A 46,253-nucleotide genomic window follows, 5' to 3' on the forward strand; every position below is an offset into this window, starting at 1 on the left:
TTTACGTTGTAATCCACAACCCGCTTTACTGCCACCAGTACTTTCATACATCACCTTCGGTTGATTTGGCTGCCGCCCTGATGCGGAGAATGCACTCCGCATGGAAAACAATAAATGAATTATTTTTCATGCTTGAATTATAATAGATGAACTATTTTGCCTATTTGTTTGTGGAAATCAATACAAATACGCGCCCGCTACGTAAGCGTGCGTCGCATTAACGAAACAAATTCGGCTTAAGCCGGATAAAATCGGCGCCATAATAACTTTTTATAGCTATACAAAGGAGTCTACGTATTCGACAGGTTAGATAGTAAACTACGCCGCGAATCAGAGAGCGCGGGGATAAGCCACTATACGCTGGTCGATACGTCAAATTAGTGATTGATTGAAATTGACCCGTCTGTCTGACTTAGTATAATGACGTTTACGTAAACGTCAACATAGCTACCTTATACCATCCGGGAACAACAACCGGGACTAACACCATGAGGGGGTGTCGTTGTGGAACGCGAAGCGATGGAATTCGATGTTGTAATAGTGGGTGCGGGCCCTTCTGGACTCACTGCCGCCATTCGCCTGGCCCAGCTGGCCAGTGAACATGAGCAAGAGTTGACGATCTGTGTGGTTGAAAAAGGTTCCGAAATCGGCGCCCACATCCTATCGGGAGCCGTGCTCGAACCACGGGCACTCGATGAGCTGATTCCAGACTGGAAGGAACGAGGTGCACCGCTGGACACCCCCGCCAGCGAAGACCGGTTCCTCTACCTGACGGAAAAAAAATCCATCGCCATGCCCAATCCGCCGCAGATGCACAATGCGGGCAATTACGTGATCAGCCTCGGCAACTTCTGCCGCTGGCTGGCGGAACAGGCAGAACAACTGGGAGTGGAAGTATTTCCGGGATTTGCCGCTGCGGAAGTCCTTTATGATGAACAGGGTGCGGTGCGTGGCATCGCCACCGGCGACATGGGTATCAGCCGCTCGGGTGAACAGACCGAGAACTATGAGCCGGGCATCGAACTGCACGCCAAGCAGACGCTGTTTGCCGAGGGTTGCCGTGGCTCGTTGACCAAAGGATTGATGGAGCGCTTTGATCTGCGTAACGGCGTTGATCCTCAGACCTACGGTATCGGCATCAAGGAGTTGTGGGAAATAGACCCGGCGAAGGTCAAGCCTGGCACCATCCTGCACACCATCGGCTGGCCCCTGGACAGTCAAACCTACGGCGGTTCATTCCTTTACCATCTCTCTGAAAACCAAGTGGTGGTCGGCTTCGTTGTCGGATTGGATTATAAAAATCCCCACCTCAGCCCATTTGAAGAATTCCAGCGTTTCAAGACGCACCCGGATATTCGCCCCCTGTTTGAAGGCGGCCGCCGGATCAGCTACGGCGCCCGTGCCCTTTCTGAAGGGGGATTCCAGTCTATTCCCAAACTGACCTTCCCTGGCGGTATGCTGATAGGCGATACGGCCGGCTTCCTCAACGTGCCAAAAATAAAGGGTACCCACACCGCCATGAAGAGTGCCATGGTGGCGGCCGAGTCAGTCTTTGAACAGCTCGCGAGCGAAGGCCGCAAAGAGATAGATACCTATCCGCAGCACCTACAGCAAAGTTGGCTCTGGGATGAATTGAACAAGGTACGAAATATCCGCCCCGGCTTCAGTAAAGGGCTCTGGTTCGGCCTGTTCAATGCGGCGCTGGAGACCTATCTGTTCCGCGGTAAAGCGCCGTGGACGATGCATCATCATGCCGACCATGAGCAGCTCGGCAAAGCCGCCGATTATCCATCTATCGACTATCCCAAGCCGGACGGAAAAATCACCTTTGATCGCCTCTCATCGGTCTTTATATCCAATACCAATCACGAAGAGGATCAGCCGATTCATCTTCAGTTGAAGGACCAGGAAGTTCCGATCACAGTCAATCTGGCCCTCTATGACGCCCCCGAACAGCGCTACTGCCCTGCCGGTGTCTATGAGATTTTACAGGAGGAGGGACAACCGCCTCAGCTGCAGATCAACGCCCAGAACTGTGTGCACTGTAAAACCTGTGACATCAAGGATCCGACACAGAATATCAACTGGACCGTGCCACAGGGTGGCGGTGGCCCCAACTACCCCAATATGTAGGCGGCGGTGAGCGGCGGCGATACCACACCGGGTATCGCCCGCTTTTCACAGCCGCCCAATGAACCCGACCCTATCAAGAGGAATCGATCCATGCCGAGTTACAAAGCCCCTATCCGCGACTTGCAGTTTGTATTCCACGAACTGCATGAAGCCGACAAAACCTTGAGCGAGCTTCCCGGTTTTGATGAGGTGACCCCCGACTTGGTGGATGCGATCCTGGAAGAAGGCGGCAAGATTTGTGAAGAGTTGCTGCACCCTATTAACCAGAGCGGTGATCAGGAAGGATGCCGCTTCGAGCAAGGCAAGGTAACTACGCCCAAGGGTTTCAAGGAGGCTTACCAAACCTTTATAGAGGGCGGCTGGCCATCCCTGGCGGCCGATCCGGAATTGGGTGGACAGGGATTGCCCGAGACCATCAGTTTTATGTTGGAGGAGATGCTCTGTTCAGCCAATGTCTCCTTCAGTCTCTATCCCGGCCTGACCCGGGGCGCTATCAACGCCATCAGCCATCACGCCACGGATGAATTGAAACAACAATATTTGCCGAAGATGGTAGAAGGCGTCTGGAGCGGCACCATGTGCCTGACCGAGCCGCACTGCGGCACCGACCTGGGCTTGGTACGCACCAAGGCCGTACCAAAAGGAGATGGCGGTTATGCGATCTCCGGCACCAAGATCTTCATCACCGGCGGTGACCATGATCTGACCGAGAACATTATCCACTTGGTACTGGCACGACTGCCGGACGCACCGGAAGGGGTACGCGGTATCAGTCTGTTCCTGGTACCGAAATTGATGCCGGACGCACAAAACGAACCCGGCGAAAGCAACGGGGTCAGTTGCGGATCCATCGAACACAAAATGGGCATCAAGGCTTCCGCCACCTGTGTCATGAACTTCGACGGTGCCACCGGTTATCTGGTAGGACCGGAAAACAAGGGACTTGCCTGCATGTTCACGATGATGAACTCGGAGCGACTAGCCATCGGTATGCAGGGTCTTGGGTTGGGTGAGGTGGCATACCAGAATGCCGTTACCTATGCCCGCGAACGTTTGCAAAGCCGTGCGGCAACCGGCATCAAGGCACCGGATAAAGCGGCCGACCCGCTGCTGGTACATCCCGACATTCGGCGCATGCTGTTGACGACACGCGCCTACAACGAAGGTGCTCGCGCACTGGCTACCTGGACCGCTATCAACATCGACTTGGCCCACCGCCACCCCGACCTGTCGAAACGGGAAGAGGCGGATGATTATGTCGCCCTGATCACCCCCATTATCAAGGCATTCTTCTCCGACTACGGCTATGAGACCACCACCCTCTGCCAACAGGTTTACGGTGGACACGGCTATATTCAGGAGTGGGGTATGGAGCAGTTTGTAAGGGATGCCCGGATCGCCCAGATCTACGAAGGCACCAACGGTATTCAGGCACTGGACCTGGTCCGTCGCAAGCTGTTTCTCCACGACGGAAGACTACCGAAACGCTTCTTTAACATGCTGGATAGCTATGTTGCCGAACATAAAGGCGAGGCAGCGCTTGCCGAGTTTATCGAGCCGTTAAGCGAAGCCAACGCATTACTGCAGGCACTTACTACCTGGCTACAGGAGACAAGCCCGCAGAATCCGGACGAGTTGGGTGCGGCGGCAACGGATTACTTGCGTATTTTTGCCTTGACCACCTTTGCCTGGCTCTGGGCACGCATGGCGCAGGTTGCGACACAGAAACAGGCAGCAGATAGCAGTGGCTTCTATCAAACAAAGCTCCACACAGCGCGTTTTTTCATGGGACGACTGTTGCCACAGATTCAGGGACTGGATAGTGCTATCCGTTCAGGCGCAAATTTAATGATGGCACTCGACGAAGCCGAATTCTGACCCAAGGCATCGTAGTGTAAGCCCCGGCAAAGCCAGCAGCTTGCCGGGACGTAGCCAATCGCATCAGGAGTTGTTATGCCAAAAATAACCTGCCAGGATTTTAACCACATCCTTGAAAATGAGATGTCCTGGGCCAACGACCTGGGGATGCGGCTTGAGCGCATCGAACCCGGATTGGGGGTCATGCGCCTGCCCTATCACCACGGTAGCACTCGCCCGGGCGGCACCATCTCCGGTCCCCATATGATGATGCTGGCCGATGCTTGCATGTATGCCGTGGTATTGGGGTTGATTGGGCAAGTCAAGCTGGCGGTCACCACCAATTTCAACATCAATTTCTTACGTAAACCGGAGCAAACAGACCTGATGGCCGAAGGAAAAATCATCAAACTCGGCAAACGTCTGGCCATTATGGAGGTCTCCATTACCGCCGAATCCACGGGTAAACTGGTCGCCCATGCCACCGGTACCTACTCCATACCACCGCTGGAAGAAAACGGATCAGACGGGTAAAGACCCAACAATTAATAAGTATATTATTATTTTATTGATTGATAATTATCAATGTGCCATAATCCCTTCGTGTGCTTCAATAGGCACAGGTCGGCGGGGCTTGGCCAAAGGCAGTATCGTAGTAGCGTCAAGTCCTGCTGTTCCTTCTAAATCCCCATCCTCCTTTGGTGGTTTAACAATGGTTACTTAGGCCTGACCTCCCCTGTCAGGCTTTTTTTTGCCTATTTCCCATCCATGCGACTGGCTCCTACCGCACCCGTTGTGCCGATTATTCCGGTATCCAAGGTGCCACCGGATAGATATTCACAATCATGCTTTTTGTTACCAAAATTTTTCGCTGTGGCGTATACTTACCTGAATGAAAGCGGAATTCGTCAATCCTTTTCTCAATGCGATCCTTGATGTTCTATCCACCATGGCACGCATTGAAGCCAAGCCGGGAAAGCCTTATCTCAAGAAAGAGCGCACCTCCATGGGTGACGTCAGCGGCCTGATCGGTCTTACGGGACAACTGATGAAAGGATCGCTCGCCATCTCCTTTACGGAACCGGTCATCTTTCAGGTGACGGAAAATATGCTGGGAGAGAAAGTCAACTCGGTCAACGATCTGGTTACCGACTTGGTGGGTGAAATCACCAACATGGTTACTGGCGGTGCAAAACGCGCATTGAGTGAGATGGGTTACGATTTTGATTTGGCAATTCCGGGCGTCGTGGCCGGCAAAAACCATATCATCACCCACAAATCCAGCGGCCAGACCATTATTCTTCCCTTTCATACCGATAAGGGCGATTTTTTTGTCGAGATTTGCTTTGAGGGGTGAACTGTTCCCGACTTGGACTCGCGATCCCCTGCCACATCTCAACCACGTCAGATAATCCCCATCCACCCGTTGTATACTCACATAACAAGTGTTGCCGTCCCACATCCGTTACATATCAAGAATAACGGTGTAACCAGGAAACAATCGCGTGCCAGACAATTTACCGCAGAATCTTAAGTTGGGTATTGACGCGCTCAGACACAAAGGCCTGAATCTTTTTGCCGTAATGAGTGTCCGACGACTACCCGATCAAGCGATCGAGTCACTCACTCGTCTCAATCCACTACTGTCCGACGACAGCCGCATCATCCTGATTGGACATGGCGGCAAAACACTTTGGGAAAGACTCTCAGCCGAAGCGCAGCCAGGCCCGGATCCCATCGACCACTACAGTGGTGAAGCCGCACTGCGCTTTTCCCAGGAAGTGCTGCCCCCCGGGACATACCAACTGCTTTATCCCGGTGATTCACCAATCTCACTACAACGACTCGGCACAATAGCCGGCTGGCATAACCCCTCCCCCTTGGGGATAGGCATTCATCCTCAATGGGGATTGTGGTACGCCTATCGTGCCGTCATACTGACTAACGAGCCATTGCCGGAGATCCTGCAACCAACACCACCATCACCTTGTGCAGCCTGTCACGAAAAACCCTGCCTCTCTGTCTGCCCTGCCGGTGCGCTAGCCGAGGACAAGATGATTGATAGGGAACGCTGCGCCCACTACCGGCTTGGCAGTGACTCACGCTGCGGCGACCGCTGCGTTGCACGCTGGAGTTGCCCTGTATCAACAGATCAGCGTTATACTCTGGAACAAGTCCAGTATCACTATCGACTCTCCCTTGAAACATTGCGACACTATTACAGTTAAGAGAACGTTTAACAGCCGTTAGCTGTTTTCACTCCATGGGAATAAAGATGTCTGAAGCCGCAAAAAAGATGGAAAAAGAATCGCCAAAAAAGAGTGAAGTCGTGACACAAGCCGAAACGGCGAGCGTCGAGGAGGGCACTCTGAATCTGGATACCAGCGAATATTATCTAAACCGCGAGTTGACATGGTTGGAGTTCAACAAACGTGTGCTGCATGAAGCCGCCGACGAGCGTACTCCACTGCTGGAGCGCCTGAAGTTTATCGCCATCGTCAGCGCCAATATGGATGAGTTCTTCATGAAGCGGCTCGGTGGTCTGAAGCAACAGGTCGGTGCCGGTGTTACCACCCTTACGGTAGATGGCAGAACTCCCCAGCAGCAGATCGACGAATCCAGCCAGGTGGTCCGGGACATAGAAGCACAGATGCGTGAATGCTATCAGACTGTCACGACAGAGTTACGCGAACACGATATTGCCATTCTCAGCTATGACGAACTGAACAAATCAGATAAAAGCGATCTGCGTAATTATTATTACGAAAACATTTATCCCCTGGTTACGCCCCAATCTATCGATCCGGCCCACCCGTTCCCGTTTATTTCCAATCTTTCACTGAATCTCCTGGTGTTGGTACGCTATCCGGGTGATTCCGACAAGACCTCGCTAACCCGAATTAAAGTGCCAGTAGGGGCCGGTATCCCCCGTTTCCTTAAATTGAAAGACCGGCGGCACTATGTCCCACTGGAGTATGTCATCGCCAACAACCTGGACATGCTGCTGCCGGAAATGGAAGTGCTCTCCTGTGAAGTGTTCCGGGTCACGCGCAACGCCAACACGGAGCGGAGCGAAGAACATGCCGATGACCTGCTATCGTTGATCGAATCGGAGCTGAGGGACCGACGTTTCGCCCCGATCGTGAGACTGCAAACACAAAAAGATATGCAACCGGTACACCGTGGCATGCTGGCAGCCGAACTCTTCCTGGATGAGGAGAGTGACGTATTTGAGATCATCAGCATGCCGGCCATGCGGGATCTGTTCGAACTCGCTTCACTGGATGTACCGGAGTTACGCGATCCTCCCCATAAGCCTATCGATCATCCCGAATTGGTGGATACCCGCAACATATTCCACATTATCAGGGAACGGGGTCCATTGTTACTGCAGCACCCTTACGAATCGTTTGGTACATCGGTTGAACGCTTCCTGAAAGAGGCCAGCATCGATCCCAAGGTACGGGCCATCAAGATGACGCTCTACCGAACCTCCAGCGATACCAAGGTGGTGGATTACCTGATCAGCGCCGCCAGAAACGGCAAACAGGTGGCGGTAGTGGTGGAACTGAAAGCGCGCTTTGACGAAGCAGCCAATATCCGCTGGGCAAACCGCATGGAAGAGGCCGGTATCCACGTCACCTATGGAGTGGTTGGTCTAAAGACCCACTCCAAGATCATTTTGGTGGTACGCAACGACTACAGCGGTATAAAACGCTATCTGCACATCGGCACCGGAAACTATCATGCCGGAACGGCGCGTCTCTATTCTGACCTGGGCATACTCACCAACGATGAAGAATTGGGAAGAGATGCAACAGAACTGTTTAACTATCTGACCACCGGCTACACCCAAGAGCGCAGCTACCGTAAACTGCTCCCGTCACCCAAGATGCTCAAGTATGCATTGTTGGCTAAGATCAAACGCGAACGAAAACTCCACAGCAAAGAGACCCCGGGGCTGATCCAGTTCAAGATGAATGCACTGGAAGATGTAGATATTACCCGCGCCCTCTATGAAGCGGCCCGCGATGGTGTGCGCATCGACCTGATTGTGCGTGATACCTGCCGTTTCCGGCCCGGCATCCCCGGAGTGAGCGAAAGCACCCGCGTCATCGGTATTGTCGGTCGTTTCCTGGAACATACGCGAATCTACTATTTCCAAAATGGCGGCGATGAAGAGTATTTCATCGGTTCGGCAGATGCCATGAAGCGCAACCTTGAATCACGTGTGGAAGTGGTTACACCGGTAACCGACAAGAAACTGTGTGAGGAACTCCGCTTCATCCTGGATACACAAATCAACGACCAGCGCAGCGCGTGGGAGATGCAGACCGACGGCAGTTTTATTCAACGGCAACCATCCAGCGATGCCGAATCCATTGGCTGTCAGCAACTACTTATCCAATCTGCCGAGAAGCGCTCAAAGCAAGCAAGCAAACTGATTAAAGGAAAGAAAAAACGCCGCCTGAGAAGAAATCTGCGTTAATGACTTGTCCATCGGGCGGGATTTCCCCGCCCTTTTTTTACTTGTCACGTCATACCAAGACTCTATAATCTCCCTCTTTCTGGCCGTTGTAAAACGGCTCTGGCGGGGAGGCCTTTAGTGTTCAGTCTGTTCCATGCAACCGAGAATCGCCATATAGGAACCCTTGTACTGGGCTGCCTAATGATGAGTTCAATGGGTATCTTCGCCAATCAGATCGAACAGACGCACCCGGCCAATATTGTTTTCCTGCGCTTCTTTTTTTGCACGCTCAGCTTTCCTTTGATCGCGCTGCTTGCCTACCCCGCATTTGCGCAAGCAACTCGTGACAAACTGACCGAAACAATCGGTTTCGCCAGAAACCATACCAGTTTGTGGATCGTCGTGGGGATCTCCATGGCGCTAGTGGTGGCTCTCTACACTCTGGGGGCTGTTCTGCTATCGGTAGGCCTAAGCGTCATTCTCCTATACACCGCGGCCATCTGGTTTCCATTGGTGGAGAAACTCGCTTGCCGCTTTCTGTTCCACGACCTACGCCCCACCCAGTTCAGCCGCGCATATTATCTTTCGGTAAGTTGCAATCTTATGGGACTGGTCACCATTATCTTGGGCACTACACAGCTTCCCAACTTCGGAGCCCCCTCTTCGATTCTGGGTCTGATCGCAGCGGTCACTGCCAGTATGGCATTCTCTTTTAGTATGGTACTGGTCAGGGTGATCAAGGCAAAAGGCATTAAGACCGAACAGATGATTATCTCCAGCTCCTTCATCGGCTCACTCATCATGTTTCCAGCCCTTTTTGTGCTACCGATAGAGATCAGCATCGGAAATCTGTATAACGCCTTTGGCATGGGATTTATCGCTACGGCCCTGGGCGGGTTGGTCTACTTCAAAGGTTTTGGCAGTGTGCGCACCACCCTGGCACCGGTGCTTGCCTATCTGGAGCCGATCTTCGGATTCAGTCTGGCTATCCTGATCCTATCTGAACGTTTCACCCCAACGCTCCTCCTCGGCATGGCGATTATTCTCGCCACCAATGTAGGCTATACCCTGCTTGATCTCTGGAGGAGTCGGCACCTGCTTGCCGAGTTGGACTAGAACCTCTGGTTAATTTGGAGGTTACGGGGCGGCACAAGGATGTGCTGTCATGCTTGATGGCTGCAAGCCATTGAACATGAAGAAAACACAAAATCACATTTTTTTCGTGATTTGATAAAGCAGGTATAGCTTTAGTCAGAGCTTCCATAAGCCAATTAAGAGGTCGTACTAAAAACTCACGCTGAATGGTTCAACCTGCGTAGTCGGGCGTCAATTCATCATAAAAGCAGAAACTGTTTTTCCCCCGGCTTTTAACAAAATACATCGCCTTATCGGCATAACGAGTCAATTCACTGGCTTTCTCGGCATCCTCGGGAAAGAGCGCCACTCCGATACTGGCACCGACGCTGAATGCCTTGTTTTCATAATGAATCGGTTGTGAAACCACTTCAATAATCTTTTTTGCAACCAGTCCAACGTCCGTTTTCGACTCGATAGCAGAGAGTACGATAAAGAACTCATCTCCCCCGACCCGCGCCACGGTATCCATTTCCCGCAACGTCTGCGATATCCGCTTGGCCACTATTTTAAGAACCGCATCCCCCGCCTCATGTCCAGATGAATCATTGATAACCTTAAAACCGTCCAGATCAACGAACAGTAACGCAAATCGACTACTGTTCCGTTTCGCGGATAATACAGCCTGACTAAGACGATCACGACCAACACGAAGATTAGGCAAGCCGGTCAACGTGTCATAATCGGCCAGATGCCGCAACTGCTCGGCACTCTGTTCACGCTCCACCACACGTCCCAGTTCGATTCCTATATGGTTCAGCGTGGCCAGGAAATCACTGTCATTACGGCTTTTATCCGGGGTAAAGAATTCCAGCACGGCCACGACTTTCTGGCCAATCTTTACCGGCAAACCAAAGCCGGTTTTGATCTCCAGATCACCGGAAACCCTTGCGCGGGGAAAATTGGGATCTTTACTCACATCTTCGATCCATATCGGTTCACCGGTTGAATAGACTCTACCCGGAATCCCTTCACCCGAGGCGAATACCGTACGCATGGTGATTTCACGAAATCGCAGATAGCGTTGCTCATCCCGGATATACCAGCACTCGGAGGGTTCCAGTTGGAGACACGCATTCTCCTCATTGACAGTATAAACGTGACCCACCGGCCAATCGGTATATTCACACACTTCCCTTAAAAAACCGTTCATTGCAGCCACGGTACTGGTCGCTTCGTTGGCCAATGAAGTCAGACGGTGGAGCAACTGTACCAGCGCCGTCTCCTGTCGCAGCCGTCTTTCGATCTCGATCCGCTCGGAGATATCGCGGATAAAGGCGGTGAAAAACCGTATCCCCCGTGCACAGAACTCAGTAACGGTTAATTCTACCGGGAACTCGTCACCGTTGGCCCGCATGGCGGTCACCTCTACACGGCGATCCATAATCCGGGCTTCTCCAGTGCTCATATAGTGGGAAAAACCTTCATAATGTGGGGTTCTGAGCGAGGGAGGAATGATGACACTGGCGATTTCACGACCCATCACTTCATCCCGCGTATAATCGAACATGGCTTCGGCGGAACGATTGAAGCTCACGATGGCACCCGTTTCGTCGATGATGACGATGGCATCCAGTGCCAGATCCATAATGACACCTTGGGAGCGCTTATCCTCCAAGAGGATTTTGGCAAGCGATAGATCCACATCGGGAATATCACAAAGACCGCATTCCGCGATGTGGGCGTGCAGACATTCAAGCTCCTTTTGCAGCTCATAAATCGTTTTTCCAACCAGGTTTTTACGGTCTTCTGACATCGGCATATAGCCAGCCTCTCACAAAATCAGGTGCATGTGCGATTTGGTTCAGCTAAAAAGTTGATTTGAATAAAAGACACAATTATCACTATTTATAGTGTAGTCAATATACCTTTTCACCCAATGGTTTTATTACTTGAGCAAAAAAATGATGTGTCGGACTGTACTTCCCTTTTTTGACTGCCTCTCTGGCCATCCCGATTAAGATCCTCTATAACCAGCCTCCGCGATCCGCATCTGCTCCTCCCTGGTTTCGAACTGGATACCCGGTTTCGGTTGCCCCTGTCCGTAGGGTCACTTCCTTCTCGGCATACATCGGTTCCCACTAACGACTTTCAAGCGACAGGTCTATCGCTGTAGAGGCAGCCCCTGTGCCCCCCTTTCCTATCGGGAAACCACCCTTCCGGGCAACCACGGGGGTTTGCCCCTACATCCGTCACTGGAGTCGTCCGCGGCATAAGTCCATCCCTGGACAAAAAAAAGCCCGGCAAATTAGCCGGGCATTGAATGGTCGTGCGTAGTGCTTACATATAATCGTAAGTACCGTTCTTCCACTCATAGAGGACATAGCCGGGAGCGGTAACGTCACCTTTGGCATCAAAACCGAAATTGCCTAGAACAGTTTCGAACTTACCGCCTTTCAACGCCTTGATCACCTTTGCGGTGTCAGTGGAGCCAGCCGCAGTAACTGCCTGCGCCCAAGCCTGCATGGCACCATAGGTATAGAGGACATAACCTTCCGGTTCGATGCCCATACCACGGAATTTCTCTACCAACGGAGCTGCAACCGGGTTTTTACGTGGATCGGGGCTAAAGGTCATCAGGGTACCTTCACCGGCAGAACCGGTAATAGACCAGTACTCATTCGTCACCAGCGCATCACCAGAGACCAATACGGTATCCATGCCCTGTTCACGCATCTGCCGCACAATCAAACCACCTTCTGTATGGTAGCCGCCCAGATACATAACACCGATATTGGCCTGTTTCATCTTGGAAACCAGGGCGGTGTAATCTTTTTCACCCGCGGTGATCGCCTCGTACATCGCCTCTTTGCCGCCGAGTTTCTTGTATTCAGCTAAAGTGGCGTCGGCCAGACCCTTACCGTAAGCGGTTTTGTCATGCACAAAGGCGACTTTTTTGCCAGGGAAGTGCTCAATCAGGAATTTGCCAGCGACCTCACCCTGTTGATCGTCACGACCACAGACGCGGAAGACGTTATCGCCTCCCTCTTCGGTCAGTTTCGGGTTGGTAGAGGCTGGAGAGATCATCACAATACCCTCCTCCTCATACACCTTGGAAGCGGGGATCGAAGAGCCGGAGCAGAAATGACCCGCCATAAATACCACGCCTTTGTTAACCATCTGGTTGGCAACCGCAACAGCCTGCTTCGGATCGCAGGCATCATCGCCCACTTCCAGTTCCAGTTTCTGCCCTAGCACGCCACCGGCGGCATTGATATCGGCAACCGCCTGCTCGGCACCCGCCTTCATCTGGGCACCAAAACTGGCGTACTGACCTGTCATGGGGCCAGCAGTAGCAACCACGATGTCGGCCATGGACACGGAGCCAAAGCTCATCGTTGCGGCAGTTACCATCGCCATCATGGATAGCTTGAATGTCTTTTTCATTTCAGCAAATCTCCTCTGGTACTTTCCCAGTCATTAAATAAGTAATTACTCTTCTTATACCAACCCTATCATGCATGTGGATGATGGGCAGCCTCCCGGATTATGTGGAAATGACACCTCCTGAATCATCCGGCGACTCACAATCAACAAACGCATTCAGTCTAAATGCATTCGTCAGATTATTCATTAATCTCCTCCCACCCTAGTAGGTTGGAGCGTCGATAAAGCCAAGGATATTGGCTGATCATACGGTTCACCCGGGTAATACGAAATGCCAATAAGGCAATCAGGATGATCACGCAGGTATCGATCAAGTAGCCACTCAACGATGCCAGCTCACCATCGAACAGGGCGAAGATAAGAAAACGGTCACCGACCCCGAGCAACAGCCCGTAGGCAAAGACATGAAACAGCGGCCGCCAGGTAATGGCAATGGCTTGCCCCATCATGTAGGCGGCACCACCAAACAGCACCAGAGTGAGTCCAATAAATACAGGTATGTTCAATGTCCACCCTCCAGATAAGCGGCCCGTACTTCCGGGCGTTCCAGCAACTCCTTGCTCTCGCCTGACATGGTGATTTCTCCGTTCACCATGACATAACCCCGATGTGCCAGCTTTAGCGCATGGTAGGCATTCTGTTCAACCAGCAGCACCGTGACCTTATCTTCCCGATTGATCTCCTCAATCACTTCAAAAATCTGTTTTACCACCAGTGGCGCCAGACCCAATGATGGTTCATCCAACAGCAGCAGCTTGGGACGGCTCATCATCGCCCTGGCAATAGCCAGCATCTGTTGTTCTCCACCAGAAAGCGTTCCCCCACGCTGGTTAGCGCGTTTTTTCAAGATGGGGAACAGGGTCGTTACCCGCTCCAGGTCTTGGTCAAAGTATTTTTCGTCCGAGACAATCGCCCCCATCTGCAGGTTTTCCATCACAGTCATGCGGGGGAAGATACGGCGTCCTTCCGGCGACTGAGCCAAACCCATGTGCATAATGGCATGCGTACTCAAATGGGTAATATCCTGCCCCAGGTAATGAATGCTCCCCTTGGCCGCACGTGGCGTACCGCAAGTGGTCATCAGCAACGTACTTTTACCCGCGCCGTTGGCGCCGATAAGGGTGACGATTTCACCCGCGTTGACGGTAAGATCGACACCTTTCAACGCTTCAATACTGCCGTAGAAGGTGTGCAAACCGGATATTTCCAACATATCAGACACCCTCTCTATTATCAGTATCAAAATCTTTCGCTATATCTTCGGCAACTTCCGGAGGTAGTTCGTCGGTCTCCTCTTCACCGAGATAGGCTTTGATCACATTGGGGTCTGAGCGAACAAAGATGGGGGTGCCATCGGAAATCTTGCTGCCATAATCCAGTACGACCACATGATCCGAAATCTCCATGACCACACTCATATCGTGCTCGATCAGCAACAAGCCGATATCATGATTCTCCTTGATATCGATGAGTAACTTGTTCAGCTCACCCGACTCCTTGGGATTCAGGCCGGCAGCCGGTTCGTCCAGGCAAAGGATGGTCGGTTTGATACACATCGCCCTGGCGATCTCAAGCCGACGCTGATCACCATAAGGCAGGTTACCAGCATTGACATCCGCCAACCGGGTCAGACCCACTTTATTCAACCAATACTTGGCCAGTTCCGCCGCCTCTTTCTCTTTCTTGCGATAGCCACCAAGGCCAAATAGACCGGTAACCGTAAAACCTGACGCCTTCATCAACTCGTTGTGTTGCGCGACGATCAGGTTTTCCAGTACCGACATTTCGGAAAACAGCCGAATATTCTGGAATGTCCGTGCCACATGGGCCTTCTGGGCAATACGAAACCCATCCATGCGTTCCAGCAGGAATTCATCACCACGGGCGCGCAGGGTTAATTTCCCCACCGTCGGCGTATAGAAACCGGTGATGCAATTGAACAGGGTGGTTTTACCCGCACCGTTGGGACCAATTATCGCGGTAATCTCGCTTTTACCGGCGGCAAAGGAGACGTCGTCGATGGCGACCAGTCCACCGAATCGCATAGTGAGATGCTCTACGGTGAGCAGCGGCTCGGCTCCACTGGGAATAACCAGCTCAGGGGGTATGGATGAAACGCTATTCATTTCACACCTCCTTCAGCTGTGGCCGCTACCGCTTCAGGCGGCGGTGCGTTGCCCGAATGCAAGCGTATGGTGGGTTCACGATGGGCCAGTAGACCGCGGGGTTTCCACACCATGATCGCGACCATCAATCCGCCGAAGGCGAGCATGCGGTACTCTTCAAGTCCGCGAAACAGTTCGGTTCCGCCGATCAGTAAAACAGCGGCAATCGCCACACCCACCTGGGATCCCATACCGCCCAGCACCACAATCGCCAGGATCACCGCCGACTCGATAAAAGTAAAGCTCTCCGGACTGATGAAGGCTTGACGGGTGGCAAAGAATGAACCGGCAAATCCGGCAAACATCGCCCCCAGGGCAAAGGCAGTCAATTTGGTATTAGTGGGATTGATACCCAGTGAACGGCAGGCAATCTCATCTTCACGCAACGCTTCCCAGGCACGTCCGATCGGCATCTTGCGGATACGCAAGGTGAAAAAGTTGGTGAATAGCGCCAGTATCAGGATCAGATAATAGAGGAAGATCAAACGGTGCATTGACGAGTAGTCAAGATTGAAGAATTGATGAAAAGTCTGCGCCCCCTCTGCCGCCATGCGTTTGAACTCAAGTCCGAAAAAGCTCGGACGCGGAATACCGGACAGTCCATCCGGTCCACCGGTAAAGCTGTACCAGTTGAGCAAAATAACCCGAATAATCTCACCGAAGCCCAGGGTCACGATAGCCAAATAATCTCCCCGCAAACGCAATACAGGGAAACCGAGCATCACACCAAAACTGGCGGAACAGAGTCCGGCCAAAGGCAGGCAAATCCAGAACGAGAGATCGAAATAAAACGCAAACAGCGCGTAGGAGTAGGCACCTACTGCATAAAATGCCACATAGCCAAGGTCCAGCAGGCCCGCAAGTCCGACCACGATGTTAAGACCCCAACCCAGCATCACGTAGATCAACACATAGGTGGCCACATCCACGACATAGCGATCGGCAAAAGGCATAAAAGGTAAAGCGAGCGCGAAAGCGATGAACAGCGGGCCACCGATTGTCGAAAAGCGCTGGACAATGATGGCCGCCCTATTCTCTTCTTTGACCAGATCACGCCGAACCGGCCCCTTCCTCGCTTTCAACTCCCGCCTTACAGCGAACAGGAGTCGCCCAACAAATACCGCCACCACAGCGATAACCACCAGTGACCAGCGGGTGGAGATGCCCAGCCCGGTCGGTGTATCTTCGGTGCGGAACCCGACCATCACAATGGCCAATCCCAAAGCCACCAGAGCGGCCAGCCCGGACTCTTTCATCAGTGCAACCATATCAAGGCTACGCACGTTGTTATTCGATTCGCTCATCATGCTTATACCTTCTCGATTTCCGGTTTACCCAACAAACCGGTCGGCCTGAAGATCAGCACCAAGACCAGAATCGCGAAGGCGGCCACATCCTTATACTCAATCGTAAAATAGGCGGACCAGTAGGTTTCGATTAACCCGATCAGCAGCCCGCCCAACATGGCACCGGGCAACGAACCGATACCGCCCAATACAGCAGCGGTGAAGGCCTTCACCCCGGCCAAAAAGCCGATGTAAAAGTCGATCACACCGTAGTACAGGACAAACAGCATACCGGCCACCGCCGCCAGGGCGGCTCCCATGACAAAGGTAAGGGAGATGGTTCGGTCCACATTGATACCGAGCAGTGCCGACATGGTCCGATCCTGCTCACAACCGCGTTGCGCCCTTCCCAGTGAGGTACGTGATATCAGCATTGCAAAACCGGTCATCAGTACAATGGTGAGCAGCACAATCACAATCTGCAGATAGCTGACAGTAATGGAGAAGTCGCTCCCCTCCAAAAAGGTGAAGCCGCCGGAGATAACCGGAGGCATGGGGCGAACACGCGCACCCTGCAGCAGTTGAACATAGTTCTGCAGAAAGATCGACATACCGATGGCGGAGATCAGCGGCGCCAATCGAAACGAGCCGCGTAAGGGACGGTAGGCAAGTCGCTCAACTGTCCAACCATAGATAGAGGCAATAATCATGGAGACCAGCAGCACTACCAACAATGCCAGGGGAATCCAGGTGATGCCGATAACACCGAGAACCAAAAAAGTGATCAACGATAGGAAGGCACCGATCATAAAAATATCGCCGTGGGCGAAATTGATCATACCAATAATACCGTAGACCATTGTGTAACCAATGGCGATCAACCCGTAAATCGAGCCGAGCGTCACGCCGTTGATTAACTGCTGGATAAAATATTCCATGAGCTCCTCACCCGTCTATTATTCTCACCGTGCAGCTGTGGAGCGGCCTATTGTTACAGGCCGACACGGCACGTGTTTGGTGGCTTTTGGCCGTGCGGTAATTTACCGCTTAATAGTTATAATTGACAATAACATCAACTGTCAGCAAGCATCCTGCATCCGCTTCAGCGGATCACACTGTTCTCAAGTGAAAGCAGTGTCGCATTACCACCAATTGCGGTGGTATTGATAGTCCGTGTTCTTTCCGTGGCAAAACGCAACAGATAGTGCGGTCCACCGGCTTTAGGTCCGGTACCCGATAGTCCAAGACCACCGAACGGCTGTACACCAACTACTGCACCAATCTGATTTCTGTTTATATAAACATTCCCCACTCTCACCTTAGCATCGATATAGCGGCTGGTGGTTTCATTGCGCGAATGTATTCCCAAGGTAAGACCATAACCGGAGCGGTTGATCTGGGCAATCACCTCATCCAGTTGGGATGCTCTATAGCGGATTACATGCAGTATCGGTCCAAAATGTTCTTTACTAAGCTGATCCATACGCTCGATTTCAAATGCTACCGGTGCCACAAAACAACCGGCCTCGGCATTCAATGGCAACGGGGTTTCCGCGATCAGGGTCGCCTGTTCACGAATTTTTGCAATATGTTGCTGTAACGATCGACGGGCATCTTCATCGATTACCGGTCCCACATCGGTATCCAACTCGCAGGGATTACCTACCTTCAGCTCCGCCATGGCGCCTTTTAGCAGATCCAACACGCGCGGAGCTACGTCATCCTGAATAAACAATACCCGTAACGCCGAACAGCGCTGACCGGCACTGGCAAAGGCGGACGAAACCACATCCTTGATTACCTGTTCCGGTAACGCCGTGCTATCCACCACCATGGCATTCTGGCCACCGGTCTCAGCCACCAGCGTGGCGATCGGTCCAGAGCGCGCCGCCAAAGAGCGGTTAATCATCTGGGCCGTCTCCGTAGAACCGGTAAAAGCGACGCCGGCAATCCGGTCATCCGCGGTAAGCAGCGGCCCGATGCGTCCCCCTTCGCCCGGCAGTAGGTGCAATACCCTGCCTGGCACGCCGGCCTGATGGAACAGTTCAACGGCACGAGCCGCAATCAGGCTGGTCTGCTCGGCCGGCTTGGCAATCACACAGTTGCCCGCCGCCAGGGCCGCCATAATCTGACCGGTAAAGATGGCCAGTGGAAAATTCCAAGGGCTGATACAGACAAACACCCCCTTGCCCTGCAAGTAAAGTTCGTTGGATTCACCGGTGGGGCCATCCAAAGTCAACGCTGCCCCAAAGGCGTGACGTGCCTGCTGGGCATAGTAACGGCAGAAATCCACCGCTTCCCGCACTTCATCGATCGCATCCTGAATGGTTTTTCCCGCTTCCAGATGGCACAGCGCGATCAATTCAGCGCGGTGACTCTCCAGTAGTTCAGCGGCCCGATCCAGGGCATCCGCCCGATTGGTGACCGCCGTGGCATTCCATCCGACGAAGGCATCATAGGCCGCGGCAATGGCTTTTTCGGTGGTTTGATTGTCGGCCTGAAACAGGCTGCCGACATGAATAACGCGATCAAAGGGGGCATGTACCCGAGTCACCTCGGCCGTTTCCAGACGCTCGCCATTGATCACCGGCCCGGCATGCCAAGTGTGGTTAAAAAAGGCCCCTATCGACTGACGCAAGGGCTGCCACTGATGTTCTACATTGACATTGACACCACTGGAGTTGATACGTCCCTGGCTATATATATGGGGAGGCAAAGGAATCCGTTCATTGGCAAGACTGCTGTGCTGGCTAAGTTGGGTTACCGGGTGCTCGGTCAACGACTCCACCGGGGTTTTCTGGTCGATCAGACGGTGGACAAAAGAGGAGTTGGCACCATTCTCCAATAACCGCCTGACCAGATACGGCAACAGATCTTTGTGACTACCTACCGGCGCATAGATCCGGACATGGCACCCGTAGCGCTCCATGGCGGCATGATAGAGTGCATCCCCCATACCGTGCAGGCGCTGGAACTCATAATCATGATGGCTGGCCATACTGACGATACTGGCCACTGTGTGGGCATTGTGGCTGGCAAACTGGGGGTAGAGGCGCCCCCGAACCGGCTCACTTAACAAAAAGCGGGCGCACACCAGATAGGAGACATCAGTCGCCTCTTTCCGGGTGAACACCGGATAATTTTCCAGCCCCAGTTGTTGCGCGTGCTTAATCTCACTGTCCCAGTAGGCCCCTTTCACCAATCGCAATGGAATCAGGTCACCCTGTTCATTGGCCAGTGCCGTCAACCAGCACAAGATGGGCAACGCCCGTTTGGAATAGGCCTGAACCACCAGCCCCAGATTGCCCCAGCCACGGCAGGCGGCATCCCGGTAAAGCCGTTCAAACAGATTCAGTGACAACTCCAGCCGATCCGCCTCCTCAGCATCGATGGTAATCCCCACATCCAGATCCCGGGCCATCTTGATCAGGGCCAACATGCGCTCACTCAGTTCACGCATGACTCGTTGTTCTTGCTGTCGCTCATAGCGCGGGTGAAGAGCGGAGAGTTTGATGGAAATAGTGGGACGGGGTGATTTATCGGCGGGGAAGTTATCTTGACCAACAGCCTGGATGGCGCGGGAGTATGCCTGGAAATAGTGCTCGGCATCCTCTCCGGTGAGTGCCGCCTCTCCCAGCATATCGTAGGAGTAGGTGTAGCCCGCTTCCCGATACTTGCGACTGTTGTTGAGCGCCTCACCAATAGTGCGACCCAGGACGAACTGCTTCCCCATAATCTTCATCGCCTGGTGCATCGCCTGCCGCACCACCGGTTCGCTCAAGCGATTCACCAGCCGGTTAATGATACTGGCCGGTTCATCTTCGATTTTGGCATCCAGGGTAATCACCTTGCCGGTCAACAGCAGCCCCCAGGTCGAAGCATTCACCAGCAGAGATTTACTCTGTTTCAGATGTTGCTTCCAGTCGGCGATGGTCAACTTATCTTTGATCAGAGCATCGGCAGTGGCACTGTCGGGGATACGCATCAATGCCTCAGCCAAGCACATTAGCAACACCCCTTCACGCGTATCCAAACTGTACTCCAGCAAGAGGGCATCAATCATGTGCATGGCATCATCCCGTTCACGCACCGCCTTCACCAACTCACCACTTTCACGGGTAGTTTTTTCCAGCAGATCGGGAGACGGTTTGGCAAGCGGGATCAGTGCCTCCAGCAAGCTGGATTCATCCACGCAATACATGGCACTGATAGCGTCTTTGAGCAGATTGGAGGACTGCCGGATGGTGGCATCATCAAAAGCGGAACTGACACTGAACGTGGGCATCACAACACCTGACTCCTGAGGTTGGACAATCTGACTCACCTAAGAAATTACGCTTGCTACCTAAATAAAACTGTAACATGCATTTACGATCCGGCCAGACTAAACGTTGTGCAGTGCGGGCATCTTACAAAATGCTACGGTTTTTTATCAAAATCCTCCGGTTAAGTAGGTAGAACGGGTAAAAAATAGCCTGTAACCGCGTCTCAAAGAACAATTTTCCCGCGCATCAGTTATTGCTTAAATAAGCAAAAAAGCCGCGCTACTGTTTCAACCGATACTGTCTTGGTGTGAGATTGTTGTACTGTTTGAACACGTTCGCAAACGCACTTTGACTGGAAAAACCCGTCTGCACACTCACATCGATCAGTGGTAATCCGGTGCACTCCAGGAGATATTTGGCGTGTTCTAGTCGTCTACGGGTGATGTACTGATTGGGGGTAACGCCATTCTCTTCCCGAAACACACTGAAAAAGTGACTCGGGCTCATACACGCCAACAGCGCCAGTTCCCGTACCAACATCTTTTGATTGAGATTCGCCTGGATATAGGCATCGAGCACTTCCATGTTGAGCCGCTTTGAGCCCCGTCGTTCCTGTTGTCGGGTAGCGTGTTTGGTAAGCAATTGCAGCAGGCAGACGCCGAAACTGCGCGCCAACGTTTCATCTTCCGGGTAGGTTCGCATCTCTTTTACTGAGAGTTGCAGTAACTGGCGAATGGTCGGATCTACCTTAAAAAAACCTGATTTATCAAATAAATCAGTGAGACACTTCAACTCCATCTCATCCAACGCTTCGGCCGGTTGATCCTGCACTGGTACGTTTAGCACCAGGATTTCATTGGTATCGATACCACAGAATGAGTGGCTTAGGGATGAGGGAATCAAACAACCGAGATGATTACTGACCAAGTCGCCCTGGCCCTCTACCTCGAATTCCGCCCGACCTTGCACACCCAGTATGATCTGGTGGTACTGGTGGTCGTGTTCGACACTCTGCTTTGGTAACTGAATAACTTGTGTGTTCAGCATATGATCTCTTCTGAACCGATGACCAAACAATAGTTGCGGCTTGTGGCCGCTTCATAAGCCTGCTCAATCCGACAGGTAGGCCGGGTGCTTAAAGAATACCCCTATTAGCGCCATCAATAAACCCGTTATTAAGGATAACTATCTCTGGGTCTCGCCAGGCCACCTGCCGACTCACAGGTTTCATGAGTAACAAATTGCCCCGGCCTGGTTGCTGCCTGACAAGGCAAAGGTTAAGCTGGGCCGTTTTTTTCACACAGCTGTCATTCGTCCATGCACCCCGAGCAAGCCATCGATGATCTGGGAAGCGGCACCCCACTGGTGCTGTTGCACAGCTCTATGAGTAGCAAGAGCCAGTGGCGCAAACTGGCGGAACAGTTGGCGGGCCGCTACCGAACCCTGGCCATCGACCTTTACGGCTACGGAGAGGCTGAATATCCCGCCACGCCTGAACAGTTTACCCTGACTCAGGAAACTGACCGCATTGAGACCATCATCCGCCAAAGCATTGGCGACCAACCCTTTCACCTGATCGGTCACTCTTACGGAGGCGCTACCGCACTCCGTTACGCCTATGCCCATCAGTCCAACATCCTCACTCTCGGACTCTATGAACCGGTAGCATTTCATCTGCTGGAACCAAACGAGCCAGCTTATCAAATCATTCGGGAAGTGGCTGAACGGGTAGCGGAATACCTCAACCAGGGCGACATTGCGGCAGCCGCCGGCCACTTTATCGACTTCTGGAGCAGCCCTGGCACCTACCTGGGACTGCCGGCGGAGCGGCAACGGATACTGGAGCACTACATCCCCAAGGTGTCACTCGATTTTCAGGCAATACTTCGGGAATCCGTTAAGGCCGCCGATTATCGAACCCTCAAGCTACCGATCTGTATGCTGCGCAGTCAGGAGAGTCCGCTGCCGACTCGCCGGGTCGCCGAGGTACTGGAAAATACCCTGCCCCGACTCGAGTGCCATTGGGTTCCAGGAGGGCATATGGCTCCAATCACTCATGCAGAGATAGTGAACCCACACTGGATTCGCTTTATTCAGCAACCGCACCATACCGTACCCCAGGCGCACGAACCGAGATAACGGCCCCATTGCAAACCACGTCGGCAGCGGCAACCTGTTGGAACAGCTTCTGCTGCACTCATCGCTTGCAGAAAAGAGGATCGAAGCCTGACACTGAAAGAGCTCAATGCCGTGAATCAACCGCGCATGGGGGGCGGAGCGCCAAACCTGATTCAAAACAGGGTTAACTGGCCATCTCCAGCAACTTTTTGTTTTTTGGCCGGCACTCATACTGGTAATCGCTCTCGCCGTAGGCGATGGAGTAGTAGTGCCCCCACTCCAGCAGCAACTCCATAATCGGCTCCAGCTGTTTACCGAATTCGGTCAGGGAGTACTCCACTCGGGGCGGGACCTCCGCATACACCTTGCGGATAACGATGCGCTCTTCTTCCAACTCACGCAATTTCTGGGTCAGCATCTTCTGGGTGATACCGGGGATGCGTCGTTTCAAATCGCTGAAGCGGCGGGTCTTGTGTCGCAAATGCCATAGTATGTAGAGCTTCCACTTGCCGTCCATGATATCGATCGCCACTTCAAACGGGCAATTGTATTCAGTGTTGTTTACCTTAATCATCAAAACCCCTCGCCAATCCCAATAGTATCCTTTTGGTAAGTATATAACGTAAATGTGCCTACTTGCCTATACTAACCGTAGTTGTTAGTTTCACACAATCAACTGTTCCACCGTATCCCGCTTTTGTCGGATCGGCATCACCCACATTAAGAGACAGGAGAAGGCACGATGAGCGACACCCAATTCCGCGCCCTGGTCGTTGAAGAAACCGAACCGAAAAAATATGTCAGCCAGGTAAAAACCCGCTCGATTGACGACCTGCCGGACGGCGACGTGCTGGTGCGGGTGCACTACTCCGCACTCAATTTCAAAGATGCGCTCTCCTCTATCGGCAACAAAGGGGTAACCCGCCACTACCCCCATACACCGGGAATTGACGCCGCGGGCACGGTAGTCGCCAGCACCGATGCACAATTTGCCGTGGGTGATGAAGTGATTGTGACCAGCTATGACCTGGGCATGAACACCGATGGCGCACTGGCCGAATATATCCGGGTACCAGCCGCTTGGGTGATCAAACGTCCGAACAGCCTGAGCTTGAAAGAAGCGATGATGTTCGGCACCGCCGGTTTGACCGCCGGCCTGATGATGGAGGCGCTGGTCAACCACAGCGTCACACCAGCGAGCGGGGCGGTGCTGGTAACCGGCGCCACCGGCGGTGTAGGCAGTCTGGCAGTCGCCATGCTGTCCAAGGCCGGCTATGAGGTGACCGCGGTCACCGGCAAACCTGAAGCGGCCGACTTTCTCAAATCACTGGGCGCCAAAGCCGTGGTCAGCCGCGAAAGTATCATCGAAACCGAACGCCCGATGCTGAAAGAGCAGTGGGCCGGGGTGGTGGATGTAGTAGGTGGAGAGATGCTGGCGAGCGCCCTCAAGGCGACCCGTTACGGCGGCACCGTCACCTGCGCCGGCCTGGTCGGCTCACCGGAACTGCATACCACGGTATTCCCCTTTATTTTGCGTGCTGTATCGCTGGTCGGCATCGACTCGGCCGAGTGCCCCATGGCGCCCCGCCTAGCCGTTTGGAACAAGATGGCCAGCGAATGGAAACCGGCCTGCCTGGAAGAGCTGACGACAGAGATCACCCTGGATGACGTCTCAGAGCGTCTGCAGGCAATACTCCAGGGCAAAGCCCATGGCCACTATCTGGTCAAAATAGCCTAAAAACCCAAAACAGGCGGCGCCGGTCCGGTACCGGCGTATCGCCCAAAAAATAATAAGTAAGCCTCGCTCAAGGCACAGACTGGATTGATCCCATGACGTTAAAAGTGAGATTACTGTTACAGAGTAATCGCGCCCTCTCTTTGTCACTCATTGTATTGATGACACTGCTTGCCTGGGCATATCTACTGACCATTACCCAGGAGATGCAAGGCCAAATGGACTTGTCGGAAATGGGCCTGGGTATGGGGATTTTCAATCAACAGCCCGCCGCAGAGCCGACTCTGGCCACCGGGCATCATCACCACGGCAGCCCCCTTCAACCAAACCAGGCTCAAGCATCCCGGCCAACGGCCACCTTCAGCATGCCGGCACTGGGCAAAACCTGGTCGATCATCGACTTCGCACGGGTCCTGATCATGTGGATCATGATGATGATCGCCATGATGCTGCCCACCGCCGCGCCCATGATCGTGACTTATGCCGATATCCTGGCCAACCAGCAAGGCGGCGCACGCGTACTCTCCCCCCTGGCGGCCTTTATCGGCGGCTATCTGATCACGTGGGGCAGCTATAGCCTGGTCGCCGTTATTGCCCAGTGGGGCCTGCTGCAGTCCGATCTGATCACCGAAATGATGGTCGGCGCCAACCCGCTGTTCAACGGCAGCATCCTGATACTGGCCGGACTCTATCAATGGTCCAAATTGAAGGATGTCTGCCTGACTCACTGTCGCACGCCGCTGCAGTTTTTCCTCTCCAGCTGGCAATCAGGCAGCAGAGGCGCGTTGCGCATGGGCGCCAAGCATGGTGCCTACTGTGTCGGCTGCTGCTGGGCGTTGATGCTGCTGATGTTTTTCTTTGGCTTGATGAACCTGATCTGGATTGCCGCCCTCTCCATCATCATGCTGTCGGAGAAAATACTTCCCAAAGGGGAGTTGTTCGGAAAGGGCGTCGGGATACTGTTCTTTATCTGGGGCCTGCTGATACTCGGCGGCCAACTATAACCCTAACACTGGAGGAAAAGATGAGTGAACCATGGGAAATCAAGGGTGAACTAATCCTCAGCTGCAGCTGTACTGTATTCTGCCCCTGTGTCATCTCCCTCGGCAATCATCCCCCGACCGAGGGCTACTGCCAGGGTTGGGCGGGCGTGCACATCGATGAAGGCTTTTACGGCGATGCCCAATTGGACGGACTTAACTTCGGTATCCTGCTGGATATCCCCGGCGAGATGGGCCGTGGCAACTGGACCGCTGCCGGTTATATCGATGAACGCGCCGACGATGCCGCCTTTGCTGGGCTATCCAAGATCGTCGCCGGCGACGCACGCGGCACCACCGGCCTGTTCAAACTGCTGGTGAGCAATTTCCTGGGGATCAAAAAGGTACCGATTAAATTTGAGAAACAGGGCACCGGACGACTGTTTGAAATCCCCAAGACCATTACCGGATTTGTCGAACCGGTACGGGGAGCCGACCCGGAAAAAGATCTTGTGATCACCAATACCGAGTACTGGATGGGCGCCGATGTGACCGTCAGCAAGGCCACCAAGAGCAAGGTGCGCGACTACGGGCGGGTATGGAATTTCGACGGCCGCAGTGCGGAGTACTGCGCCATTGAGTGGTCAGGGCCCTAGCATCTCCCCGCCACTCAAGATACCGGTGGCAGAAGCTGGCTCAACCCTGGTCAAATAGCGATATAATGGTCGTCTCCCCAAACGGGGTGACGACCATTTTTTCATCCAATCTTTGACCACCACCATGAGCCACAAATCAGAACAGGACCGGGTTTACGCCGACCCCAGAGAACAGGTCGACCATTTCGTTTTCGACCAGCAGGTAGCCCGGGTCTTTCCCGACATGATCGGACGCTCGGTTCCCGGCTATGACACCGTCATCAATCTCAGCAGCGTGCTGGCGGCCCAGACCGTGCAACCGGATAGCCGCTGCTATGACCTCGGTTGCTCCCTGGGCGCGACGGCTCAGGCGATACAAAACGGCATCCGGGTACCCGGTTGCCGCATTATCGCGGTGGACAACTCACCGGCCATGCTGGAACAAGCGGTCAAACGTCTGCCACAAACAGCGGATAAAACCCCCATCGATTTCGTCTGCGCCGACATTTCGGATATCCAATTCGCCAACGCCTCTCTGGTAACGCTCAACTTTACCCTGCAATTCATCCCGCTTGAGCAGCGCACCGCCCTCTTGAGCCGCATCCGCAACGGTCTGCGACCGGGCGGTATCCTGATCCTCTCGGAAAAGATCTGTTTCGATGATCCGCAAGAGGAGCAGTTGCAGATAGAGATGCACCACGCCTTCAAACGGGCCAACGGCTACAACGATCTGGAGATCAGCCAAAAACGCAGCGCCCTGGAAAATGTGCTGATCCCCGAGACCCTGGAACAACACCGAGAGCGCCTGAAGCAGGCCGGGTTTTCCCGCGCCAACCTTTGGTTCCAATGCTTCAATTTTGTCTCCCTGGTGGCACGAAAATGAGCCCCGACTATCAGGCACTCTACCCATTGATGCAGAAGCACGGACTAGGAGAGTGGGCCGAGCAGTTACCCGAACAACTCAGGCAGATTTACCAACAGCGGCCTCACGGCGACCTGGATCACTGGCTCGCCGCCATCGCGCAACTGCCGACACTCGATCCCGGTGAAGTGCTTCTGAACCAGAGCCGGGTTGCGGCTAACGGGATACGCCCCCTGACGGATACAGAACAACAGTGCGTCAGCCAGTTATTGCATCAGCTACATCCGTGGCGCAAAGGTCCCTATCAGGTTCACGGCATCCATATCGACACCGAGTGGCGTTCCGACTGGAAATGGGACCGTTTGGTCCCCCATATCAGCCCGCTACAGGGACGTTCGGTGCTGGATATCGGTTGCGGTAACGGTTACCACTGCTGGCGCATGGCCGGTGCCGGCGCGGATTTGGTGATCGGCATCGACCCGACCCAACTGTTCCTGGCCCAATTTCTTGCCATACGGCACTTTCTGGGTGAGCGCTGGCCAGTTCACCTGCTGCCGATGGGCATTGAGGATCTTCCACCCGACCTGCGGGCCTTTGACACCGTTTTCTCCATGGGGGTGCTCTATCACCGCCGCTCCCCGATCGACCATCTCTATGAGCTGAAGGCCGCGCTGCGTCCCGGCGGGGAGCTGGTACTGGAAACCTTGGTGATCGAAGGAAAAGCGGGACAGGTACTGGTACCGGAGGGACGCTACGCCAAGATGCGCAATGTCTGGTTCATTCCCACACCCGACACGCTGGCGGGCTGGCTAACGCGCTGCGGCTTTCACCATGTCCGGGTCGTGGACGTAACACCCACCACCACCACCGAGCAACGCTCTACCGATTGGATGCGTTTTGAATCACTGGCCGACTATCTCGACCCGAACGACAGCAGCCGAACCATCGAGGGATATCCGGCGCCGTTACGGGCCGTACTGATAGCCGACGCAGGCTGAGCCGACAGGCGGATCACAACTCGATAGCAGCAAGCCGCTCAAACCGGGCACGGTGTCGTGTCGATCACCGTACCCAGCCTGGTGATGATGCTATTGACCGCTCACCGCCATCTTCAGCGACTGTTCGATGGCATCCGGTGCATCCGATATCTTCATAAAGGTGGACATCGTCAGATCCGGGAAGCTCTGGGCAATACGGAACTTGCCGTGCAACATATAGACCTTGTTACCGGAAACCAGCAAGTCATACGGCAAGTGGGCGGTATGTCGCATCTCGGCCTGATCGATGATCTTCATCACCGGCGCATCCGCCCCGGCCCCCTCCTTGATCGCCACATTGAACAACGACTCGTCTTTACCGATCACATCCACCCGTGAGATTTTGCTCACCCCGCCCTTACCGGCGGCGAGGCCCGCCTCGACAGCGTCCAGTGCCGCCTGATGAGAGTCGTAACTGGCCAGCTCCACCTGATCGTCAAAATAGGGCATGAACATCATATAGTGATATTCCCGTAGGTTGTCCACGGTACGACCGCCACCGGAACCGAACGCCGATTGCCGCCCCAGAGCACTTTGAAGGCGACTGCTCAGCGCGGTGAAATCACCCGCCATGCGATAGACATTGCCCATCCATTGCGGATCGGTATAGCTCACTTGTACCGCCCCATTCTGCTCCGTCAGGGAAACCCGGAGTGCCGCACCATAGCCACCCATGGCCGAAGCCGCGGCCTTCTTGCGCAACGTCTCATCGGTGATAACCAGGATATGAGAACCGGAGTAAGGCGTGTATTCACCGGCGATGGAAAAACCCGCTTGTGCCAATGCCGTCTTGACGGACTGCCGTTTGGCATCCAACGGGGTATGGGCTACCTCAGCCAGGACAAAAGGCCGGACCCGGTCCGATTCCTGGGCAGTAAGTGAAAAACTGGCTAACAACAGTGACAGCAGCAACGCTGCAAGATGAACAGTTCGCATGAAATCCTCCCAAGATGATGATGGACCTTAAAAACGGCCTCTTTTATCTGCACACCCAAGGTGCGCTGCCAGTGAATTTACCAGATCAATCCCAAGAAGAACATTCAATAAAATTATTTTGCCGATAACCTGCCGAACAGGGGCCGCCTTGGGGGGAAGAATAACTGCGCCTTGCACCAATCGGCCGGCTATCGCTAGAATGACCGCGATGGTTCCGAACGGCATCGGCCGATAGGATTAAAAGGGAACACGGGATGGGGAAACCCAAGCCGTGGCTGCCCCCGCAACTGTAAGCGGAGAGTTCATGTCATCTTGCCACTGGAGCAATCCGGGAAGGCGACAGTTGAATCAAGACCCGCGAGCCAGGAGACCTGCCATCGACCTTTCAGCTATTCACTGGGGCGGGGTGTCCCAAAGGAACATGACATGACAACCAAACACCATTCGGCAACCGTTTACGGCCGTTCAACCCTTCGTTTCCTGCGCCATCATCAGCTTGAGTCAGGCCAGCGCGTCGATCGCTCTGCCCAATCTTCCCGCTGATCTTTCTACCGAATTCGCAGGTATCTCAATGCACTACAGCGATCCTGAGGCATTTGCCTTACGCCTGAACAGTTGCCTCCACCAGGCACGTATTTCACAACTGGAGCTGGCCAACCGCACCGGGCTCAAGCCGAGCCAGATCAACCACTTCTGCTGCGGTAGACGGTTGCCCAATTTGCGGAACTTTACCAAGATCTGCCAGTCGCTACCGACCGCCGACCCCCGTTACCTGATGGGACTGGCAGAACGGTAAGCGGCGCCGCTTTTGGCCGGTCCCCACTCTGGGTAACGGAAGCATTCCGGTTTTGCTTTTGCCGGTGAGATTGTCCATGCTAGACAAATGATGAAAAAACCAAACTATTACAGTAACCGGGAGTTTGATCGGCTGGACCACCTGCGCGACGATCCCGACTGGCTGCAGTCGATGCTGACCACTGAAAAGTGCCGACTGCTGCCGGTGTGGCGCAATCAGCACCTGGTCACCCCTGACCCGCTTCCGGTCTCTTATCCGGGCAATGCCGCCGGCGCGCTGCTGGAATTAGCCGAAGATCAGATCCTGCTTGGTCGGGACACTCAAGGTTTGATCTGGCTCGCGCTGGACATTTCCCAGCTGGAGCAGCCGGATGCCGCGTTGACCGGCCAGGACGAACTACGCTTCCAGGATCTTCGCAGCATTGGCCCCCTGCTGGACCGGCACACTGGCGCCCTGTTGGCCCACGCCCGGGCCATGGCCTATTGGCACCGGCACCACCGTTATTGTGGCGTATGCGGCAGTCCGACCCTATCCACCCGGGCCGGCAACATGCGGCTCTGTAGTGACCCAGAGTGCCAGCAAGCGCACCATCCGCGCATCGATCCGGCCGTTATCATGTTGGTGCACAATGGCGATTACTGCCTGCTGGGCAGGCAACCGGCCTGGCCGGCCGGCATGCACTCCACCCTGGCCGGTTTTGTCGAGCCGGGAGAGAGCCTGGAAGATGCCGTAGCCCGTGAAGTGAGCGAAGAGGCCGGCATCCGGGTAGCGAATATTCGTTACCACTCTTCCCAACCCTGGCCCTTTCCCTCCTCTATCATGCTCGGATTTTATGCCGAGGCGGCCAGCAAAGAGATTCAGGTGGACGGTGTCGAACTGGAGAGTGCCGGCTGGTTTCATCGGGACCAGTTGCTCAACTCGCCCGAAAACGATCAATTTCGCTTGCCCAGAAGAGACTCTATCTCCTGGCGCCTGATCGAAACCTGGATGCACGCAAAACATGGGGCGTGAGCGCAGTAACTGAACGGTGCCCTATATTTCCAGAAAGCGTTGGTAACGGGCAGGCGCCACGGCCTGCCCTGACATGAATCAGCGGGAGTCTGCTTTCTGCTTCGGCAGATAACTGTTCAGCGCCTCTACCATCTGCTTCGCCGAGATACCGTGGGCAAATTTGGTGATGAACTCCCCATTGGGTGCCATCAGGTAGACGCTGGCCGAGTGATCCATGATGTAGAGATTCGGATCACTGCCCGGCTCTATCACCTTGGCATACTTCACCTTGAACTCCTTGGCCACCCGTTCAATCATCACCTTGGTGCCGGTCAAACCCACCAAATGCTGATTAAAGTATTGGACATAATTTTTCATCACCTTGGCGTTGTCCCGCTCCGGATCCACGGTAATGAAATAGGGTTTGATCAGATCGGCCCGATCACCCAGCATATCCAGCGCCAGTGACATCACCTGCAACGAGGTGGGACAGATATCGGGACAGAAGGTGTAACCGAAATAGATCAGTTGGAACTTACCCTGCATATCCTTTTCCGTGACCAGTTTTCCATCCTGGTCGATCAGCATAAATTTCCCGCCGATCTTCGCCACTTCGGGTTCGTACTGCTCCTTGGCCGCCAACTTAGCCGCATCACCACTGTACTGCAGACAGCTTTTGATGGTATCGGTGTTATTCTTCATCAGTTCAAAATAGAGTTCCGGTCCCGCCTTCATAGCGCTGCCGAAACTGTCCAGAATGCCGATATTGATATCCACCCCTTCGGTCAGCAGCGGCAGTTCCGGCATCGGCATACCACGCTCGGTCAACAAACAGGCGTAGTAACCCTCTTTCAGTTTGGCGTGACTCTGTAGCAGTTTGATCGCCTCTACCGACTGCTGTGGCGACTGCGCCAACACGCCGCGTATCTTCAACGCATAAGCTTGCTCGAAGTATTGCAGGGTGTCGTAGTACGCCATGCCGATACCACTTTTCAATCCCCGATACCCGTATTCAAGACGCCGGTCAAGTTCGGCCACCCGTGCCAACAGGTTGGCGCGGTTCCGTCTATAGAGATGCGCCCGGGCACCGTCCGCATCCATCAACGCCCTGGCCAGTTCGTCCACCAGGATCAGGGTATTGCGGCTATCCAGCCAGAAAAAAGGATCGCGTTCCATGGACTCGTCGTTTTTACTCCAGCGGGACGGCAGGATCTTCAGCTCCGGATCGTCCAGCAACGTCATGACCCGCGCGCCGGACTGTTGTGCCTGGGCAACCGGTTCGATCAGGAACTTTTCCAGTTCCGGTCCCACCCACACAATCAGGCTGGCGCCAGCTACATCGGCCTTTTGTGATTCGTTCAACTGGTAACCGAACGGCAGCGCTTCGCCATCCACCAGCAGCTCCGGCCCTTCGGTACCGATCATCAGGGCCGCCAGGATCGAGTGGACCGGTTTGATGCTGGTGACGACGCGGAAGGAGGATTCCGCCCATAACGACGGGCTACCCAGTAGCAGTGAAATGAGCAACAGCATTGAAAGGAACGCGCGCGGAAATACAACCTTTGACCTATTCACGAATATTTGCCCACCTACGGTTGCCACAATTAAGCTGATCTATTGATCAGCAAATACAGAGTCCAGTGCAAAAATCGCGTCGTCGACCTGCTTACTGAAGGCGGCCTCTTCAGGACAGCTTGCCTTGTTTTCAATAAATTTCAGAAAGGCGGTATTGGTTTCGCTATCAAATGCTTCGCCATACTGCCGACGCTTGGGTAAGGCCAATACCAGCGCCTTCTTCATGCGTTGCGTCTCATTCAGGTAATGACAATTCAATGCCACCCCGTTCAACTCACCCAATTTCTGGATTACCTCGAATTTTTTATCTTGCGCCTCTTCCGCCTGCACCAGGCTGAAGCACAACAGACCCAGCAGAAAGGGGATAGCCAACCGAACACCCATTGTTTGTCTCTCACTTGCTGAAGTTAAGGGGATGCAAAAGCAGAGCCGATTATAGGGGCCCTGCCCCCTCCGGTAATTGCCCAATATCAATCGCCGCAAGATCCTGAGTGATACCCCACCAAGATTCAGCGCTTATCGTCCGACTCATCCTTGGGACCGGTATAGAATTCCGGCCACCGCTCCTTGACCTCCGGGCCGTCGCTAGCCAGGGCAATACAGGTATCGAGAATGCGCGGCCGACTGCGTACCGACTGCTGATTGGCGCGCTCCTCCAGCGCGGAATGCATCGTCTGATAAGCGGTGGTGGCAAGCGGCCCCAACAGTTCCATCAGATGGGTGCAACTGGCCTTGCGCTCCACCCGGCTGCGCACCTCACGCATCCAGCCCGGGCCGATCTTGATGCCGATCAGTTGGCGCATTGCCTCGGCCGTCTTCTTGCAAACCGGATACGGCGTGTCGTCGGAGACAGCGATTACATCATGAATCACAAAATCCAGATCCATGGTCACCCGCAGGTGCAGACCATGTACCGGGGCGCCCGGTTGCATGTAGCCACGATGGCGGGTATCGAATCCAAAGGTCTTGGTGTCGGTCAGATGGGCTTCCAAATCCCACAACCCATCCTTGCGCAGATAACCTTCACAGGTGATTTTTCGGGTATGGAGATGCTCTCGTTCAACGGGTCTGGGTAGCGGCACAGCGGTTCTATCTCATTTGCCTATGGGGAGAGGGAAAGATAATGTCAACGGCAGGGAATATCAAATCAGAGACAGATAGTTTTGTCTGAAACCGTTTTTATTGCCAAAGTAAGACCCGATATCGACTCAACCACAAGCGACAGTCGGGATAACCGGGGTACTTGACGCCCACCCACCCAGACGCCTATCGTCGCAGAATATGCCACCCTTTCAACACCTTGCCATACTCCTGATGCTGCTCCCGTGGATGCCGACACCAGCCGCCACCCCGGTAGGCAAGCCTATCCGCATTGCGGAAGATATCGATACCGGCGACCGTTTTATGGGGATCCAACTGCTGGGCAGCCTGTCGCTGCAGGGGGATCCGGCCCTGGCGGAGCTCTCCGGACTAGCTTGGGATGAAGACGAGCAGACCCTGCTGGCTATTTCCGACCAGGGGCGTATTCTGCATCTGGCGCCTGTTTTTCAGACGGGCCGTCTCGGTCAGGTCAACCTGCTCGCCTGGTACCCACTGAAGGACAACCACGGCAAGCCGCTGCGCGGCAGTTGGCGCGATGCCGAAGGCCTCACGCTGGAAAACAGCAACAATGGCATTCAGGGCGATAGTCGCCTGATCATCTCCTTTGAACGCCACCACCGTATCGAACGCTATCTTCCGGACGGTACCTGGCAAGACCCTATTGCGCTGCCCCACATACTGAACCAACCCGGGTTCCAGCCGAAAAACAACCGCAGCCTGGAAGCGGTTACCCGACACCCGCAACTGGGGATAATCACCGGCCCCGAGTATCCGCCAGAAGGAGAATCTCACTATCTGGCAAGCGTCACCGGTCATGTGTGGCGCTTCCACCCGAAAGAGGCGGACGGCGCGCTGGTCGACTTGGAAGCACTGCCCAACGGTGATCTGCTTCTGCTGGAACGGGCCTATACGTCTCTCTTCGCCCCCTGGGTAATCAGCCTAACCCGCATCCGTGCCGCCGACCTGGCCGCCTCGAACACACCGCCGACCGAACTGATTGTCCGTCTCGACAGCAGTAAGGGATGGCTGGTGCAGAATATGGAGGGATTGACCCGCCATCAGGGGAAGCGCTTTTTTATGGTCAGCGATGACGGCAATAAGCCCTGGGCTCAAACCCAACTGGTTTACTTCAGCATCGTGGCGGAATAAGGCGCCGCCGCCCCACTCTCCAGCATCGGCTGTAGTTGATCCCAGACATGCTCCAGCATCCGCGGCTGACCCTCCGCATTGGGATGTATCCCGTCGCCCTGCATCCACTCAGGTCTGTCCGCCACCCCATCCAGAAAAAACGGCACCAGGGGGACAGCACGTTGTTCGGCCAGATCCCGGTATAGCTGCAGGAACTTCTCGGTAAACGCCTTGCCAAAATTCGGGGGCAACATCATACCCAAGAGCAATGGACGACTATGAGCGGCGCGGGCAAGTGTTATCATCTGATCCAGATGATCCCGGGTCTGCCGGCTACCAAGACCGCGCAAACCGTCGTTTCCGCCCAGCTCGATAATCAGGATCTCCGGTTTAAACTGCTTGAGCGCCTGGGGGAGGCGCGTCAAACCGCCGGCTGTGGTATCACCTGAAATACTGGCATTGACGACCCGATGAGGGAAACCGCTCTGCCGCAGCCGCTGCTGCAACAGGGCCACCCAACCTTGATCGCGCTGAATGCCGTAGGCGGCACTCAAGCTGTCGCCCAGAACGAGGATGATCGGTTCGGCAGCCGCCACATTGGACATAGCAAAAATCAGTAGCAGGAAAAGCTTTTTCATGGACACAGATCATACCCCAGATAACATCCTGGTACAGGCCAGCCGCGTTGGTAAACAGGTGAATGGACCGGGCGGCAACCTGACCATTCTGCAGGATGTATCGCTGCGACTGGCCAGCGGCGAAGTCACCGCCATCCTGGGTGCGTCCGGTTCGGGCAAATCAACCTTGCTGGGTCTACTGGCAGGATTGGATGAAGCAAGCAGCGGCACCATCGAGCTGTTTGGTACGCCACTAAACAGCCTCACGGAAGACCAACGCGCCGCCCTACGGGCCGGCAAAGTGGGTTTTGTCTTCCAGTCATTTCAGCTGTTACCCGGCATGACCGCCCTGGAAAACGTCATGTTGCCGCTGGAATTGGCGGGTGTCAGCCGCCCCATTGATGGAGCACGTGCGGCGCTCGATCAAGTGGGATTGTCCAATCGCCTCAACCACTATCCCGGGCAGCTCTCCGGCGGCGAACAACAGCGGGTAGCCATCGCCCGTGCCTTCGCCTCCGCGCCCCAGGTATTGTTTGCCGACGAACCGACCGGCAGTCTCGACCAGGCCACCGGGAGCCGTATTATCGATCTGCTGTTTCAGATGCGCGAGCAGACCGGCGCGGCGCTGCTGCTGGTAACTCACGATGAGCGACTGGCGGCCCGTTGTGATCGTCGGCTGAAGATTGAGAATGGCCGGCTGGAGGCCGAGGCGTGAAGACGCTGGTGCTGGCCCTGCGCTTTCTACGCCGTGACTGGCGTAGCGGCGAACTGCGACTGTTGGTCCTGGCCCTGACCATCGCGGTGGCCGCGGTCACGGCGGTGGGCTTCTTCACTGACCGGGTGGAGCAGGCGATGGTGCGGCAGGCCAATCAAGTGATGGCCGCCGATCTGGTACTCTCCAGCAGCCGGCCGCTATCGGATACCTTCGAACAGCAGGCGGCGGCCCTCGGCTTGCGAATTGCCCACACCCTCAGCTTCCCCAGTATCATCATGCACCGGGATGAGACCCAATTGGTGGAGGTGAAGGCGGTCAGCCGGGACTACCCCCTGCGCGGGGAGTTGCGCATCCGCCCCCAGGCAACCGTCGAAGAACAGCGCGTGACGACCCCGCCGGCTCCCGGCAATCTGTGGGGCGAAGCGCGCCTGATGGCGGCCCTCAACCTGCAACCCGGCGACAAAGTGTCACTGGGCGAAGCATCGCTCAACCTGGAACGGATCCTGAGCCGCGACGCGGCCCTCGGCAACAACTTTTTCCGCCTTGGACCCGAGGTGTTGATTGCCCTGGAGGATATCCCCAAAACCGGCCTGGTCACGCCGGCCAGCCGGGTTCGCTATCGCCTGCTGGTGGCGGGCGAGCCGGCACAGGTGGAATCCTTCCAGCACTGGGTCAAGGCCCGGTTGCCGCGGGGCGTCCATCTGGAGCACTTGAGCAGCGCCCGCCCCGAACTACGTAATGCCCTGGATAGGGGCAGCCGTTTTCTCAGTCTGGCCGCCTTGGTGGCGGTATTGGTCGCCGGCGCTACCGTCGCCCTCTCAACCCGGCGCTTCGTCGAACGTCAATCGGATACCAGCGCCATCATGCGCTGCCTGGGCGCCAGTCAACCGCTCATCCTGCGGGTCCTGCTGCTACGTCTGCTGCTACTCGGCCTGCTGGCCAGCCTACTGGGTATTGCCGGCGGCTGGCTGGCGCAATACCTGCTGGCCAATCTGCTCAGCGACTGGTTTGGCAGCCCGCTTCCCAGTGCCAGCCCATGGCCGGCGCTGGTCGGTCTGGGCACCGGCCTGATTACCCTGATCGGATTCACCCTGCCGCCGGCGCTACGTTTGGGGGCGGTACCGCCGTTGCGGGTGCTACGACGCGATCTCGGTGCACCGCCCGCCAGTACCTGGCTGTTGTCGCTCTGCGCGCTCGCCGCCATGGCACTGCTGATGCGCTGGCAGGCCGGCGACGCCACCCTGGCCGGATGGGTGTTGCTCGGTACCCTGGGTACGGTATTCCTTCTGCTGGCTGTCGCCTGGCTGCTGATCCGCTTGCTCAAGCCATTGCGACACCGCGGTGGCACGTTGTGGCGACAGGGGTTGTCGGGGCTGCTGCGCGACCCGGCCATGACCGCCTTGCAGCTGACCGGTTTCGGACTGGGCATCCTTGCCATGCTGCTGTTGGCGATCATCCGCACCGACCTGCTGGACGCCTGGCACCGAACCATCCCGCCACGGGCTCCCAACCATTTTCTTATCAATATCCAGCCCGATGATGTCACCTCCATGGCGGACTTTTTCCGTCAGCAACAGATCGAACAGGCCGGCATCTACCCCATGCTGCGCGCCAGGCTCACCCGTATCAACGATCAACCGATCTCCCCCGACCAATACCCGGATGACCGCGCCCAGCGGCTGGTGGCGCGCGAGTTCAACCTATCCTGGGCAGACCGGCCACAAACCGACAATCGCATCGTTGCCGGCCACTGGTGGCAAGACGCGACGAGCCAGGAAGCCCTGTTCTCGGTGGAGACGGGCATCGCCGAAACCCTCGGTATCAAACTGGGTGACCGACTCCGATTCGATCTGGCCGGTGTCGCCATCGAGGCCAGGGTGTCCAACCTGCGAACGGTGCAGTGGGATTCATTCCAGCCCAACTTTTTTGTTATCGGCACCCCTGCCCTGTTGAAGGGCCATCCTACCAACTACATCACCAGCTTTTACCTGCCGCCCGGAAAAGAGAAAACCCTGGCGCAACTGGTACGACACTACCCCTCGGTCACCATTATCGATGTCAGTGCCATCATGCAGCAGATCCGCGAAATCATGCAGCGCGGCTCGCTGGCGGTGGAGTACGTTTTTCTGTTTACCCTGGCAGCCGGGCTGCTGATGCTCTATGCCGGCATTCAGGCCAGCCGCGAACAGCGACGACAAGCGTCGGTGGTACTGCGCACTCTGGGGATGCAGCGCAAAGGGTTGATCATGGCGGCCGCCATCGAGTTCATCATCCTCGGTCTGCTGGCCGGTACCCTGGCCAGCCTCTGCGCCAGCGCTACCGGCTGGCTTATCGCCACCGAAGTATTCGGCTTTACCTATCAACCCGGTATCCGCACCATCCTGATCGGCATGCTTGGTAGCGGCGCGATCATTGGCGGAGCCGGGGTACTGGCGACTTGGCCGCTGACGGTACAACCGCCGCTACGTATGCTGCAGACCCGCTGATGCAAACCGCCTACGAAGCCTTCCTGCTGACCCGCCACTGGCGTGATGGACCCCAAGGTATTGAACTGCAGTTCTGGGCCCATTCATCCGCCGGTCCGCTGCGCCTGGTCTTTCCGGACCAGAAGGCAGTCTGTTTTATCCCACGGGAAAACGGACTGCCGCTGGATGGTTTTCCGCTGGAGCGCAAAGCGCTGAACTTGACCGACTTGCAGGGCCAACCGGTGGATGGGCTCTATTTCCGCCAGCAACGCCAACTGCAGCAGTTCCGCGAGCGTACTGCCGGCAGCAGCACATTGCTCCTGGAATCGGATATCAAGATCGCCGACCGTTTTCTGATGGAGCGGTTTGTCACCGCACCGATGCAGGTTTCTGGCAAAGCCGTCCAGCGCGACGGTTATCTGGAGTGGATCAATCCGCGTATCCGTCCGGCCGATTACCAGCCCCAACTCAGCTATCTGAGCCTGGATATCGAAACCGACGGCAGCGCAAACCAGGTGCTCTCTATCGCCTACTGCGGACCCGATGTGGCAGAGATCCTGATGCAGGGCGAGGCCGCCGACTGGCCCAGCGACCTGCCGATTCAGTGGGTAAGCGATGAGACAGCACTGCTGCGGCTGTTTTTGCAGCGTCTGGCACAGCTCGATCCGGACCTGATCCTCGGCTGGAACCTGATCAACTTCGACCTCGACTATCTGGAACGCCGGTGTCGGGCACATCGTATCCCCTTCGCATTGGGACGCGGCGGCGAGCTGGCCGCCATCCTGCAGCCACAGCAGAGTGGACAGGCACGGGTAGCCAGTATTCCGGGACGGGTGGCGCTCGATGGAATCGATAACCTGCGCGCCGCCTTCTGGTCGTTTGAAAGCTTTTCACTCAATCACGTTGCCGGGGAACTGTTGGGGCGCAAAAAGCTGATTAGTGACGGCCAGGACAAACTGGCCGAGATCCGCCGCCAGTTCCGGGAGGACCGCCCTGCCCTGGCCGCCTACAACTTGGAAGATTGCCGCTTGGTAGAGGCGATCTTCGCCAAAACCGATCTGATCAATTTTATCCGCCAGCGCGCCACCATGACCGGACTGTCGCTCGGTCGTCTGGGAGGATCGGTGGCGGCATTTGATAATCTCTACCTGCCGCTACTGCATCGCGCAGGCGTGGTGGCCCATGACATCGGCGCGTTCCGCCACTCCCAGGGCAGCCCCGGGGGTTATGTCATGGATTCCCAGCCCGGTCTCTATCAAAACGTACTGGTGCTGGACTTCAAAAGCCTCTATCCCAGCATCATTCGCACCTTCCACATTGATCCATTAGGCATGGCCTTTCCGGGTGACGACCCTATCCCCGGTTTTCTCGAGGCATCGTTTTCCCGTGAGCGGCATATCCTGCCGTCGATCATCACTGAACTCTGGGCAAAACGGGATCTCGCCAAGCAGCGGCATGACAAGTCGCTCTCCCAGGCGATCAAGATCATCATGAATTCGTTTTACGGTGTACTCGGTTCCAGCGGTTGCCGTTTTTACGACCCACGCCTGGCCAGCAGTATCACCCGACGCGGTCATGAGATCATTACCCGCAGCCGGGACTGGCTGGAGTCTGCCGGTCATCCGGTGATTTACGGCGATACCGATTCGCTATTCGTACTGCTGGGTGAAGGCTGCGATGAAGCACGCGCCCGGGAGACCGGTCAACAGTTGGCCCGCGATCTCAACCGCTGGTGGAACCAAACCATTACAGAGGAGTTTCGCGTCGACTCCGCCCTGGAGATCGAATTCGAAACCCACTTTATTCAATTCATCATGCCCACCATCCGTGGCACCGAGACCGGCAGCAAAAAACGTTATGCCGGCGTCATACGCAACGCCCAGGGTGATAATGAGCTGGTATTCAAGGGGCTGGAGAGCGTACGTAGCGACTGGACGCCACTGGCTCAGCAGTTTCAACGTGAGCTTTATCGGCGCATCTTTTTTAATGAACCCTACGAGACTTACATCAGCGATCTGGTCAACCGCCTGAAGCGCGGCGAACTGGACCGGGAGTTGGTCTACCGGAAACGCTTGCGGCGTAAACTGGATGACTACCAACGCAATGTCCCGCCCCATGTACAGGCAGCCAGAAAGCTGGACAAGCCGCGCCGTACGATCAGTTATCTGATCACCCTCAATGGACCGGAACCGGTCGAGCGGCAAACCAGCCCCATCGACTACCAACACTATATCGAGCGTCAGATTGGACCGGTGGCCGACGGTATCCTGCACTTCCTCAACGACAGCTTCGAGCGTATCACGGCCGACCAGATGACCCTGTTCTAGGGCCTATCGCTAGTCCGCTACCCATCCGCACTTCACAATAAACAGTTAATCGCCCCATCCAACTGTTTGATAACCACAATCTTTACCATGATGTAGACTTAGTCGACCGCTTGTCGCATTCCTATAAATTACATTGACAGGTTGTGGTCTATGCACTGTTTTATCAATCGAGCTCGCGTAATACGCGGGGTGCTCTGCAGCTTACCGTGGGTGATGCCATGCCATGCCAGCGATATCACTCTGGCCGTTGCCAATTCGACCTGCAACACCATCCAGGCAGTGGGAACCCGCTATACCGAAACACATCCGGTAAACATACACTATCTCTGTAAATCTTCAGGACGACTGGCCAAAGGGATTCGCGGGGGCGCCATCCAGGCCGATATCTACATCTCGGCCAACCGGCACTGGATGGACTATATGATCGATGGCGGACTGGTAAACCCCGACAAGGTTGTCAGCCCCTGGAGCAATAGCCTGGTGGTGAGTGCACCGGCTGACAGTCCGTTACAACTTCAGACATGGGAAGGGCTGTCCACGCAGAACATCGAAACCATCCTCATCGGCGATCCGGGCACGGCACCCTTTGGCCGTTATGCCAAGCAGGCACTGCAAAAAACCGGTCTATGGGAACGGGTCAGGCAAAAGATTACGACAAAAAAACATATCACCATGTTGGCCGAGACACTGGCCGAATCTGACGATCACACGGTAGGTATTCTCTTCTCTACCAATCTCACGGAGCGGTTACGCCCCCTATTCGCTATCGACCCATCCTGGCACCCACCCATCCAGTATTACATGGGCCTGGTCGGTCAAGCGGCCGACAACCCCGTTGTCAGTGAATTCTTCGATTACGTCCGCAGCGATACCGGCCTGGATATGTTTAAAACCGCCGGTTTCATCGTGATGCCGGAGTGAGTGAATAACCGCCTATGATCGGGAAGCTGAGCAACTGTTCTCTTTATCGGCAGCTGATCATGCCCATGTTCGCTATCGGGCTGCTATCACTGCTCGGCACCGTCTATTTCTCCCATATCCTGAAGGAGTCTGTGGCCGCCCTGGATACCATTTATGTACAAGGCGATACGCAGTTGCGCAATCTCGAGAAGTTGGAGAAGCAAATTACCAGTTACCGGGCCCTCAGTCTTCGGCATCTAACCACGGAAAACTTTTCCGAAATGGCACAAATCAGTGTAGAACTGAAACGTACCAAACAGATGATACTCGACACCCTGCCTCATTCACCGGAGGTCACCGACACCCCGGATCAGACTGCCACGTCACTGGAAAACGCATCCCATCAGTTATTCATGCTGCTGCACATCTACTTTAACGAGATAGGGGTCGCCATCAAACTGAGTGCCGACTTTGAAAAGGAAGCCGCGTTCGCACTGCTAAGTCGTATCGAATCGCAACATATCCCCCGCATCAAAGAGATCACCGCCAAGTTGATCCGTCATGAATTCGAGGACATTTCGGCATCGCGCCAGGAACTCATGTCGGTGGCGACACATAACCTTTATATCACGATTGCCATCGGCATCAGCGGTGGCGGACTGCTGCTCTTTATCGCCTTTATTGTGATCCGTAATGTGACTCGGCGTCTATCACAACTCCTGACCTGGTCACAGAAACTTTCCCAAGGCGATTACTCCGCCCCGCTGACACAAGACTCGAATGATGAAGTGGGACAACTTACCCATGCCATGATGGAGATGGCACATAATATCGCCGATGCCCACAAGCGCCTGGAAAGGTCAAAAAGAAGTGCGGAATCGATTGCCGACACCTTGAGGATTTATGCCAATGCTTTTGAAAACAGCGGTGAAGCCATTCTCATCACCGACAAAGACAACCGCATAATCAATATCAACTCCGCATTCACCCGCCAGACCGGTTATGAATTATCGGATGTAGCGGGTAAAAATCCACGCCTGCTCTCCGGCGGTAATACCACCCTGGAAACCTATCAGGAGATGTGGCACGACCTGGAGCAGCACAGTTTCTGGCAAGGTGAACTCTGGGACAGGAAAAAATCAGGTGAACTCTATCCCAAGTGGGCGGCCATCTCCGCCATTCGCGACCCACAGGGAGAGGTGCTGTTTCACATAGCCAGTTTCACTGACATCAGCGACCGCAAGGCCGCCGAGGCGCGTATCGAACACCTCGCCCACTATGACATGTTGACCGGGCTATTGAACCGTTTCAGTCTGGAGAACCGTATGGAGCAGGCGGTGTTAGCCGCCAAACGGGACCAGCAACAATTGGCCGTGCTGTTTGTCGACCTGGATCGCTTCAAATATATCAATGACTCCATGGGACACCAGGTGGGAGATCAACTGCTGATAGAAGTGGCCAACCGCCTGAAAAGCTGCCTCAGGGAGAGTGATATCGTCGCCCGAATCGGCGGCGACGAATTCGTCGTCGTTCTCACCGGGCTGAAAGATACCAACCGCGTACCGACACTGGCCGGGCAGATAATCGAATACCTCTCCCAGCCCTATACCGTCAATGACAATATCTTTGACAGCAGCCCAAGTATCGGTATCAGCATCTATCCCAATGACGGCGACACCATTGATGAGCTGTTAAAAAACAGCGACATTGCCATGTATCATGCTAAAGATCAGGGCAGAAAGAACTTCCAATTCTTCACAGAAAGCCTTCTGGTTGCCTCGGAGGAGCGGTTGGATTTTGAACATCAGCTGCGCAATGCGCTGGAGTTCGATCAATTCGAACTTCATTATCAGGCGCAGGTTCATACGGATAGCTGCCGAATTTACGGTATGGAAGCGCTGATTCGCTGGAACCATCCGACGCGCGGGTTTATCGGTCCCGACCGGTTTATTCCGATTGCCGAAGAGATCGACGTCATTCATGAACTGGGCATCTGGGTCATCGATCAGGCTTGCCGACAACTGGCCATCTGGAAGCGGACGGCACAGCACCCGTTACAAATTTCGGTCAACCTCTCGGCTAAACAGTTGCACGCAGACACCTTGATAGAAACCGTCCACCATGCCATGGAAAAACATCAGATTGCGGCCGGTGAACTTGAGCTGGAAATTACAGAAACAGCGGCCATGTCCGATCCTGAGCTGGCCGTACGACAACTCGATGGATTGAGCAACCTGGGGGTCAGCCTGGCAATTGATGACTTTGGCACCGGCTACTCATCGCTTGCCTACCTGAAGAAACTACCTATTAACACTCTAAAACTGGACCGGACCTTTGTCGGTGATATTGAAAACGACCGAAACGACGCGGAGATCTGTATGGCAACCATCGCCCTGGCCCACAATCTCGGCCTCAAAGTGGTCGCCGAGGGAGTGGAGACCCCAGCGCAACGCGATTTCCTTACCAAATATAGGTGCGACTACCTGCAAGGTTACCTGTTCAGTAAACCGTTGCCACCCACTCAGGCGGGACACCTTTTGATGCTGTGCGACAGCCATCATGCCAAGCAGACCCGCTGCGACACTGCCCCCCTCTCCGGCACATGAACCCACCCGGGCAAAACAATTCTGAGCAAGACAACAGCTCATCCGACAAAGTGCTATCCACCACCTTTGACAACCGATAACGGGTAGCCAGATGGCCACCCGTTTCGGCATGGGCACTTCAGATCACTTTATATACCTGGCCAGTCGCCACACCCAGGATGGATTTTACATAGGCCTGGGCCACACGTGCTCCAGGTACCGGGATAAATCCGGGAAAAAAGTTGCCATAGACCCCCACACTCTCTTCCAGCAGAGAGGGGCTGACGGCATTGATCCGAATGCCCTTCGGCAACTCCGTGGACACCGCCCGTACAAAGTGTTCAAGCGCGCCGTTAATGGTGCTGGCACTCGTCCCCCAGGCGATCGGTTCATCACTCAATATCCCGGTGGTTAAGGTAATGGAACTGTTGGGATTGAGATAGTCGATGGCCGCCCGCGTGGCATTGATCTGCCCCATAAGCTTGCTATGCAACCCCACCGACCACTCTTCCTCTTTCATCGCATTAAAAGCGTTGAACGCCACATCGCCCGTGGCGACCACCAGGGCGTCAAAGGGGCCAATCTGATCAAACGCACGATGAATCGATGACGAGTCGGTAATATCCACATTCAGATCACCGTTTGATTTACCCACTTTAATCACTTCCTGATCATCCCCCAGAGCATTAATGACGGCAGATCCGATAGTGCCGGTAGCACCTAGCACGACAATTTTCATAACAGTTCTCCTAATCCAGTGGCAATAAGATTGTTTACGAAAATTATACTATCTGCTGTTATTTGCCAGAAAAACCGGCTAAATTACAAAACACTGTTTCAAAAATAGATCTAACCAATGAAAATCGACCACCTTGAAAGCTTTTATCATGTGGTGCAGCAGGGGGGCTTTTCCGCTGCAGCAGAGTATCTGGGCGTATCAAAAGGACTGGTCAGCCGGCATGTACGCAGCCTGGAAACAACCCTCAACGCCAAACTACTGCACCGTACTACCCGGGTGGTGAACCTGACCGAAGCCGGACAACACCTCTATCAACACGCAATCCAGATCTTTTCGCTGGCCAAGGAAGCTGAACAGGTAGTACAGGACCTGACCCAGGAAGCCAGCGGCATACTCCGGTTCACCGCCCCCATCACCCTGGGTGAGCGGGTATTAGGCGACCTGCTTCCCCCTTTCTGGGAGCAGTGCCCACAGGTCAAGGTGGAGACCAACTTCACCTCCAAGGCATTCAAGATAGTGGATGGCGATCAGGATATCGCCTTGCGGGCTTACGACACGCTACCGGAAAACGTGGTGGCAAAAAGCGTGGGACAATTACGAAATACGGTGGTCGCCAGCCCAGACTACGTCCAGCGCATGGGCGCACCGCATAGCCCCATTGAGCTCCATCAGCACCCATGCATTCTGTTCAAACATGTCGAACGAGGGAGTCATTGGCTGTTCGAAAGCGCCGATACCAAAGAGATTGTCAGCGTAAACGGTCCACTTTCTGTCAGCCAGTATTCAACGGCACGCCACATGGCGCTAACTGGCTTTGGCATCGCCAACCTGCCCTACTACCAGGTAGAGCAGGATATCCAGCAGGGTCGCCTGGAAGCGCTCCTGACCGACACACGGACCTACAGTCACGATCTATACATCCTCCATGCCAGTCATCTCTATCTACCGAAAAAACTACGACTGTTTAAGGAACTGCTTTCAGAATGGTTCACCCAAAACCGGCGCTATCTAATGGAAGATTAATCCAAACAAAAAATCGTCGTATTGATGAAACTTCGTGAAATATTCCGACCGCTCTCCGGGTCTTTTATTGCAAGGACCTAACAAGGTCTATAACCAAACAGCCAAGGAGAATTACCATGAAATTTTCAACCACACTTTTTGCGATAGCCTTCGTCTCAATCATGTCTACTGGCGTTGCCCTGGCGGATGACGTAGGCCAAGATTTGCTATACGGACCTGAACTGACCAAAGTGGATTTCAGCCAGATGCCAGCCACTGCCGCAGGACGAGACACGCACATGGCATCCATGGACG

General features: G+C 54.8%; 38 protein-coding genes and 1 riboswitch. Of the genes, 22 read left to right on the forward strand and 16 right to left on the reverse strand.

What is annotated here, in order from left to right; all coding sequences use genetic code 11:
* Positions 1-504 precede the first annotated feature (504 nt).
* From ACQY5R_RS16170 to ACQY5R_RS16200, 7 genes are all read left to right on the forward strand, one after another.
* Positions 505-2,133: an electron transfer flavoprotein-ubiquinone oxidoreductase gene (locus ACQY5R_RS16170; RefSeq protein ID WP_428610138.1), complete on the forward strand. Its 1,629-nt coding sequence runs from the start codon at positions 505-507 to the stop codon at positions 2,131-2,133.
* A gap of 90 nt (positions 2,134-2,223) precedes the next feature.
* Entirely contained in the window at positions 2,224-4,011 is a 1,788-nt protein-coding gene (locus ACQY5R_RS16175) for an acyl-CoA dehydrogenase C-terminal domain-containing protein (protein ID WP_428610139.1), read from the forward strand.
* 75 nt (positions 4,012-4,086) lie between these two features.
* Entirely contained in the window at positions 4,087-4,524 is a 438-nt protein-coding gene (locus ACQY5R_RS16180; RefSeq protein WP_428610140.1) for a PaaI family thioesterase, read from the forward strand.
* A gap of 358 nt (positions 4,525-4,882) precedes the next feature.
* Positions 4,883-5,347 carry a chemotaxis protein CheX gene (locus ACQY5R_RS16185; protein WP_428610142.1) on the forward strand — a complete coding sequence of 155 codons (465 nt, stop codon included), beginning with the start codon at positions 4,883-4,885 and terminating at the stop codon, positions 5,345-5,347.
* Positions 5,348-5,495: 148 nt separating this feature from the next.
* On the forward strand, positions 5,496-6,218 hold the full coding sequence (locus ACQY5R_RS16190; RefSeq protein ID WP_428610143.1) for a hypothetical protein: 723 nt from the start codon (positions 5,496-5,498) through the stop codon (positions 6,216-6,218).
* Positions 6,219-6,265: 47 nt separating this feature from the next.
* On the forward strand, positions 6,266-8,479 hold the full coding sequence (ppk1, locus tag ACQY5R_RS16195) for a polyphosphate kinase 1 (protein WP_428610144.1): 2,214 nt from the start codon (positions 6,266-6,268) through the stop codon (positions 8,477-8,479).
* A gap of 180 nt (positions 8,480-8,659) precedes the next feature.
* Positions 8,660-9,574 carry a DMT family transporter gene (locus ACQY5R_RS16200; RefSeq protein WP_428610145.1) on the forward strand — a complete coding sequence of 305 codons (915 nt, stop codon included), beginning with the start codon at positions 8,660-8,662 and terminating at the stop codon, positions 9,572-9,574.
* Between the two features lie 190 nt (positions 9,575-9,764).
* On the opposite strand, the gene ACQY5R_RS16205 is transcribed toward ACQY5R_RS16200, so the two are convergent.
* The 9 genes from ACQY5R_RS16205 to ACQY5R_RS16245 all read right to left on the reverse strand — a co-directional run bounded on the left by ACQY5R_RS16205 (position 9,765) and on the right by ACQY5R_RS16245 (position 21,742).
* Positions 9,765-11,354, reverse strand: a complete 1,590-nt coding sequence (locus ACQY5R_RS16205) for a diguanylate cyclase domain-containing protein (RefSeq protein WP_428610146.1) — start codon at positions 11,352-11,354, stop codon at positions 9,765-9,767.
* Positions 11,355-11,872: 518 nt separating this feature from the next.
* A complete protein-coding gene (locus tag ACQY5R_RS16210) occupies positions 11,873-12,979 on the reverse strand; it encodes a branched-chain amino acid ABC transporter substrate-binding protein (RefSeq protein WP_428610148.1) in 1,107 nt (368 codons plus the stop codon).
* A gap of 179 nt (positions 12,980-13,158) precedes the next feature.
* Entirely contained in the window at positions 13,159-13,485 is a 327-nt protein-coding gene (locus ACQY5R_RS16215; RefSeq protein ID WP_428610149.1) for a DUF6867 family protein, read from the reverse strand.
* Positions 13,482-14,192 carry an ABC transporter ATP-binding protein gene (locus tag ACQY5R_RS16220; RefSeq protein ID WP_428610151.1) on the reverse strand — a complete coding sequence of 237 codons (711 nt, stop codon included), beginning with the start codon at positions 14,190-14,192 and terminating at the stop codon, positions 13,482-13,484. The genes ACQY5R_RS16215 and ACQY5R_RS16220 overlap by 4 nt, the downstream gene beginning before the upstream one ends.
* A gap of 1 nt (position 14,193) precedes the next feature.
* Complete coding sequence (locus tag ACQY5R_RS16225; protein ID WP_428610152.1) at positions 14,194-15,105, reverse strand: ABC transporter ATP-binding protein; 912 nt, start codon at positions 15,103-15,105, stop codon at positions 14,194-14,196.
* On the reverse strand, positions 15,102-16,448 hold the full coding sequence (gene livM / locus ACQY5R_RS16230; RefSeq protein WP_428610154.1) for a high-affinity branched-chain amino acid ABC transporter permease LivM: 1,347 nt from the start codon (positions 16,446-16,448) through the stop codon (positions 15,102-15,104). Before livM ends, ACQY5R_RS16225 begins: the two co-directional genes overlap by 4 nt.
* A 5-nt stretch (positions 16,449-16,453) precedes the next feature.
* Entirely contained in the window at positions 16,454-17,368 is a 915-nt protein-coding gene (locus tag ACQY5R_RS16235) for an ABC transporter permease subunit (RefSeq protein ID WP_428610155.1), read from the reverse strand.
* A 164-nt stretch (positions 17,369-17,532) separates the two neighbouring features.
* Positions 17,533-20,715, reverse strand: coding sequence for a bifunctional proline dehydrogenase/L-glutamate gamma-semialdehyde dehydrogenase PutA (gene putA / locus ACQY5R_RS16240; RefSeq protein WP_428610156.1), 3,183 nt, complete (start codon positions 20,713-20,715; stop codon positions 17,533-17,535).
* Between the two features lie 259 nt (positions 20,716-20,974).
* Entirely contained in the window at positions 20,975-21,742 is a 768-nt protein-coding gene (locus ACQY5R_RS16245) for an AraC family transcriptional regulator (protein WP_428610157.1), read from the reverse strand.
* 270 nt (positions 21,743-22,012) lie between these two features.
* Between ACQY5R_RS16245 and ACQY5R_RS16250 the strand changes: the two genes are divergently transcribed.
* Positions 22,013-22,834, forward strand: a complete 822-nt coding sequence (locus ACQY5R_RS16250; RefSeq protein ID WP_428610159.1) for an alpha/beta fold hydrolase — start codon at positions 22,013-22,015, stop codon at positions 22,832-22,834.
* A 163-nt stretch (positions 22,835-22,997) separates the two neighbouring features.
* Here the strand turns inward: ACQY5R_RS16250 and ACQY5R_RS16255 are convergent, their stop codons facing one another.
* The gene (locus ACQY5R_RS16255; protein WP_428610160.1) at positions 22,998-23,387 is read right to left on the reverse strand and encodes a winged helix-turn-helix transcriptional regulator; all 390 of its coding nucleotides are present in this window, start codon (positions 23,385-23,387) and stop codon (positions 22,998-23,000) included.
* A 168-nt stretch (positions 23,388-23,555) separates the two neighbouring features.
* Here ACQY5R_RS16255 and ACQY5R_RS16260 point away from each other — a divergent pair, with 168 nt between their 5' ends.
* From ACQY5R_RS16260 to cmoB, 5 genes are all read left to right on the forward strand, one after another.
* A complete protein-coding gene (locus ACQY5R_RS16260; protein ID WP_428610162.1) occupies positions 23,556-24,551 on the forward strand; it encodes a YhdH/YhfP family quinone oxidoreductase in 996 nt (331 codons plus the stop codon).
* A 92-nt stretch (positions 24,552-24,643) separates the two neighbouring features.
* A complete protein-coding gene (locus ACQY5R_RS16265; RefSeq protein ID WP_428610164.1) occupies positions 24,644-25,552 on the forward strand; it encodes a DUF2182 domain-containing protein in 909 nt (302 codons plus the stop codon).
* A 20-nt stretch (positions 25,553-25,572) separates the two neighbouring features.
* Positions 25,573-26,184, forward strand: a complete 612-nt coding sequence (locus ACQY5R_RS16270) for a DUF1326 domain-containing protein (protein ID WP_428610166.1) — start codon at positions 25,573-25,575, stop codon at positions 26,182-26,184.
* Between the two features lie 124 nt (positions 26,185-26,308).
* Positions 26,309-27,046 (forward strand): carboxy-S-adenosyl-L-methionine synthase CmoA, encoded by a 738-nt coding sequence (cmoA, locus tag ACQY5R_RS16275; protein ID WP_428610167.1) that lies wholly within the window; start codon positions 26,309-26,311, stop codon positions 27,044-27,046.
* Positions 27,043-28,023, forward strand: coding sequence for a tRNA 5-methoxyuridine(34)/uridine 5-oxyacetic acid(34) synthase CmoB (cmoB, locus tag ACQY5R_RS16280; RefSeq protein ID WP_428610168.1), 981 nt, complete (start codon positions 27,043-27,045; stop codon positions 28,021-28,023). The genes cmoA and cmoB overlap by 4 nt, the downstream gene beginning before the upstream one ends.
* 90 nt (positions 28,024-28,113) lie before the next feature.
* Here cmoB and ACQY5R_RS16285 read toward each other — a convergent pair whose 3' ends face one another.
* Positions 28,114-28,998, reverse strand: a complete 885-nt coding sequence (locus tag ACQY5R_RS16285; protein ID WP_428610169.1) for a hypothetical protein — start codon at positions 28,996-28,998, stop codon at positions 28,114-28,116.
* A 192-nt stretch (positions 28,999-29,190) separates the two neighbouring features.
* A riboswitch (cobalamin riboswitch) is annotated at positions 29,191-29,391 on the forward strand.
* 178 nt (positions 29,392-29,569) lie between these two features.
* Here ACQY5R_RS16285 and ACQY5R_RS16290 point away from each other — a divergent pair.
* Positions 29,570-29,794: a helix-turn-helix domain-containing protein gene (locus ACQY5R_RS16290; RefSeq protein WP_428610170.1), complete on the forward strand. Its 225-nt coding sequence runs from the start codon at positions 29,570-29,572 to the stop codon at positions 29,792-29,794.
* A gap of 87 nt (positions 29,795-29,881) precedes the next feature.
* Positions 29,882-30,805, forward strand: coding sequence for an NAD(+) diphosphatase (gene nudC, locus ACQY5R_RS16295; protein ID WP_428610171.1), 924 nt, complete (start codon positions 29,882-29,884; stop codon positions 30,803-30,805).
* A 78-nt stretch (positions 30,806-30,883) separates the two neighbouring features.
* Here nudC and ACQY5R_RS16300 read toward each other — a convergent pair whose 3' ends face one another.
* The 3 genes from ACQY5R_RS16300 to ACQY5R_RS16310 form a co-directional block, all read right to left on the reverse strand.
* Positions 30,884-32,359, reverse strand: a complete 1,476-nt coding sequence (locus tag ACQY5R_RS16300; protein WP_428610173.1) for a metal ABC transporter solute-binding protein, Zn/Mn family — start codon at positions 32,357-32,359, stop codon at positions 30,884-30,886.
* A 39-nt stretch (positions 32,360-32,398) separates the two neighbouring features.
* Entirely contained in the window at positions 32,399-32,743 is a 345-nt protein-coding gene (locus ACQY5R_RS16305) for a hypothetical protein (RefSeq protein WP_428610174.1), read from the reverse strand.
* Between the two features lie 125 nt (positions 32,744-32,868).
* On the reverse strand, positions 32,869-33,441 hold the full coding sequence (locus tag ACQY5R_RS16310) for a DUF2889 domain-containing protein (RefSeq protein ID WP_428610176.1): 573 nt from the start codon (positions 33,439-33,441) through the stop codon (positions 32,869-32,871).
* 247 nt (positions 33,442-33,688) lie between these two features.
* Here ACQY5R_RS16310 and ACQY5R_RS16315 point away from each other — a divergent pair, with 247 nt between their 5' ends.
* Positions 33,689-34,609: an esterase-like activity of phytase family protein gene (locus tag ACQY5R_RS16315; protein ID WP_428610178.1), complete on the forward strand. Its 921-nt coding sequence runs from the start codon at positions 33,689-33,691 to the stop codon at positions 34,607-34,609.
* Here the strand turns inward: ACQY5R_RS16315 and ACQY5R_RS16320 are convergent.
* Positions 34,585-35,226 (reverse strand): arylesterase, encoded by a 642-nt coding sequence (locus ACQY5R_RS16320; protein ID WP_428610179.1) that lies wholly within the window; start codon positions 35,224-35,226, stop codon positions 34,585-34,587. The genes ACQY5R_RS16315 and ACQY5R_RS16320 overlap by 25 nt on opposite strands.
* On the opposite strand from ACQY5R_RS16320, the gene ACQY5R_RS16325 reads away from it, so the two are divergent.
* The 5 genes from ACQY5R_RS16325 (at position 35,225) to ACQY5R_RS16345 (ending at position 44,218) form a co-directional block, all read left to right on the forward strand.
* Entirely contained in the window at positions 35,225-35,920 is a 696-nt protein-coding gene (locus ACQY5R_RS16325; RefSeq protein WP_428610181.1) for an ABC transporter ATP-binding protein, read from the forward strand. The two genes, ACQY5R_RS16320 and ACQY5R_RS16325, sit on opposite strands and share 2 nt — an antisense overlap.
* On the forward strand, positions 35,917-38,406 hold the full coding sequence (locus ACQY5R_RS16330; protein WP_428610182.1) for an ABC transporter permease: 2,490 nt from the start codon (positions 35,917-35,919) through the stop codon (positions 38,404-38,406). Before ACQY5R_RS16325 ends, ACQY5R_RS16330 begins: the two co-directional genes overlap by 4 nt.
* On the forward strand, positions 38,406-40,712 hold the full coding sequence (locus ACQY5R_RS16335; RefSeq protein WP_428610183.1) for a DNA polymerase II: 2,307 nt from the start codon (positions 38,406-38,408) through the stop codon (positions 40,710-40,712). The genes ACQY5R_RS16330 and ACQY5R_RS16335 overlap by 1 nt, the downstream gene beginning before the upstream one ends.
* Before the next feature lie 213 nt (positions 40,713-40,925).
* Positions 40,926-41,633 carry a molybdate ABC transporter substrate-binding protein gene (gene modA / locus ACQY5R_RS16340; protein WP_428610185.1) on the forward strand — a complete coding sequence of 236 codons (708 nt, stop codon included), beginning with the start codon at positions 40,926-40,928 and terminating at the stop codon, positions 41,631-41,633.
* Between the two features lie 14 nt (positions 41,634-41,647).
* Positions 41,648-44,218: an EAL domain-containing protein gene (locus ACQY5R_RS16345; RefSeq protein ID WP_428610187.1), complete on the forward strand. Its 2,571-nt coding sequence runs from the start codon at positions 41,648-41,650 to the stop codon at positions 44,216-44,218.
* Positions 44,219-44,336: 118 nt separating this feature from the next.
* Here ACQY5R_RS16345 and ACQY5R_RS16350 read toward each other — a convergent pair whose 3' ends face one another.
* A complete protein-coding gene (locus tag ACQY5R_RS16350; protein ID WP_428610188.1) occupies positions 44,337-44,936 on the reverse strand; it encodes a short chain dehydrogenase in 600 nt (199 codons plus the stop codon).
* A gap of 117 nt (positions 44,937-45,053) precedes the next feature.
* Here ACQY5R_RS16350 and ACQY5R_RS16355 point away from each other — a divergent pair, with 117 nt between their 5' ends.
* Positions 45,054-45,959, forward strand: a complete 906-nt coding sequence (locus ACQY5R_RS16355; protein WP_428610189.1) for a LysR family transcriptional regulator — start codon at positions 45,054-45,056, stop codon at positions 45,957-45,959.
* Positions 45,960-46,253 lie beyond the last annotated feature (294 nt).

The sequence above is a fragment of the Sedimenticola sp. genome, from assembly GCF_050289425.1.
In the GTDB taxonomy this organism is placed as follows: domain Bacteria; phylum Pseudomonadota; class Gammaproteobacteria; order Chromatiales; family Chromatiaceae; genus Sedimenticola.

Excerpts from the sequence above, each read along its gene's own strand:
- ACQY5R_RS16175 (WP_428610139.1), top strand. The coding sequence starts at position 2,224 with ATGCCGAGTTACAAAGCCCCTATCCGCGACTTGCAGTTTGTATTCCAC.
- ACQY5R_RS16180 (WP_428610140.1), top strand. The coding sequence starts at position 4,087 with ATGCCAAAAATAACCTGCCAGGATTTTAACCACATCCTTGAAAATGAG.
- ACQY5R_RS16185 (WP_428610142.1), top strand. The coding sequence starts at position 4,883 with ATGAAAGCGGAATTCGTCAATCCTTTTCTCAATGCGATCCTTGATGTT.
- ppk1 (WP_428610144.1), top strand. The coding sequence starts at position 6,266 with ATGTCTGAAGCCGCAAAAAAGATGGAAAAAGAATCGCCAAAAAAGAGT.
- ACQY5R_RS16200 (WP_428610145.1), top strand. The coding sequence starts at position 8,660 with ATGATGAGTTCAATGGGTATCTTCGCCAATCAGATCGAACAGACGCAC.
- ACQY5R_RS16205 (WP_428610146.1), bottom strand. The coding sequence starts at position 11,354 with ATGCCGATGTCAGAAGACCGTAAAAACCTGGTTGGAAAAACGATTTAT.
- ACQY5R_RS16210 (WP_428610148.1), bottom strand. The coding sequence starts at position 12,979 with ATGAAAAAGACATTCAAGCTATCCATGATGGCGATGGTAACTGCCGCA.
- ACQY5R_RS16220 (WP_428610151.1), bottom strand. The coding sequence starts at position 14,192 with ATGTTGGAAATATCCGGTTTGCACACCTTCTACGGCAGTATTGAAGCG.
- ACQY5R_RS16225 (WP_428610152.1), bottom strand. The coding sequence starts at position 15,105 with ATGAATAGCGTTTCATCCATACCCCCTGAGCTGGTTATTCCCAGTGGA.
- livM (WP_428610154.1), bottom strand. The coding sequence starts at position 16,448 with ATGAGCGAATCGAATAACAACGTGCGTAGCCTTGATATGGTTGCACTG.
- ACQY5R_RS16235 (WP_428610155.1), bottom strand. The coding sequence starts at position 17,368 with ATGGAATATTTTATCCAGCAGTTAATCAACGGCGTGACGCTCGGCTCG.
- putA (WP_428610156.1), bottom strand. The coding sequence starts at position 20,715 with ATGCCCACGTTCAGTGTCAGTTCCGCTTTTGATGATGCCACCATCCGG.
- ACQY5R_RS16245 (WP_428610157.1), bottom strand. The coding sequence starts at position 21,742 with ATGCTGAACACACAAGTTATTCAGTTACCAAAGCAGAGTGTCGAACAC.
- ACQY5R_RS16250 (WP_428610159.1), top strand. The coding sequence starts at position 22,013 with ATGCACCCCGAGCAAGCCATCGATGATCTGGGAAGCGGCACCCCACTG.
- ACQY5R_RS16255 (WP_428610160.1), bottom strand. The coding sequence starts at position 23,387 with ATGATTAAGGTAAACAACACTGAATACAATTGCCCGTTTGAAGTGGCG.
- ACQY5R_RS16260 (WP_428610162.1), top strand. The coding sequence starts at position 23,556 with ATGAGCGACACCCAATTCCGCGCCCTGGTCGTTGAAGAAACCGAACCG.
- ACQY5R_RS16265 (WP_428610164.1), top strand. The coding sequence starts at position 24,644 with ATGACGTTAAAAGTGAGATTACTGTTACAGAGTAATCGCGCCCTCTCT.
- ACQY5R_RS16270 (WP_428610166.1), top strand. The coding sequence starts at position 25,573 with ATGAGTGAACCATGGGAAATCAAGGGTGAACTAATCCTCAGCTGCAGC.
- cmoA (WP_428610167.1), top strand. The coding sequence starts at position 26,309 with ATGAGCCACAAATCAGAACAGGACCGGGTTTACGCCGACCCCAGAGAA.
- cmoB (WP_428610168.1), top strand. The coding sequence starts at position 27,043 with ATGAGCCCCGACTATCAGGCACTCTACCCATTGATGCAGAAGCACGGA.
- ACQY5R_RS16285 (WP_428610169.1), bottom strand. The coding sequence starts at position 28,998 with ATGCGAACTGTTCATCTTGCAGCGTTGCTGCTGTCACTGTTGTTAGCC.
- ACQY5R_RS16290 (WP_428610170.1), top strand. The coding sequence starts at position 29,570 with ATGCACTACAGCGATCCTGAGGCATTTGCCTTACGCCTGAACAGTTGC.
- nudC (WP_428610171.1), top strand. The coding sequence starts at position 29,882 with ATGATGAAAAAACCAAACTATTACAGTAACCGGGAGTTTGATCGGCTG.
- ACQY5R_RS16305 (WP_428610174.1), bottom strand. The coding sequence starts at position 32,743 with ATGGGTGTTCGGTTGGCTATCCCCTTTCTGCTGGGTCTGTTGTGCTTC.
- ACQY5R_RS16315 (WP_428610178.1), top strand. The coding sequence starts at position 33,689 with ATGCCGACACCAGCCGCCACCCCGGTAGGCAAGCCTATCCGCATTGCG.
- ACQY5R_RS16325 (WP_428610181.1), top strand. The coding sequence starts at position 35,225 with ATGGACACAGATCATACCCCAGATAACATCCTGGTACAGGCCAGCCGC.
- ACQY5R_RS16320 (WP_428610179.1), bottom strand. The coding sequence starts at position 35,226 with ATGAAAAAGCTTTTCCTGCTACTGATTTTTGCTATGTCCAATGTGGCG.
- ACQY5R_RS16335 (WP_428610183.1), top strand. The coding sequence starts at position 38,406 with ATGCAAACCGCCTACGAAGCCTTCCTGCTGACCCGCCACTGGCGTGAT.
- modA (WP_428610185.1), top strand. The coding sequence starts at position 40,926 with ATGCCATGCCATGCCAGCGATATCACTCTGGCCGTTGCCAATTCGACC.
- ACQY5R_RS16345 (WP_428610187.1), top strand. The coding sequence starts at position 41,648 with ATGATCGGGAAGCTGAGCAACTGTTCTCTTTATCGGCAGCTGATCATG.
- ACQY5R_RS16350 (WP_428610188.1), bottom strand. The coding sequence starts at position 44,936 with ATGAAAATTGTCGTGCTAGGTGCTACCGGCACTATCGGATCTGCCGTC.
- ACQY5R_RS16355 (WP_428610189.1), top strand. The coding sequence starts at position 45,054 with ATGAAAATCGACCACCTTGAAAGCTTTTATCATGTGGTGCAGCAGGGG.